This window comes from Halomonas sp. MMH1-48, assembly GCF_022348105.1.
GTDB classification, from domain to species: Bacteria; Pseudomonadota; Gammaproteobacteria; order Pseudomonadales; family Halomonadaceae; genus Vreelandella; species Vreelandella piezotolerans.
Genome location: NZ_JAKRFL010000015.1, coordinates 1 through 57,671, shown reverse-complemented (window position 1 = coordinate 57,671; position 57,671 = coordinate 1). Strand labels below are relative to the sequence as shown.

Here is a 57,671-nt window from a genome sequence, read left to right as displayed (position 1 = left end):
CACGTTGACCGAGTGGAACGACACCACGCCGGGGGCCGACAGCATCCGAGATGAGGATTTCGAGCGCATTGCCGAATACGCCGTAGGGATTGGCACCAATGCCGCCTACCGGGGCCAAGAGGTCATCGATGCTGATTTTGTTCGTCAGGCGCAGGCACATGGCCTGTCGGTTCACGTGTATACCATCAATGAGCAGGACGAGATGAAGCGGTTGATGGCGCTAGGCGTCGATGGCCTGTTTACCGATTATCCTGATCGCCTGCTGGAGCTCGTCAGCGAGTAAGCCAGGCTACCTACACCACCGTTGATACAGGCCAACGCACGCACGCGAAAGGTGATGTAAATTACCATGACACCCTGGTCAGTTTTTGCCATTGCGTGTCGCTTGCGTCGTTGAATACAGTCGATAAGCGTTTGGCTCTGGCTGCTCTTTTTTGGTCGTACGTCGCAAGGGAGACGCGTCATTTATTCATTCACAGCTAATGGGTGGGCACTCCCCACAGGAGGCATCACGCTGACGTTTGGCCAGCACGGACACCCCTTAGGTCATGCCGTCTAAGAGGCCGCGACGTACGCTGCTGAGCGCTTCACTGACAGCGCTCATAGCCATTGGCCTGCTTTTTACCCCCGCGTCAGCCCAGCCCAACGAATTACCGAACACGATCGTTTTGATTGCCCACCCGTCAGTGGGCACTGCCAACGTTAGCCGGGATACCGCGCGCGCCATGTTTGCCATGCGCCAGCGCACTTGGCCCAACGGACAGGCTGCGCAAGTGTACGTGCTACCCAATCGGGACCCGGTTCACGGCCGATTTAGCAAAGAGCAGTTGGGGGTCTACCCCCATCAACTACAGTTAGCATGGGACAGAATGGTATTTTCCGGCATGGGGCAAGCCCCTAACCGAGCACGCGACCAAGCCGACATGCGTCAGCAAGTCGCTAGCACACCCGGCGCGCTGGGTTACCTTGAAAGGGAGTACCTGGATGAGAGCGTCCGTGTCATTTCAATGGAGTGAACGTTCCCTACTCACGTCATGGCTGGCTGCAGGGCTGCTGACGCTGCTGCCCTTGGGCGCTCATGGTGACGACCACCCAAGCGATACGCTGCAGGTACATGGCTTTCTTAGCCAAGCGCTGGTGGTCACCGATGATAACGATTTTTTTGGTGCCAGTAGCGATCACGCAGGCAGCCTGGAGTTCACCGAGCTTGGGTTGAACGCGTCGTTTCGTCCTCACCGTAAGGTGCTGGTGGCCGCCCAACTGTTGAGCCGCCGCGCTGGCGGCGACACCGAGGATGCCGAGCCCACGCTGGATTACGGCGTCATCGACTATCAAATGAGCTCCAATACCTCACGCACGGTGGGCGTTCAGCTCGGACGTTTCAAGAACCCTTTCGGACTCTACAACCAAACCCGCGACGTGGCGTTCACACGGCCCAGCATCTTACTGCCGCAATCTATCTATTTCGATCGCACCCGCGCCCTGGGCCTGGCCGCCGATGGCGTGAGCGTCTATTGGGAAGCCTACACTGACGCAGGCACGCTGCGTTTTCGTAGTGGGCTTGGCCGCCCGCAAACCGGCTCGACGCTCAGGCGCCAGCTCTTCAATGGTGCGGCGCAGGATGTCTCGGCGGCAGAGCCTTCCGCGATTGCCCAACTGCTTTTCGAAGACCCTACCGGCCAGTGGGTCGCGGCGCTAAGTACCGCCAAGGTGAACCTCGATACATCGCTTGGCGGACAGGCTGCCGATTTCGAGTTCCAGCCCTGGATCGCTTCGCTTCAGTACAACGATGAGTACTGGAGCCTAACCGCCGAGTACGCGCGTCGCCAACAGTCCCTCGACGGCGACTCCTTGCCGCGCACCTTCGATATCACCGGCGAGAGCTGGTACGTGCAATATCAGTACCGCTTTACGCCTACCTGGAGCGGGCTGGTCCGTTTCGATCGCTTGATCAACGACACTGACGACCGCTCGGGCCAGCGCTATCAGCAGGCAGGCCTTGGCCCAGCCCATTCACAGTTTGCCGACGACCTGACACTGGGCGTGCAGTGGACGCCCACGCCCAGGCTGATGTTGGCAGGCGAGTACCACGCGGTGGATGGCACTGGCTGGCTACCCAATCAAGACAATCCAGACGCCAACGCCACACGCCAACGCTGGAATATGCTGCTTTTTCAACTATCGCTGCGCTTCTAACCCATGGACCTGATCGAGAACTGCTGTGATGAGTCGGTTTTCTTCTTTACCAGCACGTCATCGGTTTAGCCTCGCTTGGCGGGTCACCGCGCTTAGCAGCCTTCTGTTGCTGACGTTGGTGGCACTGCTCATTTGGCTTGGGCATCACCACCTGACCCAACAGTTTGCCAATAGCCGCGTGGCCCATCACGAGCGCCAGCAGCGCGAGATACGCCTTGCTCTTCAGCGCTCTGCCGATAACTTACGCCAGTTGGCGGGACTTACCGCTTCGGCAGCCCCCCTCGGCGAGGCACTGGCCATCGGCGATATTAACGCCATCGATGACGCGCTACGCGATCAGTGGCCACCGCTGCAATTGGAGGCGGGTGTGGACGAGGTCTTTGTGTTCGACCCATTGGGACGGTTGCTCGGCCACTCCGGTGGTAACCACCCCCCGTTAGATATACCCGTCGAGGGCTGGGTCGACGAGGTGCTGTCAAGCGAGGCCCCGATGACCACGCTGCGCTGCGGGCTGACCTGTCAGCAGTTCGCCGCCGTGCCTATTTTATTGGCAGGCAGCAGCATTGGCATGGTGGTGCTGTCTCGTTCGCTGGCTGACGTGACCCGCGAAGCCAGAGAAGTTTCTGGTAGTGAGGTTGCCCTATTAGTGGCAGGCTACACCGGCACGAACCGCTTAGAGGCAAGCCGCCAGTTGCCGGAGTGGAACGGCCACTTGGTTGCCCTTACCAGCCGCGAGACGACGCTGCCTCTGCTGGAACGCGCGTCGCGCTCGGCGCCCATTGCGGAACTGGCCAAACGGCCGCTCAACCTGTCTTACGCGCAGCGCGACTTAGAACTCAGCGCCGTTTACATGGAGAACGATGCCGACTGGCGCAGCACAGGCTATTTTCTGCTGATTTCCGATGTGACGGCGCAGGTCGTCGCGATTCAGAAAGCCACCAATACGCTGCTGCTGCTCGGCGGAGCAGGCTGGCTGGCTGCTCAACTGTTACTCCTCGCCATTCTACTGGGTCCCATGGCGCGCCTACGTCGAGTAGCCGCGCTGTTACCGGCGCTGGCCAGAAGGGACTTTACGGAGGTACGCGGCAAACTGCCTGAGCGCACGCCACGGCTCTCCAACGAAATCGATGTGGTTGAGCGCGCGACTCGCACGCTGGCGAACCAGTTAGCGAACTTGGAAGCCAGCGTGACCGAAAACAGCCGCCAGTTGGCCGAGCGTATCGACGAGCTGGCTCATGAGAGAGATTTCGTCAACAGTCTGCTAGATACTGCTCAGGTATTTATCGTGGTACACAGCCAGGAAGGGCGTATTCGGCGGGTCAACGACTACACCCGCGCCCGCTTGGCGCTGAAAGATAGCGAACTCATTGGCCGCTACTTTAGCGATATTTTCGATCAAGCCCGCCACACGGCGCTGCCGGGACGCTTCATGGCAAAAGATGCGTCGTTCGATTCCGCATCGTCCACGCCACGCCAGGAAGAGAAAACCCTACAAACCGCCGATAAACGCTGCTGCATCGTTGCGTGGTACCACTCCGTCCTGCCCGCTAGCCCCCGGGAAGAGGCGCTGTGCATTTCGGTAGGGTTGGACATTACCGAACGCAAAGCAGCCGAAGAGCGGCTGATTTGGTTAGCAGAACGCGACCCGCTCACGGAGCTGTTCAATCGCCGCTATTTTCAGGATGCCCTGCAAAATGCGCTGTTGCACAACGGCGAAGGCGCCATCTTGCTGCTGGATTTGGATCAGTTCAAAGAGATCAACGAGCTCAGCGGCCACCACGTTGGCGATCATCTTCTGCGCGAGGTCGCCGAGACGCTGTTCTTGAACCTTGGCCAGCGCAGCATCATTGCACGCCTGGGTGGGGATGAGTTCGCGCTGCTGCTGGAAGGGGTCAGCAGCGAGCAGGCCATTAGCATGGCGGGGTATATTCATCAGCTGCTAAGCGGGATCGGTTTCCAATCGGCGGGCAGAAAGCACCATATCTCCGCCAGCATGGGCATTGCGCTCTTCCCACTTCACGGGCGCAACCCCGCCGATCTGCTGGCGAGCGCCGACATGGCGATGTACAAAGCCAAGGAGAGCACTCACCAGCGTTGGTATCTCCTATCCCAGGCCGAAAACGCAAAAGACGAGTTACAGGATCGCGTGTATTGGGTAGAGCAGTTGCATCACGCGCTGGAAAACGACAGCTTCGAACTGATGGTACAACCCATCGTACGTTTGGCCGATCAAGATATCAAACATTATGAAGTACTGCTGCGTCTTCGCCATCCCGACGGCAACCTGATCGCTCCACAGCACTTCATTGCCATTGCCGAACAGAGTGGCTTGGTGGTGCCGCTGGACCGATGGGTCATCCAGCATAGCGTGCAAGCGCTTGGTACGCTGCAAGATCGCGGTATTTCCTTGGCGGTGAATCTGTCAGGGCAGTCGCTGCATGACCTGGAGCTAAAGCAGTATCTAACCGACGAGCTGCAGCGTAGTGGCGCTGACCCTCATCATTTGATTCTCGAAGTCACCGAAACCGCTGCGATCACCGACTTTTCGACCGCACGCAACGTGTTACAAACGGTGCGCGATTTAGGCTGCCGCACGGCATTGGACGATTTCGGTATTGGCTTTAGCAGCTTTCACTATTTGGGCCAGCTACCGGTGGATTACATCAAAATAGACGGCTCGTTCATTCGTAGCTTATTGATCAATCCCGATAGCCATACCATCGTGAAAGCCATAGCCGACATCGCCAAAGGGTTTGGCAAGCAAACCATTGCAGAGTTCGTCGACCAAGCGCCGCTACTGCCTATCCTACAAGGGTACGGTATTACATACGGGCAAGGCTTTCATGTAGGCAAGCCACTGCCCCTAGCGCAGCTACTGAGAGGATGAACGATGGGGATAACGACAATAAAACCCACCATGACGTCACCTGATACGCTTCAAGAGAGCACGTTTAGCCCAACGTTTTTCAATGACCACTTTACGTTGATCATTGCCCAGACCCCAGACGAACAATATCGAGCGTTTGCGCTGCGCCACGCGGTCTTCATCGAAGAACTCAACTATGCCATTGGTAATGAAAACACGCTGAACATCGAGTGCGACGCACACGATCAACACTCGCTGCTCTGCTTGCTTCACCATAACGCGACGGGTATCGACGTGGGCTGCGTCAGGGTCGTGTTGATCGAACCCGTCCGTGGTCGACCTTTATGTTCCCTACCGTTGGAAGCGTACTATCCTGCTCCTCTCTTCATGCCTGATACCCATCCACATGCCTTTTCTTCTGACAAAACGTGCGAAGTGTCGCGATTGGCCGTCCACCCCACCGTGCGGAAAAAACCGCTCTCGCGTCCTGAGCTTGCCTCTCAGGACTTCCCTTCGACTTCACCAACGGCTCAAACGCCTTACGAAAGCATCAAAGAGAGCCCGGCCTTGTTGAGTCTTAGCCTCTTTCTTGCTGCCACGGCCATGGTGGGATTGAGCGGGCGCCACCATGTCTTTGCCATGTTGGAGCCTCGCTTTAGCCGTTTATTGAAAGCGTCCGGACTGCATTTTCAACAAGTAGGTGGGGTGATCAATTATTGCGGCAGCCGAGCGCCCTACTACATCGACCAGCGGGTAGCGGAGGCGCATCTGCCCAAGCGCATCGTCCCGCTGTACCACACCATCAAAACGCAGCTGGCTGTGCAGCTTTTGGCATCGTTCTGCCCCGCTTGCCGATAGACGTTTCCCTTAAACGGCAGGCGCCATGGAGGACGACGTCGAAACGCTAGTGGGCGAGATGCTGGCAAACTTATCGACAAAATACACGAGCGTTTCAGGATGCCGAAAACGGCGCTCGAAGGTTTCCTGCCGATGCTCATCGTCCGTTTGGTAGCGACGCGTCACGTTGGCTAGGTAGTCGTTGCCAGCTTTGACGACGTTGACGCTATTTTCATGCCCCGGCTCCCGGTACACCAGCGTGACTTTCGACTGCTGCTCCAACAGCGTCGCCAGCCGCTTGGCCGCATCACGCTCTTCGTCGGTGGCCCATAACGGCTGGTCGCGGTTACCGTAGTGGTAGAGGAGGACCGCCAGCAGAACAGCGAAAATGCTGCTGGTCAGCATCCAAGTCAACAGTACGCCCGATACCGGCATGGTCAGCATGATGACGAGCTGAATCACGCTACCGACCAACAAGACCGCTGCCAGCGGCCGCCACATGCGTTGGCTCATCATGGCGCGATTCAAGATGTATCCCCAGAGCCCCACCACGCCTAGCGCTCCGAAGAACAAGTGCGCCATGGCCAGCGGCGTTCCCCCGCCGGCAAAGATCGCCACGACGCCCATGACGGGTAACAGGCTATAAAGCCCGGCCAGTAGCACATAGGCACGCTGTAGAGACATAGAGGACTCCTTATTTCATGGTAAAGCCGCGTTTCACCAAGAAGTCACGCATATGGGGGCGCAGCTTGCTATCGAATAGAGGGGTTAGGTTGTGCGACCAATCACTGTTTTTATTACCGCTACTACGCGATTGATAGTACGCCTGCATGGTGTCGTCAAAGGCGGCTACATGATCGCTATCCTCAGTGTAGTAGTCCTCTTTCAGAATCGCTTCAACGGGCAGACGCGGCTTCACTTCCGGCTGATGCGCTGGGTAGCCCAGGCACATGCCGAACACGGGATACACATGGGCTGGCAGGCGCAATAGTTCACTAACGGCTTCCGGGTTATTGCGAATGCCACCGATATAGCAAATGCCCAAGCCCTCGGACTCCGCCGCGACTGCCACGTTTTGTGCCATCAGCGCCGTATCCACGGTGGCCACTAAGAGCTGTTCTGTCATACCGCGTTCGACGTTGGCACCGGTGCGCGCAGACGCTTCCGTAGGTCGCTTCATATCGGCACAGAAAACCAAAAACGCCGCGCTGCTGGCTACGTAGCCTTGGCCTCCGGCCAGCTCCGCTATGGCTTCTCGATTGGCGGCATCTTTCACATGGATCACCGTATATGCCTGTACATGGCTCGACGTTGCCGCCGCTTGGCCCGCTTGAATCAGTTCACGAAGCAGGCCTTGGGGGATCGCTTGATCGGTGAATTTACGAATCGAACGGTGGGCGTTCAGTAGCTTGATGACATCATTCATACCAGTTGCCTCCTGAGTAATCGTCTATTGAGAAAGTTAGCGCTGGCGACGGTTGAATAGGCCCTGCTTACACTCTCGCTGCGCCTCGACGTCGCCGCGAATCTGCGCATGGCTGATCAGCGCAAAAATGAAGGTACCGCCAATGACGTTACCAGCCAGCGTCGGTAGCGCGAACCCGACGACCGCGTCGGACCATGTAATATGGCCATCGAACACCAAATATAGCGCTTCGCTGGTGCCGACGATGATGTGGGTGAATTCACCAATCGCCATGACATAGGTCACGATGATGATCATCCACACTTTGGCTTGATCGGCAGCGGGAATCAGCCATACCAGGGTCGCAATCATCCAACCAGCGAGAATCCCTTTAGAGAACATTTCCATGGGCGTGTTGGCCATCATGTGCTCTCCTAGCGCGATGAACGCCTGGTGCGTCGCTTCGTCGAACATCGGCATGTGCAAAAAAGTAAACGAGGAGAGCGCCGCCCCCATCAGGTTGCCTACCAATACCACGCCCCAAAGCCTGCCCAATGCTCCCAGATTGGGTAACGTGGGTCGGCTCATCACAGGCAGAACGGCGGTGACCGTGTTTTCGGTAAATAACTGTTGGCGGGCCAAAATGACGACGATGAAGCCCACGGTATAGCCTAAACACTCGACTAAGAAGCCAATATCGGTTTGCGGCAGATGGGCATGCAGTACGCCACGTGCCACCATGGAGAAACTCATCGAAATCCCCGCCGCAATGGCTGACCATAGCAACGCCATGGAGTCTCTTGAGAGCTCTTTTTGCCCTTCTAAGCGTAAATGCTGATGCACCACGGCCGCTCTGGAAGGCAAATTCGCTTCTCGTGTTTCCTGCTGAGTACCGGACGCCTGGGAGGTGGGTTCGCGCTGGCCGGTCGCCTCACGACCCTGATCCCCCCCTTCAAAATTATCATCCGCTTGATGTTGTTGGTTCATACCGGCTCTCTCCCTGGTAAGGTTTCAGCGTAACGCTATTGTCTAAGATTGGGTAGCTACTCGAGCGGGTTAACGTACGGTGGATAAAAGAATTTTTACGCACTGTTGCACGCGGGATAGCCAAGGCTCGCTATACTATTTGTAATACTCAGGCCTATTAACGTTGCTAGGAAGCCGATATGTCACACGCCTCTCACACACCGCCCGGTCAGGCATGGAACGCCGGTCGGTATGCGGAACACGCCAGCTTTGTTCCTGACCTAGGTATGGAGGTCGTGCGCCTGCTATCGCCGCAGCCTGGACAGCGTATTTTGGACTTGGGCTGTGGTGACGGTGCGCTTACCGAGCGCATCATGCAACTTGGCGCCGACGTGCTGGGTATCGATGCGTCAGAAGAGATGGTCGCCGCCGCCCAACAGCGAGGGGTGACGGCGCGTGTGATCGACGGCCATCAATTGCCTTTCGACCACGAATTCGATGCGGTCTTCAGCAATGCGGCGCTGCACTGGATGCTCGACCCTCAAGCCGTGCTGGCGGGAATAAAGCGGGCTTTGAAACCCGGCGGACGATTCGTGGCGGAGTTTGGTGGCCATGGCAATGTGGCAGCGATCTGCACCGCACTGATTGCCTCGCTACAGTTTCGCGGCATTAGCTCGAAGGGACGCCACCCCTGGTATTTTCCGACCACACAGGAGTACACCAACCTTCTGCAAACGGTTGGTTTTCGTGTGGAAAGCGTCGAACTCATTCCGCGCCCTACGCCGCTACCCAAAGGCATGGCAAGCTGGCTAGACACCTTTGCGAGTCCCTTCTTTCACGGGTTAGACCCGGACCTGAAAGACGCTATCTTCGACAACACCCTCAACCTGCTGGCCCATAGCCTAAGCGACGGCCAAGGTAACTGGACGGCGGACTACGTACGTATTCGCGTTGTCGCCCACACCTAAAACGCGCTCCTTCCTATCGATGTCGGCATCCATCATCAGGGCGGCCCTCTAGCCGCCCTGTTTCGTGACGTTCGAGATGGCTGCTTGGCTAGAACTCATCCCAATCGTCGTTGTTGGGCGCCGCCGCAGACGTAGCGGGCTTGGCAGGCGCATGCTGCGGCGGTTGCGCTAATGTGGGTGCGCTGGCCGCTGGCGCTTGGCTACCTTCGGCCAGCCTGAAGGTGGCCATCAGCGTTGCCAACTGGCTCGCCTGAGCTTCCAGCGCGCTGGCTGCCGAGCTGGTTTGCTGCACCAGCGCGGCGTTTTGCTGCGTCACCGAGTCCATTTCCGTCAGCGCGGCATTGATCTGCTCGATGCCGCTATTTTGCTCGCGCGTTGCCGTGGAAATCTCGCCCATCAACGTGGTGACTTGGCGGATGGCATCGACGGTTTGGCTTAGGGTCTCCCCGCTGCGCTCGGCTTGAGTGGCGCCCGTGGTGATTTGCGACGTGGTCTGTTCGATCAGGCCCCGTATCTCTTTGGCCGACTCGGCACTGCGTGTCGCTAGGGAACGTACTTCGCTCGCCACCACCGCAAAGCCACGCCCCTGCTCGCCAGCCCGGGCCGCCTCGACCGAAGCATTCAGCGCCAGTATGTTGGTTTGAAAGGCAATCGAGTCGATCACCCCGATAATATCGTTGACCCGGTCGGCACTGGCGGCGATCTCACGCATGAGCTGAACGGTACGCTCGACCTCTTCACCGCTCGCTTCGGCAGACTGAGACGCCGTGACCGACAGTTGATCGGCCTCTTGCGCTATCTCGGCATTTTTACCCACCGTGGTGGCCATTTGCTCCATGCTCGAGGCCGTCTGCTGCAGCGCCGAGGCCTGCTGCTCGGTGCGCGACGAGAGATCTTGGCTACCCGATGAAATATCGCTGGCACCGTTGTAGACGTGCTCGCTGCTGCTGCGAAGGGACATGACCAGCGTCTTCAGTTTCTCTTGCATGGTCGCCAGGCCGATGAAGAGCTGGCCAATTTCATTATGCCCACGGTCCTCGATACGCCCGGTCAAATCACCGTTGGCGATACGATCGAAATGGCCGAGCGCCTGCTGGAGCGGGTTCACCACGCCACGCATCATCGCGATACGAATGGCGATCGCCGCCAGCAGTGAAAACAGCAGCAAACCTATCGCCACCGCGCCGCCGATCGTCGCTAAGCGCTCTACCTGACTCATGACCTGCTGGCCGCGTGCTTCGGTGTAGGCCACGAACTCGCCCATCGCGACATCCAGGTCGGCTCCCAGCTCCCCCAACGCCTCCTGTTGGCGCTGAATTTGAAACGGCGCGGCGTCCAAGAGCGGCACGATGCCGTCGGTCACAAAGGCATGGTAGGCCTCGACCACGCTATCACGCCGTTGGGCCAATTCGCTGCCCGGCGTGACCGGGATCGCCGAGAACTCAGCGAAGCGGGTTTGCGCTGCCGCCACGGCCTCTGCCGCCATGGCTAAGCTCTGCTGCCCTTTGTCAGGGTTGCCTTGGGTACTGAAGCTGGCCGAACGGTCGAGGAAGGTTTGCGCTCTGAGCGCGTTCACTTGAGTACGGTTCGCCAAGTTGGCAAGCCGCACGTTGATATTATTGATCTCGTTGAGTGCTCGATCACTCGTTGTATTGGTGTAAAACCCCAGTGCACTGATCAAGCCAATCATGACGACGAGCAGCGCCAGGGCCGCCGTCAGGCTCCATTTTATGGAGAGTCGTTTCATCATTCTGTTCCCTTCTGCTTTTTTAGTCGTCACCCCACTCATCACGAGGGTAAAGCATCACAGGAAGTAATATGAAGACACTAAGACCTTTGTCTACCAACGAAGATGACATAACGAACAAAAAAGCCCACCGCCATTTTGCGGTGGGCTTGCTGGAGCACGATGGCTTAGGCAGCGGTATCTTTCAACGTCGCCATGTCGATCACGAAGCGGTAGCGCACGTCCCCTTTCTCCATACGCTCGAAGCCTTCGTTGATCTTGTGGATATCGAGCATTTCGATATCGCAAGAGATGTTCTGCTCGGCACAAAGCTTGAGCAGCTCCTCGGTTTCCGCAATACCGCCGATGAGAGAGCCTGCGACGACGCGGCGCTTGAACACCAGATTGAATGCTTCGATGGCCGGTTCGATGGGCTCTAGAAGGCCGACCAGAATATGCGTACCGTCGTACTTCAGCGATGCGAGGTAAGGGTTCAAGTCGTGTTGAACCGGCACGGTATCGAGCATGAAGTCGAACGTCTCGGCCACGGCGTCCATTTGCGCCTGGTCGCTGGAGACCACCACATGGTCGGCACCGTTACGCTTGGCTTCTTCCACCTTGGCATCGGAGCGCGTGAAGACTGTCACTTCGGCGCCCAATGCCTTGGCCAGTTTGACCCCCATATGGCCCAGGCCACCCATACCAATCACGCCTACTTTATGACCTTTGCCTACACCGTGATGCTTCAGCGGAGAGTAGGTGGTGATACCGGCGCACAGGATGGGGGCTGCTGAGGCTAGATCGATACCGTCCGGCATTTTCAGCACGAAGTGCTCACTGACGACGATGGCGTCGGAATAACCACCCTGCGTCATGGTGCCGTCTTGGCGGTCCGGGCTGCCGTAGGTCATGGTGAAGCCTTCCAAGCAGTACTGTTCGACGCCATCTTGACAGGCGGAGCAGGTGCGGCAGGAATCGACCATACAACCCACACCGACCAAATCACCGGCTTTGAAACGGGTCACGTCGCTGCCCACGGACGTCACACGGCCCACGATTTCGTGACCAGGCACCACGGGATACTGGGTCATGCCCCAGTCGTTGCGCGCAAAGTGCAGGTCGCTGTGACATACGCCGCAGTAAAGGATTTCAATGGCAACATCGTCAGGGCGAGGCTCACGACGATCAAAGGTAAACGGCGCGAGCGGCTTGTCAGCGGAAAACGCGGCGTAAGATTTTGCTTGGCTCATGAAAACTCCTTTTTTGATACATCCCGCAGAGGCGGAAGGTGTTTTCATTATTGGCTGCCTGGGCGGAGATAGCGATGAACGAAGCTACGTTTTTTTTGCTTATTTCTCTATAAATGGGTAATAAAATAACAAAAATGCACAACAAAACGTCATAATTCTCGCGAACGATTCGATTTCATTTGCGTAAGGAGGGCCTTGTGGCCAGTACCGCACATGTTGGTAATGCGCTTTCCGACCTCATCATACCGCTCGTAAAAGGCGACGGCCCCAGCCCTTCCCGCTTGGATCGCGTCAGCCTGCTCTGCCTGGGCAGGCAGCAAGTCCGTACACCTCTGATGTATGACCCTTGTCTCATCATCATCGCTCAGGGGCGCAAAGTGGGCTATCTGGGCGACCGAGAGATTCACTACAACCCCGGGCACTATTTGGTCCAGACGCTGCCCATGCCGTTCGAGTGCGAAACGTACGGTTCTCCCGAGGCCCCGCTACTGGGTATGTCGGTCAAACTCGACCCAGCACTGCTCAGTGAAATGGTCACCGCGATGGGCGAGGGATACCCGCCAAGCAGCACCGCGCCTTTGCCCATGGCATCGGTCGCAATGAACGAAGGGATGCAGGATGCCGTCATGCGCTTGGCCCATACGCTGCACGATGCGGTTGCGTGCAGCGCCATGGGCGATGCCCGAATACGTGACGTGGTGTTCGAAGCGCTCAAAGGAGAACAAGGCCCGGCTTTGAGGGCGCTGGTGCAGGGGCACGGCAACTATTCACGCATCGTGCAGGTGCTCTCGCAGCTACATACCCACTTTGCAGAGGACTTTTCGGTAGAGCGGCTCGCGCAGCAGGCGAACATGAGCGTGTCGACGTTTCACCAGCATTTCAAGCAGATTACCCGCGCCTCGCCCGCTCAGTATCTCAAGCGGCTGCGCTTGATCAAAGCGCAGCAGCTCTTATTGCAAGATAGCCATAACGTGAATCAGGCGGCGCTGGCGGTGGGCTACCGCAGTGTGCCGCAGTTTAGCCGCGACTATAAGCGCTACTTTGGCGAGTCACCGCTTCAGCATCGTCGCCAGGAGCAGGCGCTGCGCGCTTAGTGGCCTTTAGACACGCCCTGCCTATTTAGCGAAGATCTGGCTCTTGTCTTTGAATGCCTTGAATTCGAGTGCATTGCCGCAGGGGTCGAGCAGAAACATGGTGGCCTGCTCGCCCACTTCGCCCTTAAAGCGAATGTAAGGCTCGATGACAAAGTCGGTGTTACGCGCTTTCAAGCGCTCGGCCAGCGCTTCCCACTCGTCCCACTCCAAAATGACCCCAAAGTGAGGCACCGGTACGTTATGACCATCTACCGGGTTGGTGTGGGCGCTCTCTTGTCCGGGCGTTTTGGGATGCTCATGGATCACCAACTGATGCCCGAAAAAGTCGAAATCGACCCAATGATCGCTGGAACGGCCCTCTTCTAGGCCAAACACATCATTGTAGAAAGTGCGCGCCAAAGCGACGTCATAAACGGGAATGGCTAAGTGAAAGGGGGAAAGGCTCATGGGTGTCTCCTGATAGGTGCTTTTGTTGGTACACGGCTAGCGCGCTGCGCTTGACCCGTGTCACTATCCTAAAAGGCGCAATGTAAAAATTAAATCAATTGTTTTTTGATCTATTCACAAATTTTATTGATGAAAATCTCACCATGATCCGCGAACTCAAAACGCTCATCGCCGTTGCCCAGCACGGCACCTTTGCGGCAGCGGGCCAGCATATCGGCCTGACCCAAGCCGCCGTCAGCGCGCAGATGAAACGTTTAGAGGCAGCGCTTGGCGTAGCGCTGTTCGAGCGCAGCGGGCGGGCAGCGGTACTGACTAAGCGCGGACAAGAGACGTTGCAACAAGCGCAGGCACTGATAGCCCTATACGGCACCTTAGGCGCCGCTTCTGCTGGACAGGAAGCCGCCACTCGCGTCAACTTGGGTGCGATAGCCTCCATTCAACGCTCGCTTCTGCCGAACGTATTGGCGCATTTTCACCGTCAGTTTCCCGAATGCCGCTCCCGCGTGGTGCCGGGGCTGTCTCTCTCGTTGATGAACCAAGTGGATGCAGGGGAACTGGACATGGCGGTGATCATTCGACCGCCGTTTTCGCTGCATAGCGACCTGCGCTGGCAGCCGTTGGCCCATGAGCCGTTTCGTCTGCTGGTGCCCCGCAGGCTAACCACGGATGACTGGCGGGCGCTACTCACTCAACAGCCGTTCGTCCGCTACGATCGTGCCTCGTTCGGCGGCCGTCAGGTCGATCGTTTCTTGCGTGACAACCACTGTCACGTCAGGGACGTGTGCGAGGTAGACGAGCTAGACGCCATCATACAGCTGGTGGCCAACGGCGTGGGCGTGGCGCTAGTGCCGCAGCCAAGCGCCCTTCGGCGCTGGCCCGCGGGCGTGCGTGCCATCGACTTGAAAGAGCACACCTTCCATCGCGATATCGGTATCGTTCATCGCGCTAGCGGCCAGCTCAGCAAACCGGCCAAGGCACTGGCCGCCCTGCTGACGCAAGTCGCCGCAGCCGAACACTAAAACGCCAGCCCGAGGGCTGGCGCTAGTGAGCACGGAACGCATGTGGCTTAAGCCTCGGTAGTGCTTTTGGCTTCCGTACTGCTCTCTTCTGTCATGCTCTCTTCTGTCATGCTCTCTTCGTCTGCACTCGGCTCGTCTTGCGACGCCTCGTCAGCGCTGGGTAGGTTCATGGGCTCGTCTAAATTGAGCGTCTGTGCCGTGTAAGCGCGCACCTCGCGCAACAACTCAGGGTTCTCCGCCAGCTTTTGGCCGTACGAAGGAATGATCTCGGTCAGCGTAGATTGCCACTCGTCGCTGGCCACCTGAGTCGGGAAGACGCGATCCAGCAAGCCAAGCATGATCGACGGCGCAGTAGAGGCGCCCGGCGACGCGCCCAACAGCGCGGACATGGTGCCGTCCTGCGAGGTCACGACTTCCGTACCGAACTGTAGCACGCCGCCACGCTCGGGGTCGTTCTTGATGATCTGTACGCGCTGGCCCGCCGTCCACAGCGTCCAATCGTCACGCTGGGCGTTGGGATAGTACGCCTGCAGCGCTTCGAAGCGGTCGTCGTCGGACATCAAGACCTGGCCGACGAGATAGCTGACCAGATTGAAGTTATCCAGACCGACTTCCATCATCGGCCAGGTGTTATCCAGCGTCATGGAGCCAAATAGATCCGTCCAAGAGCCCTCTTTCAAGAACTTGCTGGAGAACGTGGCAAAGGGCCCGAAGAACAGCGCAGGCTCGCCATCCAGGTAGCGCAGATCCAGGTGCGGGACGGACATGGGCGGCGAGCCTTCGCCCGCTTTCCCATACGCTTTCACGTCGTGCTGTGACACGACATCCGGATTGGTGGTGTAGAGAAACTGGCCACCCACAGGGAAACCGGCGTAAGCCTCGGCTTCGGGAATGCCCGATGCCTGCAGCAGCGGAAGCGCTGCACCACCGGCGCCGATGAACACGTAGCGAGCATCGACCGTGCTCTCTTCACCGCTGTCCAGGTGGGCAATGGTGACTTGCCAGGTATCGTCGTCGTTACGGCTCAGGTCACGTACTTCGCTGTGCAAACCGAGCGTAAAGTGCTCGCTGCGCGTCAGCGCTTCGACCATTTCACGGGCCTGAGCACCGTAGTTCACTTCGGTGCCCATTTGCATGCGCGTGGCGGCCACTGGGCGGTCGTCGTTGTCACGACCTTCCATGATCAGCGGCATCCACTCGGCCAGCTCTGCGCGATCTTCCGAGTACTCCATGCCCGCATACAGCGGGTTCTGCGTCATGGCGTCGTAACGCTCGCGCAGGAAGCTGACGTCTTCATCGCCCCACACCACGGCAATGTGCGGCACGCTATTGATAAATGAGGAGGGTTCACCAAGAATGCCGTTCTCGACTTGATGCGCCCAGAATTGACGAGAAATTTCGAACTGCTCGGTGACGTTGATGGCGCGCTGGATCTCGACACGGCCACTGGCATCCGGCGTGTAGTTCATTTCCATGAACGCAGAGTGGCCACTACCGGCGTTGTTCCACGCGTTGGAGCTCTCTTGCGCCACTTCACCAAGACGCTCGTAAAGGTGAATGTCCCACTCCGGCTCTAACTCTTGCAGGTAAGTGCCTAACGTAGCGCTCATGATACCACCGCCGATGAGCACCACATCGATCGGTTCATCGGCGGAAACAGGCGATGTCGCCAAGGCTAAAAGTGGTGAACAAAGTAACAGACTTAAACGTTTTTGCATGTCATGTCCCTGACGATACAGAAATGACGTACCGGAACAGCAGGTGCCCAGCGTCGAGGAGGGTAAAAGAATTGCGACGAAAGTCTAACAAATAACCGCGGGCGCGGGAATATAAAAGAGAGCTTAAATGAGAATGAAAGGAATTAACGAATGAAACCCGAGGATTTAGAAAAACTGGTCACGCGCAAGATGCCTTTCGGTAAATACGAGGGCTGGCTCATTGCGGATTTGCCGGGCCCTTATTTGAACTGGTTTGCTCGGGAAGGATTTCCCCAAGGGGAGATCGGTCAGCTACTGCACCTGATGCATGAAATCGACCATAACGGCCTGAGCGACCTGCTCACGCCGCTGCGCGCCCGCTAACGAGCGCGCAGCGCCTGCTCCCGCTCTTCGACGTAACGGCGGCGATGCTGGGCGGGGTCGTTCGGAAACCGGCCTAACGCGACGGCTTTTTGGAAAAAACCGGTGGCCGGTATATCGTCTCCCCGACGGCTGATCACCAGGGCGGCGATCATCGGCCGCCCGGCGGCGACGTCCTGCTCCATTAACTGCTCCAGCGCTTGTGTCACCCGTGCAATGGTGCGCGGTGGCGTCAGCCCCAAGGCGTTAGCAACCTGCTGATAGTTCATGGGCAGTGCACTGGTGGGTGCCTGAATGAGGAGCGTGCGCACTTGGTGGGCAAGCATAGCGATGGCATCGGATGAGCGCATTGGGTCGTGACTCGCTGATTCAATCATGTGGTAGAAATAGCCACGCTACCACATCGCTGGCTATGCTGTGGCCAGACGATACGTTCCTATCACTGCGAGGAGAGACAGATGGTCGGTAGACGCAATCAGCGACATTACAGCCGCTGGCCTAAAGCCTTTGCCTGGCTAAGCGTGCTGGCGCTCGTGGCGGCAGCGCTATTAATGGCAGGGGCTGGCCCCGCCTATCGCTGGCAGTGGGTCGGCTTAGGAGAGGCCTTCAACCTGCTACGTAATGGTGTCTATGCAGCCACGGCGGCAGTGGCGCTGAGCGTGTTGGTGCTACTCATCAGCGCATTCACTCGGCGGGGCGGCACGGCGATCGTGGCCATTGGCGTGCTCATGCTCACCGCAGCCCTACTCTACATGCCCTGGCAACAGTGGCAGCGCGCTCAGCAGGCGCCGGTCATCCATGACATCACCACCGATACCCAAAACCCGCCAGCGTTCGCTGCCCTGCGGGAGGCCCGCGAAGCCGCCCCCAACGAAGTAGACTACCCAGGCGAGGCGACCGCCGAGCAGCAGCAAGCGGCCTACCCGAACGTTCGCCCCTTGGTCGTCGATGCCCCTGCCGCCACCGTACTGGCTGCAGTGCAGGCCGAAGTAGAGGCCGCCGGTTGGAACATTGCCGAGATTACCCCTACCGGTTTGGAAGCCACCGCCGTGACGCGCTGGTTTGGGTTCGAAGATGACGTGGTCATTCGGCTGACCGAGCAGGGCAACCGCACTAGGGTGGACATGCGCTCGGCTTCGCGGCTGGGGGCCAGCGATGTAGGCACCAATGCGCAGCGTATCGAGACGTTTATGAGCGCGCTGCGCGAGCGGCTGGAGTAACTCAGCCGGACGTGACTAGTGAACGTGCTTTTTGTTGAGGACGTCTTTATGCAGCGTGCTTTCACGGGAAAGAATCTGCTGGGCGTCCAGCTCACCGATGGGCACGGCTACGTTGGCGGGAATATCGCCGCTAAGCTGTAGCGCCTGGTAACGCAGCGCGCAGACCCTCAAGAACGAGGTGAAATTCCCCAGGTCATGGTCCGCATCGATCGACTCGTGATATAGCCGAGTGATCATCTGTGCGGTGTTCATTCCGTCGCGCTGCGCGATCTCTTCCAGCAGTCGCCAGAAATAATTTTCCATCCGCACGCTGGTCACCATACCATCGATGCGCAGCGAGTGGGTGGCGCTGCGCCATAGGTCAGGGTCCGCATCGATAAACAGTTTGCACATGGCCATCTCCCCTCTTCGTCTCATTCAGCATAGCCGCCGAGCAAGCGCGCGCCCAGCGCAGGCGCGCACCTGTTGCCGATCGCCGCTACTGATCGAGTAACGCCATGAACTGCGCCAGCCAAGCAGGATGGGCAGGCCATGCGGGTGCGGTGACCAGGTTGCCACCGGTCACCGCGTCGGTGACCTCTATGTCCGCGAACTGCCCGCCTGCCAACTCGACCTCAGGTTGACAAGCAGGGTACGCCGAGCACCGTTTTCCCTCCAGCACCTTGGCCGCGGCCAGCAGTTGGGCGCCATGACAAATCGCCGCCACCGGTTTCTGGGCATCGAAGAAGTGCGTCACCATCGCTAACACTTCTTGGTTCAGCCGCAGGTACTCTGGCGCTCGGCCACCGGGCACCACCAGGGCGTCGTAATCGGCAGGGTCGACGCTGGCGAAATCCGCATTCAGCGCAAAGCGGTGGCCCGGCTTCTCGGTGTACGTCTGGTCGCCTTCGAAATCGTGAATGGCGGTGGCCACGGTATCTCCCGAGGCTTTGCCGGGGCAAACCGCATCGACACGGTGACCTACCGCCATCAGCGCTTGGAAGGGCACCATGGTTTCGTAATCTTCGGTAAAATCACCGGTGATCATTAGAATACGCTTGCTGCTCATCTCCGTTCTCCTTGTGATTGTCGTCGGTGGAGCACGCCGTAGGCGTGTGGTGGCAGAGTAGCAAGCCGCCAGAGAACGGGGGTAGTACGCCATTACTACAGCGCGTCAGCGATACGTACGGCTCGCCCCAACGCAAAAAAGAGCGCAAAAAAAGCCCGCTACGAGTGAGCGGGCTTGGCACGACAGGTCGGGGTTACAGAAGCGCGTCGACGGGGCGCTTGCCGTCCAACAACGTGATGTCTCGATTGACGAGACCAGGGGTTTGCACCACGCGCAGCAGTGCATAGGCCACGTTGGCCCGGGAAATTTGGTTATCGCCCGCTTCGTCCACGCTGCTAGCGAACTTGAGGGTCGGCGCTTCGTCGGTAAGACGGCCAGGCTTGACGATGACATGGGAAACGTCACTGTGGCGCAGGTGGGCATCGGCGGCGAACTTGGCCGCCATATAGGGGCGCATTTTTTCAGGCGCCTCCAGCGGCTTTTCTGCCCGCATGGCGCTGACCATGATATAGCGCGAGAGCCCCTTCTGGCTGGCAATATCGGCCGCACGAATCGCGCCAAATAGATCGATCAATAGCGTTTTGTCAGGGCCTGTGTGTGGGCCAGAACCGGCGGTAAAAACGACTTGATCGCATCCTTCGAAGGCGTGCTCCATCTCGCCTTCTAAATCGCCCACGACGGTACGAATTCCCCGTTCTTGGAACCAAGTGGCCTGCTCTTCGTTACGAATCATGGCTTTAATGGGCGTGCCTGCCTCTTTGGCTAATGCACAGAACTGTTTACCGATCTGACCATTGGCACCAATCACTAAGGTCGTCATTTTGCCTCCTTGTCTATCGTGTCCCCTGTATCAGTGTAGGCGGTGCGTCCAAAGTTCAACCGTCAATACAAACACGGCGGGCACCTTCCGGTGCCCGCGACAAGACCGAACGCCCCACCCCGGGGCTAAGTCAGGCTATGGTGCTCGGGCTGGCTTGGCAGCGCGGCCGGTTGGCCAACGCCATGACTAACGTGAAACCGGCTTACCAAGGTATGCATATCGCCTGCGCGTTCATCCAACGTATGGCTAGCGCTGGAGGCCTCTTGCACCAAGCGTGCGTTTTGATGCGTTACTTGATCCAACTGTGAAATGGCCTGGTTGATCTGATCGATACCGGCCGACTGCTCTTTCGTCGCGTCTGCAATCTCCGTGACGTAACGAGTTACCTCGGAGAGGCTATCGACAATATCCTGCAAATGATGGCTCGATGCGTTTACTAACTGCTCGCCTTCGCTTACTTTTTGTACGCTGTCGTCTACCAAGTGGCGAATTTGCGCGGCCTCTTCTGCACTGCGCCCTGCCAGCTTACGCACTTCTTGAGCGACCACGGCAAAGCCTCGTCCTTGTTCACCCGCTCGGGCTGCTTCCACCGAGGCGTTCAGTGCCAGCAAGTTAGTCTGGAAGGCAATATCGTCGATGGCTTTGATGATGGAGGTGATTTTTTCACTCGCTTGACGAATGTCACTCATGGCCGCCGTCGTGCGTTTGGCGACATCACCCGCCGAGCGCGCGCGGTCATCCACGCTGTTGCTCGCGCCCTTGGCCTGATCGGCATAGTCGGCGGTCTGCTTGACGGTGGCGGTAATCTGCTCGAGGCTGGAAGCCGTCTCTGCCAGCGATGCCGCCTGTTGGTCAGTACGCTGAGAGAGGTTTTCATTACCGGAGGCGATCTGGCGGCTGCTTGCGGCAATCGCCTCGGCGCTTTCACGGATCTGAGACACCATGCCTTCGAAGGTGTCCATCATACGGTTGAACGCTTGGGCAGCTTGACCGACTTCGTCATCACGCTGCAGCGCCAGCCGCATGGAAAGGTCGGCATTTTCACCGGCGGCACCGCTGATGCTCTCCATCTGACGACGCATGGCCACCAGCGGCCCCAGTACGCGTACCAATGTGCGCCAGCCAAAGATGGCCAGTACGACGATCACGCCCAAGGTGACCAACACCAGCAGCGTACGGCCCGCATTCGCCAACGTCTCGGCCTCTTCACTGGCGCTTGCCGCCTGGGCGACGGTGTAGGCTTCGATATCGCTTAGCGCTGAGCGCATCTCACGTGTTGCCGCCGCCACGTTCGCCAACGCCGCTTGCACTTGAGCACCCAGATCCAGTTGCTGCTGGCGTAGCGCGTAGACCGAATCGGCATCTTCCACCATCAACCCGTTCAGCTCGACGATGACCTCATCGAGTTCGCCAATGAGCACGCGCTGCTCTACGGTCGTGCTGGGGGCCTCGGCAATGGCCGCCAAAGACTGTCGTGCCAGCGCCACCTGTTGGGAAATTTCGTTGCTACGCAGATTGACCAACGCATCGATGCTCTCCACCTGCATCATTTGTCGCCCCAGATCGGACAGCGTGGCAACGGCCATACGGGCGTTGCCGCTCAGACGACCGATATCGACACGAGCAGAGAACATGCTATCCAACAGTTGAGTCGGCAGCGTGGTGGTGCCCTCTTCCCGCCATGCTTCCATGAGTTCGCGCTGCCGACGCTCTTCGCGCACCTGAGCCAGAGCGGTACGTCCGGCGATGTCTTCGGCACTGCGCATGACGTTAGTGATGGCCGCCTGCATTTGAGCAATCTGCTCGGCCATTTGGGCCTGCAGGCTCAGCGCATCGCGCCGCACGTTTTCCAACGCCTCGTCGCCAGCCATTAGCTCTTGGTACTGGCTATCCAGTGCAGCGAGCTGCGTTGCGGCATTGGTCTGCTCGATACGCGCAAGCCCCGTGCGGGCTTGGCCATAGCGTGCTGTCAACTCGCTGCGCGGCGTGACTTCTTCCAACGCTTGGAGATTACCAGCGGCGAGTAGATCGGCATGTCGCTGGCCAAAGGCACCCATGGTCAATACCATGCTGCGGCTCGCATCTTGCAGCGGCAGCACCTCATCGGCCACGAAGTGCTGAACGTTGATCAGCCGCTGGTTGGTCATCCACCCAGTGCCGGCCAACACGATGCTGCCCAGCACGGCGGCGACAAAGAGGCTAATGAGCATCGCGCGGATACTTATGGTTTTTTTCATCAGGGGTATTCGCTGTGTCAGAGATTGCAAACGGAATAGAGAGCCACGGCTAGCGGGCTAGGCTGTTCCAATCCACCGGCTCGAACTGGCCATTTCGGATAATGGTAGGCCAGACGGCATCGCTGGCTTGATGGTCGTTCGGGCCCAATGTGAGCGGTTCGCCAACGCCGATATCGATACTGCCCAGGCTCAAAAGGCCATTGACCACCGCTTCTCGATCAGGGTTATTACCCGCCGCCTTGAGGCCTTCGGCAAACAGCTTGGCGGCTAGGTAGCCTTCAAGGGAAATAAAGTCGGGGGTGGCGTCGGGGGCGTACTCAGCCAACGCCTGACGATACTCTTCGACGGCCGGCAGATCGGCATCCAACGGCGGTACCACTTGCGTCACGATGACCCCCTCCGCCTGCGGGCCAAGCGCCTCTAGCAGCGCCTGGCTACCGACGAATGAGACATTTAGAAACAGCGCATCGGGCAGGTCTTGTCGCGCTTCACGAATGAAGTCAGCGGCCGGGCCAAAGGTGCCGACGATGATCACTGCCTTGGGTGTGACCGGTGCCTGAAGAATACTGGCAAGCCCTTGATGAACGTTACGCGTTCCGCGGGTGAAACGACCATGAACCAGTTGGGAGGTATTCAAGACGCCTTGGGCATTGAGCGCGCGAATTGCGCCGTTATAGCCCGCGTCGCCAAAACTGTCGTTTTGGGTAAAAAATGCGATCTCTTCGGGCTCTATACCAGCCGCAAGAAGGCCATCGATCATTGCTGCCGTTTCTTGAACGTAGCTGGCACGGTAGTTGATGACATAACGATCGGGCGGTGAGCGGCGCAGAATTCCCGCCCCGGTGAATGCCCCAAATAGCAGCGTCTTTTGCTGATTATAGATCGGGATAGTGACCGCTGCCGTAGGCGTTCCTACATTGCCAATCGCGGCAAGCAGGCGATCGTTACCCACTAGCTCGCGGGTGTACTTGGCTGCCTGCAGCGGCGAGTATTGATCATCGAACGTCGTGAGGCTGATCGTTTGACCGTTGATACCGCCTTCACTATTGAGCTTGGCAAAGTAGGTGTCGATGCCCTGCTGCATACCAATGCCCAGAGGAGCAGCACCGCCGCTTGCGGGCGCCACCATGCCGACTTCGAGTGCGGCATGAGCCAGCGGAGCAGCCACAAGCCCCGCCGCCATTAGCCATGTTGTGATTCGACGCATTGGTTCTCTCCCACATCGCGATGCTTTTTTCTAATATCGGCGGAAGAGTATACGACTTAAGCTTGGCGAGCTTTTAAACAGAGTGTAAAAAAACGTGTCTTGATTTAAGCAGGCCGCTCGATGGCGAAGCGGTCAGTGATGCGCACGTAGTCACTCCCCGCCAAGCGGCCGATCGGTTGCAGCGCGGCCATATCCACGTGACGACCGTCCCACAGCGTATCGTCGATATGAATCGACACGATTTGCGCCAACACTAGGCTACCCGCTAGCGGCCGATCGCCAAAACGCTTCACTTCCAACAGTGTACAGCCAAATGCCACCGGGGCCGCTGCGATGCGTGGCACGCTCACCCCCGGCATGGTGGACTTTTCCAGCCCCGCCAGCGTGAACTCGTCTTCGTGTCTTGGCAGGCTGGCGCTCGTGGTATTGAGCGCATCGACCAACCCTTCGGTGCCGACATGTACCACGCACTCTTGGACTTCTGCCAAATTTCGCAGCGTGTCTTTGGGTTGGGCGCTACCATCCAACAGCGGCGAAAATGCTAAAATGGGCGGGTCGATGCTGGCCACGTTGAAAAACGAGAATGGCGCTAGGTTGGCGTTCCGCTGCTTGTCCTGAGTAGCCACCCAGGCAATCGGTCGTGGGCAAACGCAGCCCGATAGCAGCCGGTAGAGACTACCTGCACTGAGCGACGACTCGGTCAATAGAGTATTCATGGACTCTCCTGATGGCGTGGCAAGAACGGTGCCCTTAATAGGCCGCTGGCGCCTACCCTCTGTCAAGTATGTTAGCCTACAGACTCATACAACGATCCGGGAACGGAATGCTCACTATTACCAATAGCGTTAGCTTGGCCGACTGGGAAATCGACATTAGCCAAATTCGCGCACAGGGGGCAGGCGGTCAGAATGTCAATAAAGTCGCGTCTGCGGTGCATTTACGTTTCGACATTCAGCGTTCGACGCTGCCGCCGGTCTACAAAGAGCGACTAATGGCCCTGTCGGACCAGCGTATCAGTAAAGAGGGGGTAGTGATCATCAAAGCTCAGAGCTACCGCACGCTCGAGCTGAATAAAGAGGACGCCTTGAACCGCCTCGAGGCGCTGATCAAGAGCGTGGCCAAACAGCCCAAAACGCGCCGTCCTACGAAACCTACGAAAGCCTCTCAGCGCCGCCGAGTGGACCACAAAACCCGGAAAGGCAAGCTCAAGTCGCTACGTGGTAAAGTGCCAGCCAGTGAGCGCTGATCGCTTTCCCCTTTCTACTACTTGACACAGTGAACTCGATGCCATCGACACCTCGCCCGCTATCGCCCTGTATTCACGTATGCCAGATCGAGCCGAACACCCAAACGTGCCAGGGATGCGGGCGCACGTTGGATGAAATTGCCTGCTGGGGAAGCATGACCGAGGCCGAGAAGGCCCCGGTGTGGGAACGAATCGAACAGGAGGGCTACGTCTCTTCGTGATGGCGATCACTCAGGATATGATGCAACTCGCCACAGGCGACCATCGGGTCGTCGCAGTTGATCACGATACTCGACTCCGCCAGCACGTAGCTGCGTCCCGTAATGGTGTTTTCCACCACTTGATAAGCCCCTTCTTGATGCGTGCCGGTAAACGTGCCAATGAAGCCGGTTTACCTAAGCGATACGGTTTCCAGCTTATCGCCGAGGCTCAACCGCCCCTCGTAATTCATTAGCGCTAGCCTTGCCGACGTGCCGGTGCCCGTGGTACTCCGGCAAATGACGCCGGGGTGCACGTAGGTGGTCGACCGCGAGCGGATATAACCTTCGGCGATCGGCTCTTCGGGCCCCATGAAGTGCAGAAAAGGCAGCGGACCCACGTCGCCTAGGGTGTAGTGGGAGAAACCGCGTTGCGCCTTGATGGCCTCCACGATTTTGTACGCACAAGCCGCCAGCGCCTGCTCTTCATCACGCACCAGCTTGAAGCCCAACGCCTCGGCATCGACCAAGGCGTAAAAACCGCCACTATAGGCGACGGAGTAGGTGACTTCCCCAATCCCTGGCACTTGAATGGTGTCGCGATAGGTATCGATATAGCTCGGCAGGCCTTCGCAGGTCACGGACTCCACCACGCCGTTGTGCACTCGGGCCTCGATTTGAACCAGCCCTGCCGGGGCCTCTAACTTGAAGCGTTGAATTCCCTCCTGCTTGGGCACGATGCCGGTTTCCAGAACGGCCGTGGCCGTGCACAGCGTGTTCGAGCCGGAATAGATCGGGTAGCCCATCACTTCCATGATGATGTATCCGGCCACGGCTTCCGGGTCGGTGGCAGGCACCAAGAGATCCACCGACATTTCGGGAATGCCGTAGGGCTCTTCTAACAACAAACGGCGCAACCCGTCGGCGTCGTCGCGCAGGTACTCCATCTGTTGACGCACCGTCGCACCGGGCAATGCATCGATGCCGCCCGTGACGATGCGGCTGACATCTCCCCCGGCATGGGTGTCCAACAATCGAATCGTATGCAGGTTTTTCACTCACCCGGCTCCTAGGCAGAGGTTATGGCAAATGGGGCACCGTGGGTGTCCCACTGGGCATCGGGAACGATGACGATTTTCCCCAGGTAGTTGCTGCCTCGGTTCACGAAGTAGCGCTCGGCCTGATGCAAGTCAGAGAGTTTGAACGCGCCATGCAGCACCGGTTTTAACTCACCGCTGCGTATCCACGCTATCAACTGCTCTGCTTCTTCCCGAGTACCGTGGGACACGCCGACTATCTGCACCTGATAGAGATAGATGCGGGTCCACATGATCTCGCTGAGGTTACCGCCGCTGGCACCGGCAATGGAGAGCCGGGGGTAGGTGGTGCGACGCTGCATATCGCCGATCATGGTATCGATGAACAGATCGGTCATCTCGCCACCAACGAGATCCATGACGGCATCGATGGCCTGACCATCGGTGGCGGCCAGCACACGCTCGACGAAAGTGGGCAGGTCGCCTCGATCGATGACGGCTTCTGCGCCCAACGCACGTAGCGCGTCGGCTTTATCGAGCTGGCTAACGGCGTAGGGAATCGCGCCGACGATACGGCATAGCTGGATCAACGCCGTGCCCACCCCGCCGCTGGCGCCGCTGACGAGGATACGCTCGCCCGCCTGAACGTTGGCCGCCGTCATCATGTGGTAGGCCGTTTGATACGAGCACATGCCCATGGCCGCAAGCTCGGCATCGTGTAGCTCAGGGTTGGGGACATGGTGAAACTGGTCGGCAGGCACTGCCACGTACTCGGCGTAGCCGCCGTCTGCGCCGTGTCCGTAGTAGTCCGGCGTCAGGTTAATGTCACGACGCTCGTCGGCATACAAATTGAAATCCAGCAGCCCGCGCTCCCCGATACGCCGGGGATCGACCCCCTCGCCGACAGAAACGACCCGACCTGCCACGTCAGCGCCTTGAATACGCGGAAACGTCAGGGTCGGCGACCCACCCATGGCAAACGAGGTCACGTCCTCTTTGCCTTTGGTGGGGTATAAGCCTTCGCGCGCTTTGCGGTCGGTGTTGTTTTTCGCCGTCGCCGTGACTTGCACCAGCACCTGCCCAGGGCCGGGCGTTGGCGTGGGAACGTCCTGACGGTATTGCAGAGCGTCGACATCACCGTGACCGGTCAAGAGCATCGCCGACATCGTGGCCGGAATCGTTGCGCTGTTATCCGTGTGGGCCATGGGTGGTTCCTTGTTGAGTGCATATGTCGCGACGATAACAAACGCCGGGCGAGGTTCAAGGGGGCGAACGAAGGACAGCATGCCCTCGATCACGATGGATGAGTAGAGCACATAGTGCCCTTAAGCCACACTCCCCCAGTCAGCCGCCTGGCGGGTCGTCAACTTTTCGCCAATAGTGAGAGTAAGCAAAACCCGTCAAGCTACGGGTCGACCGTGCTTCTGCCCCTGCCAAGGATCGGTATGCTTCACTTCACCTCGACGTACCATCGCCGTCTCACCTGGACCTACTTTGGCCTGTTCATTGCCATTGGGATGACCGGCGGACTGCTTGGCCCAGCACTGCCCCATTTGGCCGAGGCCAGCGGTGCCTCCATGAGCCAAATCGCCGTGCTGTTCACTGCACGTGCCGTTGGCAACATGAGCGGCGCCATGGTCACCGGGCTGCTCATGGATCGCTTCAACGGCCACCGCGTGTTGGTGATGATGGGCGTGCTGGCGGTAGCCGGACTGGCGCTGGCCCCGCTTAGCCCGCTTCTGCTGCTGTTGACGCTGCTGTTCATGCTGCTGGGATTTGCGGAGGTATCGCTCAACGCGGGCGGGAACACGCTGCTTTTGTGGCTGCACCGAGACGCAGCGGGCCCCAATGTAAGCGCGCTGCACTTCTGTTTCAGTTTCGGCAACATGCTCACGCCGCTGATCATGATTGCTGCGCTATCCCTCACCGGACAGTTTCACCTCACGTTTTGGATCGTCGCGGCCAGCGTGGCTGCCATGCTGTGGCCGCTGTCACGCTTCGTCAGCCCGTCCATGCCCACCGTTGACCCTAATCCCGCGTCCTTGGCTACGCTCAAACACCGCGACCCGCTCTTGCTGGGACTATTCATGCTACTGTTTTCTCTTTATGTGGGCATCGAAATTACGTTCGCCGGCTGGGTCACCGCATACGGTACGCTCTCTGGATTAACCACCGAGCAGGCGGCGTTGCTGGCAACGCTGTTCTGGCTGGCGCTCTCGGCGGGACGCCTGCTCGCCATCCCGCTACTACGCGTTTGCTCACCTTGGCAGGTGCTCGCTGGCTGCCTAGCGCTGGGGCTGAGCGCAGCGGCAGGTCTGCACCTCAACGCGCTGCCGCCAAGCGCTGGCGCGCTGCTGTTTGGCCTCTCCGCCTCGGCGTTTTTCCCTACGCTGTTTGCACTGTGCAACCAGTCGATCGTCATGCGCGGGCGCACCACCGGCGCCATCTTTACCGCCGCGGGCAGCGGGGCGCTGGTCATTCCGTCACTGACCGGCCCGCTGCTGGATTTGGCGGGTGCGGGGGCGTTTCCTATATTGTTGGCCACGCTTTGGCTACTGATTGCGCTGGGGCTCTTACTGTTGGCCAGTCGTCTGCGGCAATTGGCGGTTCGACAAGGGGGTTAAAACCAGCGTTTCCGTTTGAACAGCCAAATGAGCACCCCACCAATCCCTAGCATGGCCCCCCAAACGAAAAAGTAGCCGTACTGATAGCTCAGTTCTGGCATGTACTCGAAGTTCATGCCGTAAATACCGGCGATAAAGGTTAGCGGGACGAAAATAGCGGTAATCACCGTCAACACCCGCATGGTGATGTTCAACTGGTGTGATGAAATGGAGATATAGCCGTCGACGAGATCGCCACAAATGTCGTAGTACATTTGCGTTAGGGTGTAGAGTCGCTCGAAACGTTCTTCGACATCGGTTATGGCATGCAGCGTTTCGCTTTCGCCTCGCGGCAAGTGCGCGTAGTCGTACGCCGTCAGCTCTTGGGTGATGCCTTTGTGATAGCTGAAGATCCGGCGCATTTTGACCAGACGCGAGCGATACGTGGTGATTTTACGCATCAACACGTCGTTACCATTGTCTAGCAGCTCGTCCTCGAGATCACTGAGCTCCGTTTCGAATTCCAGCAAGCTATCGATATAAAAGCCCGCCGAGGTGTACATCACTCTCAGTGCCACCTGCTCGGGTGACTGGGCCAATAGCGTTTTGCCGTGCTCATTGAGTAAGCGTTCGATACTCATCGCCTCGCCGGGGTGCAAGGTCACCAAAAAGCGTTCGCCGACGAAGAAACAGATCTGCTGAGGTACGAAGTTTAGCTGGGCATCGAACGAGGAAATGCCGCGATAGATGATCAGCGTGTGATTGTCGAACTCTTCGATTTTCGGCGGATGGCGCTCTTTGTGGGCGTCTTGTATGGCCATCGGGTGACACTCGAAGCGCTCCAGTATCTCACGCTCCTGCGCTTCGCTCTCTCCTTTCATGTCGACCCACAAGTGTGCTGTGGGCATGCGCATCCACTCGTCCATCAGGCGAATGTCGCCCTCGCGCACGTCGCCCTCTGGGGTGGTCAATAGACAACGAATCATACTCGTCCTTGGGTTCGTTAATGGGGGGCAGACGTATCCGCCGGACGTGCCAGCGCGATACGCGCTTTGCCTGCGCGTTTGGCGTTGTACATGGCCTCATCGGCGCGCTTCAATAACTCCTGAGGTGTCTCCGCCGCGTCGTGGACGAACAGCGCCACACCAATGCTGGTACTTACTTGCAGGGTCACGCCACCTGCGCTGAGCGGCTCCTCGATCACCTCGATCAGCTTATGGGCCAGCGGCTCCGGTGCGTCGCTGGTCACCCCCTCAAGCAGCACGACGAACTCATCTCCCGCCCATCGGGCAACGAAATCCGTCTCGCGGACGGTTCGCTGGAGACGGCTCGCGATGTCGCGCAGCAGCTCGTCCCCCATGGCATGGCCGTGCTGATCGTTAATGCGTTTGAACCCATCGAGGTCTAGAAACAGCACGGCCAGCGGTGCGAGCGTACGGCGTACCCGTGCCATTGCCTCCGGCAAACGCTCATCTAGGGCGCGGCGGTTGGGCAAACGGGTGAGCACGTCTTCTCGGGCCTGCTGGTCGCGTAGGCGCTCTAGCTGCTGGCGTTCGGTAATGTCGTGAATGAACAAGCTGCGGCGTGGGCGGCCATTCACCTCGAAACGCTTCAGTCGCACCTCGACCGGCAAGCGAACGCCATCGCGCCGTAGGGCTTCTCCGGTCACTGGCATGGCGACATCGTCACTGGTGATTCCGTCGGGAAACATGAGCGATGTAATCGGTCGAGTGAGGGCTTCTTTGCGACGCCAGCCGAACATGGTCTCGGCTGCATGGTTCCAATCCAGCACGCGCCCCTGCTCATCGACGCTCAAATAGGCATCATATGCCGACTCGATCACCAGATTGAGTTCGCGGGTTCGCTGCTCGATACGCTGCTCGAGGCTTTGATGCAGCGCCGTGAGCGCCTGCTGAGTGGCGGCACGAATCTTCTGCTCGTTGATGAGCCGTTCGCGCAGGTGGATTTCGCCAATCACGATATCGGCCAAATCTTGCATCGCAGCCTTTTCTTGGTCACTTAAGCTGCGTGGCTGGCTGTCCATGGCGCATAGCGATCCGAGGACCAGCCCTTGTGAACTACGCAGCGGTATCCCGGCATAAAAACGGATGCCGCCAGGTGTCATCACGTAGGGATTGGTCACGAAGCGTGCGTCTTGCTGAGCGTCTTCGACCACTAGCGGCTCATCTTCGAGTACCGTGTAAGCACAAAACGCGACGTCCCTAGGTGTTTCCGATACCGCCATGCCCACTTGAGACTTGAACCACTGACGATCGGTGTCGATCAGACTGATGGTAGATTTAGGAACGCCGAGCAGCACGGTGACCAATCGCGTGATCCGATCGAAAACGGGCTCGTTTGGCGTATCCAGGAGGGCCAGTTCGTTAAGCGCAGCCAAACGGGCAGTTTCGTTGGGGGGTAACAGGTGGCTCATGGCGATCACACCTAAATGGTCATCAAACCCTTAACAGCATAACGCGAAACGAAATGTCCTGCTTAACGCCTTGATTAACGGACTTCGACACGTTGACGGCTCACCAGAGCCAACGCCACGCTGACCGTTGTTGAGAGTAGCAGCGCCCCTACGAACGGGCCTAACGTCGGTACGCTGCCGGGGAACGTGGCGGCCATTACCCCTGCGCTGACGCTGCCCTGACCGATCCAGCCAGGCAGCACGGCCCCTACAAGCCCCGCAAACCCGCCGCTTATTGCTGCCATCGGTGTCATACGCTGCCACAAACCCAGCAGCACCGGCACCACTATCGCTGCACACAGCAGATCGGCAATCAAAAATAGCCGCAGCACGGAGAGCCCTTGCAAGGCAATCACGATCACAGGCAGCATGATCGCCACGGTGAGCCAGCGCGCCTTGTTGAGGGCCTCGGCCCGGTGACCATTGGCCCACAGCGACGCAATGCCGTTTTGTAAGGTGTCGACGCTCGAGGTGACCAGCGTGACGGCCAGTACCAATGAAGGCAGCGTGATCCATACCGGGGCATCACTAAGCAGCGCAAAAAACGGCATGGGCGGCTCGCCGAGACTGACCCCGCTCATCGCTGCCATGATACCTACGCCACCAATCACCATGACGACCAGTACGGTCAAGCCGCCACCCAACCAGGCACCGCGCCCCAGGCTCGCGTCGTCTTGGGCCGCCCATACCCGCTGCCAATAGCCTTGGTGAAACAAGTTAGCCGCCGTCACGGCGATCACCAGCGTCAACGCCACGCTGAGCGAGCTGCCGATGGGGAGCGACGGGAGTTGTGCGTCATTCGGCATACTGGGCAGTCGCCAGAGCGTCACGCTGGCGACGGCGAGCAGCAGCGCCAAAAGCAGCCACGCTTGCCAGCGGTCGGTGGCCAAGCTTGCCCGCAGCCCGCCCATGACGGTGTACACCAGCGTGGTGAGCGCCACCCCGATGATCACCACAGCGGGAGGCACGTCGGAGAGTAGCGCGGTAATCGCCCCGATGGCGGTGAGTTCAGCAGCCAGGAAGCAGCCCATGTAAGCCACGGAAACGAGCGCCACGAAATGGCGTACCCCCTTGCCATAGCAGGCGTCGGCAAACTCGGCAATGCTGCGTCCCTCGGGCAGTGCTTGGCGTATCTTAGGCCCGTAGAGACCCAAAACGATGAACGGCAGCGCCGAGCCAAGGGCATAGCCCAGTAGCGCCACGGGCCCTACGAATGCGCCGATTTCAGGGGGTGCAAAGAGTATCCAAGCCCCCATACCGGACGCCAAAAAGGAGAGCCCCAGGGTGGCCGACGTTTGCGAATTACGAGCGGTGACATAGTCATCCAACGAGCCGCCACTGAAGCGTGCCCGAAGACCCAGAAAAGCAAAGCAGCATAACGCTGCGCCTAACACGAAAGACGTTAGGTAAGGCATGTCGCGCTTCCTCCGCCGGTACGAACCGGATCAGGTTCCAGGGTCTGCGTTGCGCGCATTCTCAGCCCCATTGGGGCTCCCCTGGCGACAGTGAGTGGAGGCAGTATCCTCAAGCAAAGTGGTGCGTTAGTAAAGCCTTGCCCATGGGGCCGGGCTGCTTATTCCACTTTCTTGGGGACACGCCCCATCAGGTAAAACTCGGCGTTGGGCGGTGTTCCAGCTAGTGTCACCAAGCGGTTGGACATGCCAAAAAACGCGGCAATGGCACCGATGTCCCAGCAATCATCCAGTGTGAACCCCACTGCCTCTAAACGCGCCTGCCATTCGTCTGAAAACTCGCCCAGATCGATGGCACTGTGCAGTGCAAAGTCGAGCATCAACCGATGACGCTCGCTCAATCCCGCCACACGATGGTTGATGGCGATATTATCGGCCAGTAACGGATCTTTACTGTAGATACGCACCAGCGCGCCATGGGCGACGACACAGTACAAGCAGCGATTGCGGGCACTGGTCGCAACGACAATCATCTCTTTCTCTGCTTTGGTCAGCGTCTCCGATGGTCGCTCCATCAACGCATCGTGATACGCAAAAAAAGCGCGAAACTCGTCGGGTCGGTGAGCCAACATCAAAAATACGTTGGGCACGAAGCCCGCTTTCTCCTGCACGGCCAACATGGCTTCCCGAATATCATTGGGAACATTATCCAGAGTGTCAGGAAGTTTGAACCGACTGATCGATGCAGCCATAGAGGCTCCTTTTTTATTTTGAAGTAGAGTCCCACTACCAACTCACTTTTATCCGTAACAAATTGCTAACTAAAGACTCTTTTCATATGGCTTTACGCTCGCCATACTTTTAGTGATCTAATGTCATAAAAGCCGTACGCTATTCGGCTAGCCAAGCGGCGTACTTACAGGGAAACCACCATGTCATACTCCGAAGCAAAAGAGCACACGCCAGGGCGTTTGCATGAACTGTTCGCAGACCCGTACCGTGCGTTCGAGAACGATACGGATGAGCGTCAGTTGCATATCCGTGTCATGCTTCACACCCTGCTGGCCCGGCCTATGCAGCGCGGCCTGGTCACGCTTCGTGTGATTCACGGCTGGGAGAACGGTGGTTTCGAACCTGCCGACCTACAGCATGCCGATTTTACGCTGCACAACCTGCAAGATTTCGAGGCGGCGGCCACCTCCTTTCACGCAGCGGCGGAACGAAATGCCCCCCTACCCGCAGATCAAACCGCTATTCTCGCGGCTCCCCTGGCCGATGCCATTGCCGATGCCGAAGCAGAAGGCAACGCGCTCACCGACGATATTCGTGCCACACCGGCTCGCTGGCCCGCGTTCGAGGGTGGGCTTGCCCTCTACACTCTGTTCAAAATGTACCATCGCCTCGTATATGGCGAGGACGATACCTACCGTTGCTCACAATGTGAGACCCCCCACGGCCTTCGTGAAATTCATGAATTTCACCTCGAAGAGGGAGAATTCGCGCTGCTGGCGCCCGTTCGCGATGAGCAGGAGGCGCCATACCTGCTCGTACTACACGAGAGCCAGCTTGGTCCCATAGGGCAACTACTCTCGGAGAGCTTACCGCTGTTTCAGGACGTGTGAAGGTCGCCTCCTCTACCGAGGAGGCGCAGCGTGTTGCCGCTCGCTATAGCGAGATCGTGCTATTGATACCGCTAGAGACGTTTTCGGGCTCGAACCAGCGGGCAGTGACCGTTTTAGTCTGCGTCCAGAACGCAATCGCCTGTTTACCGTTAGGCCCTAGGTCGCCCAGCTTCGACGCCCGAGAACCGGTAAAGCTAAAGTAGGCGACCGGCACCGGAATGGGCACGTTGATGCCGATTTGGCCGACGTCGATGTCGGTCTCGAAGCGTCGCGCGACCCAGCCCGAGTTCGTAAAGATCGAGGTGCCGTTGCCATTCGGATTGGCGTTAATGAAAGCGATGGCGTCGTCCAGCGTTTCGACGTTGACGACACACAGCACCGGCCCAAAAATTTCCTCACGATAGATCGTCATCTCTGCCGTCACATCGGAAAACAGAGTCGGCCCGACGAAATTACCGTCTGGGTAGCCGTCGACCGTGTAGCCGCGCCCATCGACCAGCAGCGTAGCCCCCTCCTTGTCACCTGCCGTAATCAAACGCTCGACCCGCTCCTTGGCTTGCGGAGAGACCAGTGGCCCCAGATCGGCCTCGCGCTGGGTGCCGGGTCCCACGGTCATACCGCGCGCGCCGGCTTCGATGTCTTTGATCCACTCGCGCGCTTCCCCCACCAGCACGACCACCGAGTTCGCCATGCAGCGCTGACCGGCGGCACCAAAGGCAGAGCCCAGCAGGCTATCGATGGCTTGACTACGGTTGGCATCCGGCATGACAACACAGTGGTTTTTTGCACCCATCATGGCCTGCATACGTTTGCCAGCAGCGGCCGCACGGTTATAAAGCAGCGACCCCACATGGGTCGAACCGATGAACGACAGCGCCTTGATATCTTGATGGTCGGCAATTTGATTGGCGACGTCAGGCCCACCGTGCACGACGTTCAATACCCCAGCCGGAATACCCGCTTCATGTGCCAGTTCCACGAGCCGCATGGTAGAACTCGGGTCTTGCTCGGAAGGCTTCAAGACGAAGGTGTTTCCGGTGGCAATCGCCAACGGGAACATGAAACAGGGCAGCATGATCGGAAAATTGAAGGCGGTAATGCCCGCCCCCACACCCAGCGGCTGATGCATGGTATAGACGTCCACCTCGTTGGCCGCATTCTCCGCCAGCTCGCCAAGCTGTAGGGAGGTAATCGAACAGGCGTGCTCTACCACTTCTAGCCCGCGCCCCACTTCACCCTCGGCATCCGGCAGGGTTTTACCGTGCTCTTCGGTGATCAAGGCGGCAAGTTCCGCTGTATTCTCGCGAATCAACGCCTGCAGTTTGAGCATGATGCGCATGCGCTTGCCGAGCGGCACTTTGCGCCACTCTTTGAACGCTGTTTTGGCGCTGGCGATGGCGCGCTCGACTTCTTCGGACGTACAGAACGGTACTCGCGCCACCACTTCCTGGGTGGCAGGATTCACCACATCGCGCCACTCTTGGCTTTGCGACATGACCGGCTGGCCATCGATGTACATCGGAATTTCACGAACGGACATGATGCGTTTCCTCAGCTTGTGTTTGTTATGGGATCGAATAGGGAACCGTTAGGGTATATCAGCAAGTTGACGTAAACGTCAATTAGCCACTGGACAAAGACAATATGCCCTCCGCCCGACGATTTGGCTTTCCCTCTCGGTAAGGGCATCGCTATGCTGAGACAATGACGTATCATTACTCACCCTCGTGAGATGCGCTGTGGTGATCACAAGGAGGTATCCATGCAGACGTTTAGCTGCCGCTGTGGCAATCCGCTGTTTTTCGAAAATACCCACTGCTTGGCCTGTGAGTCGGAGGTTGGCTGGTGCCCCGCGTGTTGTAACATCGTGGCGCTGGAACCGTTGGATAGCGGCGGCTACCGCTGTACCCATGAAGACTGCGGCACGGCACTAATGAAGTGCCACAACTATTCCGTCGAAAACGTCTGCAACCGGATGGTGGTGATGACCGACGGGCACGCCGATACGCTATGCGACTGCTGCCGCTACAACGAGGTGATTCCCGACCTAGAGGTCGAGGGCAACCGGGAACGCTGGGCAGCGCTGGAGAGCGCCAAACGGCGGCTTTTCTATACGCTGGATTTGCTCAAGCTTCCCCACGGCGTCGAGGGCGAGGACATCCGCGTCCCACTGAGTTTTTCGTTCATGGCCGATGCGCTGCCCGACCAAGGGCTGTGGCGCTCCACGGCAAACCAAGAAAAAGTTTACACCGGCCACGCCAATGGCCATATCACCATCAACGTCAAAGAGGCCGATGACGTCGAGCGTGAGCGGCTGCGTGTCGACATGAATGAATCCCACCGTACGTTGATCGGCCATTTTCGTCACGAAATCGGCCACTACTACTGGGACCTACTGGTCAAAGACCAAGATGAAGCCGCCAGCATTCGCGTGTTCGGCAACCACAACCATCCCACCTATGGCGACGCCCTAGAGCAGTACTATCAGCAAGGCGCGCCGGCAGACTGGCCCACACGGTTCATCTCCGCCTACGCCGCCATGCATCCGTGGGAGGATTTCGCAGAGACGTTTGCCTTTTATCTGGACATGGTGGCTGTGCTGGATACGGCACTGCACATGGGCCTCTCTCGGGCCGAGTACGATGGCTCATTGGAGAGCATGCTACAAGCGTTTCATCAGGTAGGCTTGACGGTGAATGAACTCAATCGTGACATGGGCCTACTGGATCTGGCCCCGGGGGTTCTTGCCCCCGCGGTGCATGAAAAGCTGGCGTATCTACACGATCTCATTCAACGCGAGAACGCCAGCCCTAAAACGGCCTAATCAGTCGTTGTCATGGTCGCCCACGTGGCTCTGGGTTTGGCGCTGAGTGACTCGAGGAACGCCATCGCCGTTTACGAAATACGTAGCGCTGAGCGTATCGTGAATGGCGGCAAAACCAATTTGTAGCTCGTCCACGAAAGCGTGTAGTTTGCTCGGTGAGTGGGCCAATGCCTGAATGTCCGCATCGACCACATCGGCGCGTACCAGTGACACCGTGGCTGCCACACGATCTTGACGAGGCAGTAACTGCAGCTCGTGCCCCAATGTTTCCAGGCTACAGGCAATGGAGCGCGGCAGGTGCGGATCTTGAAGCAGAAAACGCAATACGTCCGGCCCACGCACGCGCAGCCTGACCTGCTGACGATACATCTGATACGCCGTCAGGGATTTCAGCACGCTCATCCACTGTAGATTTTCGAACGGCAGCAATTCTTCAGGATTTTGCGGCAGCAAGCTCGCCGAACGCACGTCGACGATCCGTGTGGTCATGTCCGCCCGTTCCAACTGACGGCCCAGCTTGATGAACGTACGCGCCGGGCCGTGGCTCAAGGTGCCTTCGATGAGCCCTGTTAGCGTTTGGCAGCCTCGAATGACGTTTTTCAAAAATGCATCCCGACGCCGAGGGCTCACGCCGTTCTCCGCGTGATCCGCCACGCTGAGATAGAGCTGGTTGACCTCTTCCCAAATCTCTCGGGGCACCACGTCCCGCGTGGTGCGCAGGTTTTCTCTGGCGCTGGCGAGCGCCGAGAGAATCGAGCTGCCGTTTTCGGCATCGGCGCACAAAAAGTGCATCACACTTCGCTCATCGAAACTGGTATGCCGAGCGTTGAAGGCATCCAGCGTCCCGGTCATTTCGATCAGCGGCGCCCAGCCCAGCGGTAAATGGCGTGGCAAATCCAGCATCAGGTGCGTATTGACGCTCAATAACCGTGCGGTGTCTTCGGCACGCTCGATGTAGCGAGCCATCCAATAGAGGTTTTCAGCAACGCGTGACAGCATGGCGCTAGGCTCCTTTCTGCTCAGCGGCACCCGCCGCGTTCTCGTCGGTTTCGACGATCCAGGTGTCTTTACTCCCGCCCCCTTGGGACGAATTGACCACCAGCGACCCTTCGACCAGTGCCACGCGGGTCAACCCACCAGTGGTTACATGGGTTTCCGGTCCCGAGAGGATGAACGGGCGAAGGTCGACATGGCGGGGCTGAGGCAAACCGTTGGCCAGCGTTGGCGTAGTGGAAAGTGCCAGTGTCGGTTGGGCCATATAGTTACGCGGATTTTCATTGATCAAGCGCGCAAACTCGTCCCGCGTTTCTTTGGTGGAGCGCGGTCCGATCAGCATGCCGTAACCACCGGATTCATTGGCGGGTTTTACCACCAGCTCGTCCAAATGATCGAGCACGTACTGGCGGTCCTCGTCGAACATACAGAGATAACTCGGCACGTTCGGCAGCAGTGGCTCTTGATCCAGGTAGTAACGAATCAACTCAGGGACGAAGGCGTAAACGACTTTGTCGTCGGCGACGCCCGCCCCGGGCGCGTTGGCCAGCGCGACGTTGCCCGCCCGCCAAGCGCGCATCAATCCCGGCACGCCCAGCATGGAGTGCGGATTGAACGCCTCGGGGTCGAGAAACTCATCGTCTACGCGGCGGTAGATCACATCGACACGGCGCAAGCCCTCTACCGTGCGCATGTAGACCACATCGTCGTCATCGACCAGCATATCGCTGCCCTGCACCAGCTCGACCCCCATTTGCTGCGCTAGGTAGGCGTGTTCGAAATAGGCAGAGTTATAGATGCCAGGCGTCAGCACCACTACCTGCGGGTCGTCGCCCGGACGGGGCGACATGGCCGCCAGCATGTCGTACAGCTGCGCGACATAGTCGTCCACTGGCAAGATCTTGCCCGAGGCGAAAAGCTCCGGTAACACGCGCTTGGTGACGTTGCGGTTTTCCAGCATGTACGAAACGCCCGACGGGATACGCAAGTTGTCTTCCAACACGTAAAGCATGCCATCGCCGCCGCGCACCAAGTCAGATCCGCAAATATGGGCCCACACGCCGTGGGGCGGATTGATGCCCACACACTGAGGTCGAAAATTGGCCGACTGAGCCAATACTTCGGCGGGCAACACTTTATCTTTGACGACTTTTTGCTCGTGATAGAGATCATCGATGAACAAGTTCAGCGCTTGTACGCGCTGCTTTAAACCCGCCTCGGTTTTTCGCCACTCATTGGCCGGAATGATGCGGGGAACGATATCGAAAGGCCAGGCGCGATCGATCATCGCCCCTTCTGAATAAACGGTAAACGTGATGCCCATCGTTCGAATGGCAATTTCTGCCGCAGTTTTACGTTCAGCTAGCTCTTCCGCACTAAATCGCGCCAACATGTGACATAACTCGTCCGCAGAAGCACGAGGCTTGCCTGGCGCCGCCAACAGCTCGTCGTAAAAGTCACGGCACGCATAGTTATTCCAATCTACTTGGCTCATGGGCGCTCTCCTGGCGCTAGGGTGGAAGCGGCAACTTCCTTAATTCAGTAGTGTAGGCCTGCCGCGTGCAATGTACGTAGCAACTGGACCATATAAACACGCAAAACTCGCGCCATATTCCCCGCTATTTCAACGCTCAATTGGCGCTTAGCGTTTACTCTTCTCTTTGTATGGCTTGGTTGGCACAACTTTTATACATGAAAGAAATTAACATTCATTTTTTAGCACTTAATCGTTATTAGAGCACCAAAATAGTGCATACCAGTTATCGATTATGGTGCGATGACAATTTTCCACACTCTTTAAACGCCATTACTCATATTGCAGCTGCAAAATAGTTCAACTCCAACGATACTTCTGGGTACTTATTTTCTTCACCGACGCGCTATGCGGAATACGCACGGTGACTTTTAGCTTTCTTTGAGGGTGGCTCATGACCATTCGCGTTGCCTTGCATCACCGCACGACCTATCGCTTCGACCGCCCCGTCAAGCTCTCGCCCCATGTGATTCGCCTGCGTCCGGCCCCCCACTGCCGTACCCATATCGACGCCTATTCACTGAATATTTCAGGCGACGACCATTTCTTGAATTGGCAGCAGGATCCGTTCGGTAACTTCAATGCCCGCGTGGTGTTCCCCGAGCCACGTAAAGAGCTCACCATTGCCGTCGAACTCGTGGCCCCCATGACGGTGATCAACCCGTTCGATTTCTTTTTGGATGACGTCGCCCAAAAGATTCCGTTCACCTATCCCGACGAACTCAGCAAAGAGCTTGGCCCCTACCTAGAGGTAACCGAAGCGGGACCGCGACTCCTGGACTGGTTGAAAGACGTCTCTCTCGAACCGACCACCAGCGTCGATTTCCTCGTCGCCCTCAATCAGCGCCTGCAAAAGGACATCAGTTATTTGGTGCGTATGGAGCCTGGGGTACAAAGCTGTGAAGAGACGCTGACTCTGGCGAGCGGCTCCTGCCGCGACAGCGCTTGGCTATTGGTACAAATACTGCGTCATCTAGGCTTGGCGGCACGCTTCGTGTCGGGTTATTTGATTCAACTGACACCGGATGTGAAAGCGCTGGATGGTCCTAGCGGCACCGACGTGGACTTTACCGACCTCCACGCCTGGACCGAAGTCTTCCTGCCCGGCGCTGGCTGGGTAGGACTGGACCCCACCTCTGGCCTGTTTGCAGGCGAAGGTCATATTCCACTCGCCGCTACGCCTACGACCGGCAGCGCCGCCGCCATCACTGGCTTTTCCGATAAGTGCGAGGTGGAGTTCGACGTCGAGATGCGCGTCGAGCGCATTCATGAAGACCCGCGCGTCACCAAACCCTATAGCGAGCAGCAGTGGCAACGCATTCTGACGCTGGGCGACGAGGTTGACCAAGCGCTCAACCAGCAAGACGTTCGACTGACCATGGGCGGCGAACCGACGTTCGTTTCCATCGACGACATGGAGAGCCCTCAGTGGAACACCGAAGCCTTGGGGGAGCACAAACGTGAACGCGCCGAAGCGCTATTGTCGCGCCTGCAGGCCGCCTACGCCCCTGGCAGCGTGATTCAGCAGCAGCAGGGCAAGTGGTATCCTGGCGAGCCGCTGCCCCGCTGGGCGCTGGCCTGCTACTGGCGTAAAGATGGGGTGCCGCTATGGCGCGACCCAAGCTGGCTGGCCTGCATGGAAGGTGCCCCCGACGTGGTGGCCGACGACACCATGGCTCAGCGCTTTACTCAAGCGCTGAGCGAACGTCTGGGTGTGGCTCAGCGCTGCTGGATTCCTGCCTATGAGGATGCTTACTACTATTTGTGGAAAGAGCAAACGCTGCCGGTCAACGTAGACCCACGCAAAGCCGATTTGAAAGATGACGCCGAGCGCCGACGCCTTGCCCGCCTGCTGGAGCAGGATCTGAGCTCGGTCGTTGGCTATGCGCTGCCACTGCGCCACTCGATTGCCCAGTCACACCGTTGGGAGAGCGGACGCTGGCCGCTGAAACGCGACCACCTTTTCCTGGTACCCGGGGACTCGCCCATGGGGTTACGCCTTCCGCTCTCTGCCCTGCCCTGGGCCGACCCGGAAGACCAGCCCCAACCGCAGTCGCTGTTTGCTCCTCGCCCGGCGCTGGGCGACATTCACGGAGAGGTGGCGCGTCGTAACGCCGAACAGCACCGCTTCACCAGTGCTGAGCGCCTGGGCCAAAGCACCCATCCAAGCCATAGCCACCCGGAAGGCGAATCGGTACAGCAGCAACCTAGCGCCGAGGAGGATCGGGAGCACAAGATCATCCACACGAGTCTGTGCGTCGAACCCCGTGAAGGCAGGCTGCATATTTTTTTGCCGCCGCTGACTCAACTCGAGCACTACCTCGACCTGCTCAGCAGTATCGAAGCGTGCGCCCGCGAACTTGCCTGCCCGGTCATGATCGAAGGCTACGCGCCGCCGCGCGATCCGCGGCTGGAAAGTTTCCAGATCACTCCCGACCCAGGCGTCATCGAAGTCAACATCATGCCTGCCGCCAGTTGGCAAACTCTGGTGGCACAAACCGAGCGTCTCTACGATGAAGCACGCCAAGCGCGGTTAGGCACCGAAAAGTTCATGCTGGACGGTCGCCATACCGGTACCGGCGGCGGCAACCACGTCACTTTGGGCGGGATCACGCCGGACGATTCGCCGTTCTTGCGTCGCCCCGACCTGTTGGCCAGTCTGGTCACCTACTGGCAGCATCATCCCAGCCTGTCGTATCTTTTCTCGGGGCTGTTCATTGGCCCTACCAGCCAAGCACCGCGCGTCGATGAAGCGCGCCACGAAGCGCTCTACGAGCTGGAAATCGCTCTGCAGCAAATGCCCGAAGGCGAAGTAGTGCAACCCTGGCTGGTCGACCGCCTGCTGCGTCACTTGCTGACCGACTTGACCGGCAATACACACCGTGCCGAGTTCTGTATCGATAAACTCTACTCGCCGGACAGCGACAGCGGACGCCTGGGCCTATTGGAGCTGCGCGGCTTCGAAATGCCTCCCCACGCGCGAATGGGCTTAATGCAGATGCTGCTGATTCGCGCGCTGGTCGCCCGCTGTTGGAAAACGCCCTACCGTGGCAAGCCGGTGCGCTGGGGAAGCGCGCTACAAGACCGCTGGATGCTGCCCCACTACTTGTGGGAAGACCTGAACGACGTGCTCAGCGACCTGCGTCATCACGGATTCGACTTCGAGCTAGACTGGTTTGCGCCGTTCTTGGAGTTCCGATTCCCGGTGCACGGCCGTTTGCATACGCCGATGCTCTCGATCGAGCTTCGCCAAGCCATCGAGCCCTGGCACGTCCTCGGCGAAGAAGCGACTGCAGGCGGCACCGCGCGCTACGTCGACTCCTCGGTAGAGCGCTTGGAAGTCAAAGTCAGCGGCATGAGCGGTGATCGTTACGTCGTCACCTGTAACGGCCGCCCCGTGCCACTTACCGCCACCGGGCGTAATGGCGAAGCCGTGGCCGGCGTTCGTTATCGCGCCTGGCAGCCACCCTCGGCGCTGCACCCGCAAATCCCCATTCACGCACCACTAGTGTTCGATGTCATCGACACCTGGAACCAACGTTCAGTAGCCGGCTGCACTTACTATGTGGTACACCCCACAGGACGTAGCTTCGAGACCTTCCCTGTCAATGCGTTCGAAGCCGAAGCCCGCCGTTTGGGACGCTTCAGCGACAGTGGCCACCGCCATGGCTTTCAGGCCCCCGTACCGGAAAGGGCGAGCCAGGAGCTGCCTTGCACGCTCGATTTGCGCTGGAGCCCACGCTGATGGATGAAGAGTGCTTCCTTATCTGCGCTAGCTACAGGATAATCCGCCCCCTACTCGCTTAGGACAATCAGGATCATGACCGCCCCTGTCTCTCCCTCACTGCTCGGGCTCGGCGCTGCCGGGCTGGTTGAGGACTACACGAATCAGCTAGGCAAGGGACAGCCCGGCACGTTTGATGCGATGCTCGACCGACAGGGGCAGTTGCGCCCCGGCTGGCAGAGCCTGCTCTGTGCCTTGGAAGCACTCGGCGCGGATGGCCGTTATCAGCAGCATGAAGAGATTCAGCGCCTGCTGGCAGAGAACGGCGTGATCTTTAACATGCACGAAGACACTCAGGGCCGCTCTTGGCGGCTCGATCCGCTTCCCTGGGTGATCGATCAGGTGCAGTGGCAAGCACTAGAGGTCGGCTTGACCCAGCGCACGCGCCTGTTCAATGCGCTCTACGACGATATTTATGGCCCGCGCACACTGTTCGATGCAGGGCTTCTTCCTACGCAGGCCATTCTCGCTTCGCCCCACTTTTTACTGCCTTGCCATGGCTCGCAACCCAGCGACCGTCCATCGATCAGCTTTCACGGTATCGATGTCATTCAAGATATCGATGGGCGTTGGCGGGTGATGGGCGATCGCCTACAGGCGCCGTCTGGCACTGGCTTCGCGCTGGAGAACCGCATACTCATGGCCCGCGCGCTGCCGGAAATGTATCGAAACGCCCCACTCAAGCGGCTGGCGGGCTTTTTGGACAAATATCACCGTACGTTGACCGCGCTGGCCTACCAGCACCGTGACAATCCCACGATCGTGCTGCTCACCCCCGGCCCAGGCAGCCCACGCTACTTCGAGCACGCCTATTTGGCGAACTATCTCAATATCGATCTCGCCGAAGGCCAGGACATGGTGGTACGCGATAGCCAGTTATGGCTACGTACCTTAGGAGGCCTGCAACCCGTGGATGTGGTGCTGCGCCACTGCGACGACGCTTACTGCGATCCGCTCGAACTACGCGGCGACTCTCAACTCGGCGTGCCTGGATTGCTACAAGCCACTCGCGCCAGCGGCGTGGCCATGTCGAATGCACTCGGCGTTGGCGTGTTGGAAATGGCCGAGCTGGCCGACTATCTCCCTGCCTTATGCCAGCATCTACTCGGTGAGGAATTGCTGCTGCCTAGTGCCGATGCCAGTACCCAACCAGCATCGGCCCCAGTGTTCGATGCCAACATGCAGCGGTTATCCCCCGCAACGCTGAACTTACGCTGCTTCGTTACACGAATGCCTGGCAGCATCGCGACCCAACGTCCGCAGCCTAGTGACTATCATGTCATGCCCGGCGGCCTGGCGTGGGTTGGCTCCCCAGGCTCACCATCGTTAAGCAGCCCGATCGTCAAAGATGTCTGGGTCACCGCGAATACGCCCCAACCCCATGTCAGCCAGCTACGCCAAGCGCGTGGCCCGGTGGTCGCCACCCGCGATGGCACCGACTTGCCCAGTCGGGTGGCCGAAAGTCTATTTTGGCTGGGACGCTACGGCGAACGGTTGGATGCCCGCGCCCGCTTGCTGCGCGAAGCGCTGCTGCGTTTAATGGAGTACGACCAGGACGAGATCGCGGATCAACTGCTAGATGAGCTGCTGCTAGCCCTCGATATCACCACGCTCGACCATGAAGGGAAGAGCACCAAGCCGCCCCTAGTGGGCTTTGCGCAAAAGCGCACGGCGCTGCTGACCCAGTTCGATGAGCGCGACGCTCAAGCCCTGCAGCCACTGTTCGCCCAAATGCTGCGTAACGCTCGCAGCGTGCGCGAACATCTGGGAGATGACTCCTGGCGAGTGGTACACCAACTGCGACAGCGGGTAGACACGTTCAACCCGAGCCTGGGTGCCAGCGCGGCGCGGCGTGCCTGCGAAGGGCTGTCGGCGCAAATTGCCGCCTTTTTTGGCTTGTGCAACGAAACCATGCCCCACCATTACGGCTGGCGTTTCATGGACATTGGCCGCTTCCTGGATCGCGTGTTAGGCCTGCTGTCGCTGCTCAAACTCACTCTCAACGCTCCCCACTCACCGGGGCTGGCGCTATGGGAGGTGGTGCTCGCCACCACCGATAACTTTACGGCCTACCGGCGACGCTACCGAAGCGAGCTGCACCCCGAAGCGATTCTTGACCTGCTGCTCTTCGACGAAACCAACCCGCGCTCGGTGGGCTACATGCTCAAACGTCTGGAACGGCAGATGGATCGGCTGCCCGGCAGCTCGTCGCCCTACCGAAATGCCGAGCGACGTTTGCTCATTCAAGCCAACGCCGCTCTGCATCTCGCCGACATCGACCGAATTAGCCACTTGGCCGATACTCCAGATGCGCAGGCCGCGCTGGAGCAACTGTTGGACGAGCTGATTGCGCCGCTCAATGCGCTCTCTGATGCCATTAGCCACAGCCACTTCAGCCACGTGGAACGGCCGCGCCAACTTGTCAGCATGGAGCCCGACGAATGAACTACACCTTGCGGCACACCACACGCTACCACTACAGCGCACCGGTGACGCTCTGTCATAGCGAGGCCCGGGTACTGCCACGTAAAACCCAGCACCAGCAGTGTGGTGCCTCGGAACTGACGATCAGCCCAATGCCTCAGGTGCAGGCCGAGCGCCGCGATGTGTTTGGCAATCGAGTGCTCTACTTCGCACTGGAAGACGTGCACCAAACGCTGGATGTGACCGTCGTGACGCCGCTCAACACTCAACCGCTCGGGCCATTGCCGAGCAGCTCTCCGGCGTGGGAGCGTGTAGCCGAGCAGTTGCGCAACGACAGCCGCTTCGATATGCAGCTCTACCGGCTCGACTCGCCGTTCATTCGTCGTAACGATGAGCTGGCGGCCTTTGCGCGCAGCTGTTTCACTCCCGGCCGACCGCTGGTCGATGCCGCGCTAGCGCTCAATCAGTCGATTTACGACACCTTCGAGTACGACCCCAGCTTTACCACGTTGGCCACACCATTGAGTGAGGTGCTGGCTAACCGACGGGGGGTCTGCCAAGATTTTGCCCACCTCGCCATTGGCGCACTGCGCTCGGTGGGCTTGGCGGCACGCTATGTAAGCGGCTACTTGGAGACTCAGCCGCCACCTGGCCAACCACGACTCATTGGCGCCGATGCCTCCCACGCGTGGCTAGCCGCGTGGATTCCGGACTGGGGGTGGCTAGCGCTGGATCCAACCAACGGTACGGTAGCCGGTGAACAGCACCCAGTGCTGGCTTGGGGGCGAGATTATGCGGACGTGGCACCACTCAAAGGCGTGATGAATGGCGGCGGCGACCACCAGCTCGAGGTGGAGGTAGACGTAATGCCCCTCACGGACAACAGCGCGGCCTAAACCGCGCGTGCGAGACGATCACCGTTGAATCAATCCGTTAGTCAACCATGGCAACCACGCCAGCAGGACCAGCGTGACCAGGGTGGCCAGTAAAAAGGGCAGCAACGCTCGGAAGATTTTTAGCGGCGGTGCGCCGGTCATGGAAGAGGCAATGAACAGCCCAGCTCCCACCGGGGGCGTCAGCAAGCCCATTACCAAGGTTAAGCAGACCACCACGCCAAACTGATAAGGGCTAATCGCAAACTGGCTCTGGGCGATAGGCATCAAAATGGGCACTACCAAAATCAGCGCGGCAATCCCATCGATCACCATTCCCACTAGCAGCAGCGCCCCAATCACCAACAGCAAAAAAAGAAACGGACTACTGGTCAACGCAGCAATCCATTCAGCGGCCATTTGCGGCAGTTGCTCGTAGATCACTACCCAGCCAAACACACCCGCTGCGGCAATCAGCATGATGACAAGACCGGCATTGATCGCCGTGCGTGTGAGTACCATGGGAAGCTGCGTCAAACGCAGATCACCATACACGAAGCGCCCCATCAGCAGCGCCGCCAGCGAGGCCAGTGCCGCCGATTCCGTGGGCGTGGCGATACCCAACAAAATGCCGCCGATGATAATCACGGGAATCAGCAGTGCGGGCAACCCCCATAACGCATCATGCAGCGCTTGTTGACGGCTCGGCCACTGCCCTTTCGGGTACTGCTGCACCAGCCCCACCAAAGCGATGACCACAAAAAAACTTGCGCCCAACAAAAGCCCTGGTAACAGCCCTGCAATAAACATCTCTGCAATGGGCACCTGAGCCATGACCCCAAATAGCACGAACAGCATGGAGGGCGGGATGATCGGCGATAGCAGGCCCCCTGCGGCGGTGATCGCCGCGCTGTAGGGGGTATCGTAACCTTCCTGCTCCATTGCAGGCACCATGGCGCGAGACATGATGGCGATTTGTGACGCCGCCGAACCAATGATCGCCGCCATCATCATGTTGGCCACCAAGTTGATATAGGCCAAGCCGCCGCGAAAGCCTCCCACCAAAATGCGCGCCAGAGCAATCAATCGCTTGGTCAACCCGCCCTCGTTCATCAACTCCCCGGCCAGCATGAACAACGGAATCGCCAACAGCCCATAGCTTTCGATGGCGCTAAACAGCTGCTGCGGGTAGGAGTCGAATAGCACCGTATTGCCGGAGGCTTGGATATACCACATCGCCGTGAGCGCCAGTACCAACGCAATGGGCACGGCGCCCAGAAGCAGCAGCAGAAACACCACGACCGTCATACACGTCCCCTCATGGCCGTTAGCGATTGCACTAGATTCGACACGCCGTGCAGGCTCAGCGAGATTGCAAACCAAGGCACGATCAGCCATGCCCAAAATTTTTTAATGCCCAGGGTGGAGGTATTTTCCGCATAGATGAAATTGAACGTCTGGCCCTGGAACGCCCGTATATCGAAGCCGGTTTGAGCCAGCGTCAGCGGCTGATACCACCGCCAGCAGAGCCACACCAGCATCAGGGCAAACAGCAGCACCATCGTATCTACCGCGACGATGACCCACTTTCTTCCTGCAGACGGCAGCAGGTCGCTCACGAGTGTCACCGCGATGCCGTGGCGACGTTTCAGCACCGCCCCAGCAATCAAGAAGGTCATCCAGATCATGGCGTAGATCGCCAGTTCACTGACCCAGTAAAGTGGGCTGCCCAGCGCGCGAAAGGCGATATTCGTGAGGATCAAACACGTCACCGCCGCTGCCAAGGCAGCGGCGGTGATCTCTTCACAACGGGCAAGCCCGTTGGACAGGCGTTGCAGCATGATGATTATTAGCCTTTATTGACACTACTCGTCGCGCAAGCGATCCGCTTCCGCACGCAGGGTTTCCAGCATGGGCGCTTTGGGTGCCCAGATACGCTCCCACTCGGCAATCGCCTCAGAGAAAAACTCAGCGTCGGCTTCGACGATATTGATGTCCAACCCGCGAATCTCCTCTTCCTGAGCGGCGTCCATCTCTTCGAACCCCGTCAGCACGTTCTCCAGATGTTCGGCCATGGCGGTATCGATCAGCTCGCGATCCTCTTCAGAGAGCTCGCGCCAAACGCGCCCAGACACCACCCCCACCATGGGGAACATCATATGATTGGAGATCAGCAGGTTGTTCGCCTGCTCGTAGAATTTCAGAATCAAAATCGAGTCGAAGTCCATATCGATGGCGTCGACTTGGCCATTGGCCAGCGCATCGTAAACTTCCAGTAGCGGCATGGGGGCCGGTGCTGCACCGGTAGCCGTATAGAAATCGCGAATGGGCTCGAAGGGCGTGATACGTAGCCGCTGGCCTTGCAGATCGTCAGCGCTTTCGATAGGACTGCGGCTCAATACTTGGCGCATGCCCACCATGCCGTAACCCACACCGACCAAGCCAACACCTTCCGGCATCAGATCCAGCAACTCTCCGGCGGCATCGGAACGCAGCAGACGCGCGGCATGGTTCACGTCATCCACCAAATAAGGGGCGTAGAGCGCGCCAAAATCAGGAATGCGGTTGGAGATTTCAGCAATGGTCAGAAACGCCATGTCCAGCGCGCCGGTTTGCAGTTGCTGCACCATCTGCGCTTCGTTGCCTAGCTGCTGAGCTGGAAACACGCTAACGCTATGCTCACCGCCTGAGCGCTCGCTCAGCGTTTGGGCAAACGCTTCGGCTTCGGTAGACCACAAGTGCTGGGCGGGCGTAATCAGCCCTAGACGAAAATCACGTGCCTGGGCGCTGATAGAGGTAACGGCCAGGGTCACTGCGGCACAGGCAAGCGTCAGCGTTTTCATTCGGTTCATGCAAAGCCTCATTGTCCAGCCAAAGTGCCGGTCGGCGCTTTGGGTATTTTTTTAATTAGTCGGCTTTGAGAATACCTGAGCGGTAGCGTTAATGGCACCCGCCATTGCGCTAACGCAGCGTCGCAATGACGGGTAGGCATCCACTGCCCTAGGCGGCTTCGTAGGCCGCTTTCAAGCGGTAAAACTCGTCGACGATGGCCGCCATTTCGGTAGCATCGTAGTCGCACAGACCGCTCACCACGAGCTTCTTTGAGCCCACACCGACCGCTTCACCAGCCGATTCGATGGAAAACTCCAGCAGCGCGTCGGCACGCTTTCCCTGTACGTCCAACGAGGATTGTGTAAGCGCCAAATGAGGCGAAAAGCCATCCAAGCGATCCAGGCAGAACCCCATGCTGTCGTAGATCACTAACGGACGCTTGGGATTGAACATCACCCCATGCTGCTCCATGAGCGGCTTGAGATAGTGGGGAAAATTCTTACCCGAGAAGGCGACGTAGCAGCGGGCAAAGCCTTCGACCACCGCCTCATCACGCGTCATATCGCCGCTGCGGACGACCTGTAAATAGCATTTACCGCTGTCGTCACAAACGTGAATATCCCCGTCAACGGTTTCACTAAACTTGATCGGTGTGTCGGCACCCACCATATTGGTGAAGCGAAATTCCATTTGTCGCGACAGCCCAAACTTCACCAGCACCAGCGTAAACAGCAGGTCGCCGGGCACGCAGAAACGCCGCGCATCCGGGTTGTGAATCGGGTTGTAGTCGCCAGCCACGCTTTTAGCGAAGCGGCTGGCCTGCTCCGCGGAGATCACCACATACTCTCCGCGCTGCGCGTAAAAATCCTTGAACATGGCTTTGCTGCCTGCCTAGCGTTGAAATCGAAAACCCATAACTGCCCCACGTCGCGCATAATGCCATAAAACACGCGCCAACAGGAGTCATCTGCTAGGAAGCCCGTATGTCCCGTGACACGCCCGCTGCACCACGTCGTTTTCGCCCACTGATCGTCCTGCTGTTTGGCGCGCTAGCCCTCGTGCTGATCTGGCTAGTAGGCAGCCACTGGCTGCTTAACAGCCAATGGCTACCGCAACGACTCTCCACCATCGAAGGGGTCGAGGTACGCTGGACGAACGCCCAGAGCCTTCACCCTGGCCGTTGGGAAGTCGACAACCTCTACCTAGCCCGAGAAGACGAGGCGCTACCGATTACCGTCGAGGCCAGCCAAGCCACCCTGTCGCTATCGCTGCTTGCCCTGCTGCGCGGAGAGCTACATATTCAAGCACTGGAAGCGAACGGCATTCGCCGCTTTACCATCGGGGACATTGCCCTGGAAGCAGAGGGCCAGCTGAAGGTCGAGGATACCCAGTTCAGCCAAGAGACCCTCAGCGTGCCTTATGTAGGCTTGGATATTACCCAGGGCCGCCTCGTCCGCTTGAGCGATCAAACCACGCTGGTGCAGGACATTCAGCTACGCAGTACGGCGTCACTGGACTCACTGTCCACCCAGCAAAGTAACGATGCGCTGACGGAGGCGCTGCTCGACGCCCTCACCGCCCAGCTTGCCATCACGGCTCAAGCCGACGCTTGGGATGTGTTCATGCCTTACTTAGAGGCACTGCCCTGGCTAAGCTTGGCAGGCAGCGGCGTGTTGGAAGGCGAGCTTGCGCTCGCCGAGGGCCAACTGCAGCCGGACAGCGAACTGACGTTAGCAGCCCCCGAGCTGGCCCTCTCGATGGATGAGCAGCGCTTGAGAAGTACCGATAACACGCGCCGCTGGCTGGTAGCGGATGACACACCGCCGCCGCCGCATACCGCCACGGGCCAGGGGCGCGTCAGACTCGCCGTGGAAGAGGGTCAACTGCGCTTCACGACCCAGTTGGAAAACGTCACGCTAGCCGATACGCATCCCTACGCGACGAATACCCAGCTCGCCCTCGCTACCCACATTCCCAATCAGCGCCTGGATCAGCTCGACTTGCCCACCCGTGCGTCATTTGAGCTATCGGGCGAAGTGACACGACTCGACATGCTCGACCGCTATCTCGCAACGGCTTTCGATGGCCAAGGGGTTCGGCTTTCCGGCCAGGGGAGCATCACCGCCAGCGCGACGCTCCAGGATGCACGCCTTTACGAAGCATCGCTAACCGTTCAAGCCCCCACGCTAGGCGCAGAGCTGCTCGAACTCACCGCGCAAGGCAGCGGTACCCTCGACGCGGCGCTCTCTACTAAGGAACAGATAACGGCAAAACTGGCCTTCACGGACGCCACGCTGCGCCATCAGGAGCGCACCTTGCTGGCAAACGCAGCGCTAACACTAGCGGCACAAAGCCCCCTCGACCCCGAGCAGGCCCAACAAAGTGCCACGGCGCAACTGAGCTGGGAAGACGCCACGCTGCCCAATATCCAAACGCTACAACCCTACCTTGCGTCGGTGTTGCCCAGCCCTTCTCCGCTTACGTTAAACAGTGGCACGGCCACCAGCCATGGGCAGCTAATCCTCACGACCGAGCAACTAAGCGGAGAGCTTCATCTAGCCGGCAACGCGCTGACCACCGGCTGGCAACGTAGCGGGCAGCGCGGCACCTTGGTGAGCAATACGCAGCTCACACTGGCGATTCGCCAAGCGGCGCTGGATGGCACGGAGATGGACATCAGCGGCTCGCGGCTGAGCTGGCAAGTCGCCGACCCGCAACATCCCAGCGAAGCGCTGGAGAGCACGCTGGTGCTGCGCAACGGCCGTTTCCAGCGCCGAAACGCTACGCCTAGCGGGCAGTTCACGCTGGAGGGCAGCGTGCAGCGGCTGGGATTTCTCAACACGTTTTTACCGGATGCCCACGGCGTAACGCTATCCGGCAACGGCCAGCTCTTTTTGCAGGGCGCGTTCATCGATGACGCGCTGCAAGCTCCGACGCGGCTGCGGATCAATGCTAACCAGTTAGAAGTGACGTTCCTCGACTATTTAGCCACCGGGCGCGGCGAGCTGACCGCCCAGCTCGACAGCCCCGAGCAGGCGCAGCTTTCGCTGGGGATTCCGCAGTTTGTCCTACGGCAGCAAGAGGACGACCGCGCGCATTTGGAAGGCCGCCATTTTGCGCTCACCACCCAAACCGACCGCTTTAGCGACGTGCTGGACTCACCCGCTCCCGAACACTTCACCACCCGCGTTGCGCTACCCATCACCGAGGTGCCGGACATTACCCGCTACAACCGCTACCTGCCAGAAGATGCGGGAGTCGAGCTTCTCTCCGGCAACGCCAGCCTGACAAGCGGATGGCTGCTGGAGGGGCTGCGTGCCCAAGGTGATATCACGCTGCGCGCTTTCGACACCGAGATGGCGCTACTGGAGCAGCGCCTGAGGGGCGACGTGACGCTGCATTTACAGCTTACCGAAGGCGATATCGAGACACGTCGGTTCACCGCCAACGACTCTTACCTGCGCTTGGAAAACGTCTTTCGTCGCAGCGACGATGGCACTCAGGATGCGGGCTGGTGGGTACAGCTCACCATGGAGGAGGCGCAACTGGAGTGGAGTGATCCGATTCAACTCACTAGCCAGCTACGTTTAGGGATGCGCGATACGGGGCTCTTGGCACGGCTCTTTCTCGCCCGCGCCCGGGAGAGCGACTGGCTGGGTAGGCTACTGAACGTGCATGACATCCATGGCAGTGCGGCACTGGCGATGAGCGGAGAGCAAATACGCCTGCATGATCTCAGGCTCACAGGCGGGCCGCTGCGACTGCTCTCCGATGTGACCCTAGCCAACGGCCAAGCCAATGGCGCCCTCTATGCCCGGCTTGGTGCCGTGGGCCTTGGCGTGGAGCTGAACGACAGCGAACCGGCCCTGCGTGTACTCCAGCCCAAGCGCTGGTTTGACCGCTGGCGCGACGCCCAGCGTTTTCCCAGGCCTTAGCGGCGCGTGCGCTCCCGACGAATCATACGTACACGCTCTTTGGCCTTTTGCGGTGTCGACAGCGGCGCGTTGGCGTCTTGGTGTTTAGGCGGCAGCGTGACCCAGGCAAACACCGGCAAAGCCAAGTGCCAATGAATTGCCGCTAAGCGCAGCCCCAGTGTCACACTGAGCGAGGCGGCAATGGCGATAGTCAGTGGCGCATCGAGCGCCTGCAGCGCGACATAGACAATTCCACCCGCCATGGCGGCGGTGGCGTAAATCTCTTCGCGCAGCACCATCGGCACCCGCTGGGCCAGCACATCACGAATCATGCCGCCCGCCACGCCGGTCATCATGCCCATCAGTACCGCGACGACGCCAGAGGTGCCCAGCAGCAGCGCTTTGTGCGTGCCGATGACGGTAAACAAGGCCAGCCCAAAGGCATCCGCCACCGGTAAAAAGCCCCGAGAGAGCCGGTGAATATAGTGAAACCCCACCAGCGACACGCCCACCGTGGCCAAGATCACCCACAAGTAGGTAGGGTCGGTCACCCAGAACACCGGCCGCACACCCAGCACCAAATCTCGCAGCGTACCGCCCCCAATGCCCGTCACCGCCGCCAACACCAGCATACCGAACGGGTCCATCCGCGAGCGACAGGCCAAAATCACGCCCGACAGGGCAAACACGATCACCCCCGCCATATCCAACCCATAAATCACACCCGACACGCGGCTCTCCTTTTCATCGCCATCAGAGGCGAAGATTACCACTTCTTGCCAGCCCCACCCTGCCATATCTGCTCATTTTTTAATCAATCAACGCGCATTTTGTAAGAGATTGCCGACACGGCTTGTAAGACATTGCCGCTTTGTCGCCTTGGCGGGTTGCAGTATCGATTCTGATGATTAACCTGAGCGTTTCTCATTTGTACTCATGAGCATTGAAACTTCCCAGGAGGGGGCATGGCACTCAGCACCGGACTGCACTTTACCGTGACGCTACCCGGCGTTGACGACGTGGCCGTGATCGACTTCACCCACCGTGAAGCCCTCTCCCAACCCTTCGAGCTAACGCTGAACCTGGCCAGCCGCGACGGCAGCCTCGATGCCGCCGAGTTACTCGACCGCGAGGCCAGCCTCACGATTTGGCAGGATGGCGAGCCACTGCGCCGGGTACACGGCATCGTCAGCGAGTTTGGCCGGGGCGACCGCGGCCACCGCCGCACGTTTTACTCGCTGGTACTACGCCCCGCTCTATGGCGACTCTCGCTGCGCCACAACTCGCGCATCTTCCAAAAGGTCGACCCGCTGACCATCATCAATACCCTGTGCGACGAGCGGGGCATTACCGACGTAGCTTTTGCCGTGAACCGCGAACTGCCGGAGCGCGAGTACTGCGTGCAGTATCGCGAGACCGACCTGGCATTCATCGAGCGCCTAGCCGCCGAAGAGGGGCTCTTCTACTTCCACGAATTCGAGGAGAGCGCTCACCGTCTGGTGTTTGCCGATGATCCGCAGGTGCTCGCTAACCTGGGCGCACGCAGTTACCACAACCGCGCTGGGGGAACGGCCCCCAATCGCCATGTTCGCAAACTCAGCCACACGGCAAGAGTTGCCGCGGCCATCGCCACGCTAAAAGACTACAGTTTTAAAAAGCCTGCTTACGCACAACGACATGAACACCTGGGTCGCGATGTAGAAAACCATGGGCAGCAAGTCGATTACGAACACTACGACTACCCCGGCCGCTACAAGCAGGATGCCTCCGGTAAGCCCTTCAGCCGCATTCGCTTGGAACAGCTGCGCCGCGAGGCGATCGTCGCCAGTGCCGAAAGCGACCTCCCCGAACTCGCTCCCGGCCTGCGTTTCACACTGACAGATCACGATACCGACAGCCTCAACCGCGACTGGCAGGCCATTGACGTCCATCACGTCGGTGAGCAACCCCAAGCGCTGGAAGAGGATGGAGTGACCCAGGGCGATGCCAACGGCATGACCCGCTATTACAACCACGTCACGCTAATCCCTGGCGATACCCCCTGGCGCGCCACACCCAACCCCAAACCTCGTGTCGATGGCCCGCAAGTCGCCTTCGTGGTGGGCCCAGAAGGTGAAGAGATCCACTGCGACGAACACGGCCGTGTCAAGGTCCAGTTCCCCTGGGATCGCTACGCCGAACCCAACGACACCGCGAGCTGTTGGGTACGCGTGGCCCAGGGCTGGGCAGGCGGCGGTTACGGCAGTATCGCCATTCCCCGCATTGGCCACGAGGTGGTCGTATCGTTTTTAGAGGGCGACCCGGACCAACCGCTGGTCACCGGACGCATCTACCACGCCGTGAACACCGCCCCGTACCCGCTGCCGGAGCACAAGACCCGCACGGTACTGCGCACCCAGAGCCACAAGGCCGACGGCTTCAACGAACTGCGCTTCGAAGACGAAGCGGGCGAAGAGCAAATCTGGCTCCACGCCCAGAAAGACCTGGAGCTGCTCACCCTTAACGACCGCACCGAAGAAATCCGCCACGACAGCTTCTTGAAAGTTCAGAACGACCGCATCAGCGAGATCGACAACGACGACCATCACACGGTGCACGGCAATCGCTTTGAGCACACCGAGGGCCAGCAGCACCTCACGGTACAGGGCACGCTGCACGTCAAGGCAGGTCAAGCGTGGCTTAGCGAAAGTGGCCGAGAGCTGCACATCAAGGCAGGCCACAAGGTGGTGCTGGAAGCCGGTAACGAACTCACCCTGAACGCCGGGGGCAGTTTTCTCAAGCTGGACGGCGGCGGCGTGACGATGGTCGGCCCGAAGGTGCGGGTCAACGCAGGCGGCAGCCCTGGTAATGGTTCAGGGCAGGCGGTTGAAGGCCCGCTGCTGCCGGGGCGGGCAGTGACGGAAACACATGAACGGGTTAATGCGCTATCCCAAGAGGCACTGCTGACGACACAGCTCAAGGTGCCGGAAGTATGTGAAGAGTGTTGGCTGAAAGCGCTCTCTGAAGGCCAGAGTGCTATCCCTGGGGAGCCATCATGAAAGCGAATGCTCTTTTCCCCTGGCAACATGGTGAATCAGAACAGGCAGCGGAGGTATCAAGCTATGTTCTGGTTGAATTAGCGCCTCTACCGGTAATCTGCCGTTCGACACTCTTCAACGACATGGCTCAAGATAGCCGGTACTGGTCGCTCATCAAGGATGAAAGCCAACCTCACTTGCAACGCGAAGGCCCATGGTTACTGCAGTTAAAGCAAAACAAACTCGAGGCACTGTCCACGCTGGATGGTATCGATTGTGCGTTACAGAGTTGGATCGAAAGCCCTCTGTCTGGGGCGGAATTGGCTATTCACATGGCTCCGGCAATGGTGATGGAAAACTTGAACAAGCAGCGTTCTCTGCTGCGTTTTTACCTGCCTGATGTCATCACTCAACTGCATCGAGATGCTCAAGGTAATCCAGAGAACCTCCTGTTCGCAGGTGTAAATCGCTGGTGGTATCGCAACGAAACGTCAGGTTGGACGGCTCTGGAAGGTCGCGCCCCGCTCGCTAAGCATACACCTTGGCGCTTGTTAGTCGATGACGCACGTTGGCGTTCATTACACGGTGACCCAGAGGTAATGCAGCTGACCAGCGAGTTGGTCGATTTTTCGCCTGCCTTGTTCACTGGGATATGTGGTTGCGAACGTCCACGGCATGTTGCCAAGGCACTAGTTCAAGCGGACAGCCATGGATTGACTGCCACTGCCGACCGGCGAACATATGTGTACATACAGCTAAGCGAGGGAGAAGGTGCCTGGGCTGCCGAAGAGATGAAAGCTCTTTTACAGCGAGCAGCTAAAAGCGAAGCCCCCTTGGCTGATTTGTTGGTGGCTGCTCATCAGCAGGCTGAAGAATGTTAGTTCGTTGGGCAATAAGCCGCTATATGCGTCTGATACCTGTTTGGCTTCAGGTAGTGTTGGCCACTTTGGTTATTGTATGGCTTGCATGGAGTATGCTGTTGAGTCCATCAATAAGTGGCTCTTTAATAGGACATAATCATACGGACAGGCCCATTGGCAGCTTCTGGCTAGATGGCAATTGGGGCGGAAATCTATCCGCTTACTCTGGCGGTTTGTATACAGGGGGTGGTACTACCTGCTGCTGGTCTTTTAAAGGAGATTTTGTTGAGGCTGCATGGATTCTAAGTATGACGGGAGAGCAGAAGCGTCAGGGAATTGAGGAAGAGAGACATAGCGTAATCCTCCCCCTGCCAGCGTATAGCCGAGAAGATCAGCATTTGCATGTCCACTTTCTCTCTGACAATCAAGTCGAACTTGCTTGGAGTCCAAACTTACAATCTCCGCTTTCTGAGCGACTCCGAGACAAGTAATTTATCTAGAATCGACAGTCAGCACTCCCCCACTGTCAAGCTAGTTGGAGTGTCAGCGGCTGTTAGACTCTGAACGATGTGGGGCGTGACGAGGTTCCGATGAAGTACTCCGACGAGCGCCGGGAAGCCATCCTCAAGAAGCTGCTCCCGCC

Annotated in this window: 48 protein-coding genes, 1 pseudogene and 1 riboswitch (1 of these 50 running past the window's edge); of the genes and pseudogenes, 21 read left to right on the top strand and 28 right to left on the bottom strand. The window is 58.7% G+C overall.

Annotation, left to right across the window (positions count from 1 at the left end; translation table 11 throughout):
* From MHM37_RS13160 to MHM37_RS13140, 5 genes are all read left to right on the top strand, one after another.
* Positions 1 to 283, top strand: the end of a protein-coding gene (locus tag MHM37_RS13160) for a glycerophosphodiester phosphodiesterase (RefSeq protein ID WP_239296988.1). It extends 662 nt beyond the left edge of the window; the window shows 283 of its 945 coding nt (coding positions 663–945); its start codon lies beyond the left edge, outside the window; the stop codon is at positions 281 to 283.
* 265 nt (positions 284 to 548) lie between these two features.
* Positions 549 to 1,016, top strand: coding sequence for a hypothetical protein (locus MHM37_RS13155; RefSeq protein WP_218013974.1), 468 nt, complete (start codon positions 549 to 551; stop codon positions 1,014 to 1,016).
* A complete protein-coding gene (locus MHM37_RS13150; RefSeq protein WP_239296989.1) occupies positions 997 to 2,196 on the top strand; it encodes an OprO/OprP family phosphate-selective porin in 1,200 nt (399 codons plus the stop codon). Before MHM37_RS13155 ends, MHM37_RS13150 begins: the two co-directional genes overlap by 20 nt.
* A gap of 28 nt (positions 2,197 to 2,224) precedes the next feature.
* The gene (locus MHM37_RS13145; RefSeq protein WP_239296990.1) at positions 2,225 to 5,083 is read left to right on the top strand and encodes an EAL domain-containing protein; all 2,859 of its coding nucleotides are present in this window, start codon (positions 2,225 to 2,227) and stop codon (positions 5,081 to 5,083) included.
* A gap of 30 nt (positions 5,084 to 5,113) precedes the next feature.
* Positions 5,114 to 5,920 carry a PEP-CTERM/exosortase system-associated acyltransferase gene (locus MHM37_RS13140; RefSeq protein WP_239296991.1) on the top strand — a complete coding sequence of 269 codons (807 nt, stop codon included), beginning with the start codon at positions 5,114 to 5,116 and terminating at the stop codon, positions 5,918 to 5,920.
* A 9-nt stretch (positions 5,921 to 5,929) separates the two neighbouring features.
* Here the strand turns inward: MHM37_RS13140 and MHM37_RS13135 are convergent, their stop codons facing one another.
* Genes MHM37_RS13135 through MHM37_RS13125 form a run of 3 tightly spaced genes read right to left on the bottom strand, consistent with a single transcriptional unit; the run spans position 5,930 to position 8,291 of the window.
* Positions 5,930 to 6,583, bottom strand: coding sequence for a hypothetical protein (locus MHM37_RS13135; protein WP_139526689.1), 654 nt, complete (start codon positions 6,581 to 6,583; stop codon positions 5,930 to 5,932).
* 10 nt (positions 6,584 to 6,593) lie between these two features.
* On the bottom strand, positions 6,594 to 7,325 hold the full coding sequence (gene nfsA / locus MHM37_RS13130) for an oxygen-insensitive NADPH nitroreductase (RefSeq protein ID WP_139526687.1): 732 nt from the start codon (positions 7,323 to 7,325) through the stop codon (positions 6,594 to 6,596).
* A gap of 36 nt (positions 7,326 to 7,361) precedes the next feature.
* A complete protein-coding gene (locus tag MHM37_RS13125) occupies positions 7,362 to 8,291 on the bottom strand; it encodes a formate/nitrite transporter family protein (protein WP_044628422.1) in 930 nt (309 codons plus the stop codon).
* 179 nt (positions 8,292 to 8,470) lie between these two features.
* On the opposite strand from MHM37_RS13125, the gene MHM37_RS13120 reads away from it, so the two are divergent.
* On the top strand, positions 8,471 to 9,238 hold the full coding sequence (locus MHM37_RS13120) for a class I SAM-dependent methyltransferase (protein ID WP_139526684.1): 768 nt from the start codon (positions 8,471 to 8,473) through the stop codon (positions 9,236 to 9,238).
* Between the two features lie 88 nt (positions 9,239 to 9,326).
* Here the strand turns inward: MHM37_RS13120 and MHM37_RS13115 are convergent, their stop codons facing one another.
* Together MHM37_RS13115 and MHM37_RS13110 are read right to left on the bottom strand one after the other, a co-directional pair.
* Positions 9,327 to 10,985: a methyl-accepting chemotaxis protein gene (locus MHM37_RS13115; RefSeq protein ID WP_153842690.1), complete on the bottom strand. Its 1,659-nt coding sequence runs from the start codon at positions 10,983 to 10,985 to the stop codon at positions 9,327 to 9,329.
* 167 nt (positions 10,986 to 11,152) lie between these two features.
* Complete coding sequence (locus tag MHM37_RS13110; RefSeq protein ID WP_044628419.1) at positions 11,153 to 12,214, bottom strand: NAD(P)-dependent alcohol dehydrogenase; 1,062 nt, start codon at positions 12,212 to 12,214, stop codon at positions 11,153 to 11,155.
* 197 nt (positions 12,215 to 12,411) lie between these two features.
* On the opposite strand from MHM37_RS13110, the gene MHM37_RS13105 reads away from it, so the two are divergent.
* A complete protein-coding gene (locus MHM37_RS13105) occupies positions 12,412 to 13,308 on the top strand; it encodes an AraC family transcriptional regulator (RefSeq protein WP_153842689.1) in 897 nt (298 codons plus the stop codon).
* A gap of 21 nt (positions 13,309 to 13,329) precedes the next feature.
* On the opposite strand, the gene MHM37_RS13100 is transcribed toward MHM37_RS13105, so the two are convergent.
* On the bottom strand, positions 13,330 to 13,755 hold the full coding sequence (locus tag MHM37_RS13100; RefSeq protein ID WP_044628417.1) for a VOC family protein: 426 nt from the start codon (positions 13,753 to 13,755) through the stop codon (positions 13,330 to 13,332).
* A 143-nt stretch (positions 13,756 to 13,898) separates the two neighbouring features.
* On the opposite strand from MHM37_RS13100, the gene MHM37_RS13095 reads away from it, so the two are divergent.
* Positions 13,899 to 14,774: a LysR substrate-binding domain-containing protein gene (locus MHM37_RS13095; protein ID WP_239296992.1), complete on the top strand. Its 876-nt coding sequence runs from the start codon at positions 13,899 to 13,901 to the stop codon at positions 14,772 to 14,774.
* A gap of 47 nt (positions 14,775 to 14,821) precedes the next feature.
* On the opposite strand, the gene mqo is transcribed toward MHM37_RS13095, so the two are convergent.
* A complete protein-coding gene (mqo, locus tag MHM37_RS13090) occupies positions 14,822 to 16,492 on the bottom strand; it encodes a malate dehydrogenase (quinone) (RefSeq protein ID WP_239296993.1) in 1,671 nt (556 codons plus the stop codon).
* A gap of 150 nt (positions 16,493 to 16,642) precedes the next feature.
* Here mqo and MHM37_RS13085 point away from each other — a divergent pair, with 150 nt between their 5' ends.
* Positions 16,643 to 16,855, top strand: a complete 213-nt coding sequence (locus MHM37_RS13085) for a DUF3820 family protein (RefSeq protein WP_139526677.1) — start codon at positions 16,643 to 16,645, stop codon at positions 16,853 to 16,855.
* On the opposite strand, the gene MHM37_RS13080 is transcribed toward MHM37_RS13085, so the two are convergent.
* Positions 16,852 to 17,202, bottom strand: a complete 351-nt coding sequence (locus tag MHM37_RS13080) for a hypothetical protein (protein ID WP_153842686.1) — start codon at positions 17,200 to 17,202, stop codon at positions 16,852 to 16,854. The two genes, MHM37_RS13085 and MHM37_RS13080, sit on opposite strands and share 4 nt — an antisense overlap.
* A gap of 108 nt (positions 17,203 to 17,310) precedes the next feature.
* On the opposite strand from MHM37_RS13080, the gene MHM37_RS13075 reads away from it, so the two are divergent.
* Positions 17,311 to 18,072, top strand: coding sequence for a DUF1499 domain-containing protein (locus MHM37_RS13075; protein WP_044628413.1), 762 nt, complete (start codon positions 17,311 to 17,313; stop codon positions 18,070 to 18,072).
* A 15-nt stretch (positions 18,073 to 18,087) separates the two neighbouring features.
* Here the strand turns inward: MHM37_RS13075 and MHM37_RS13070 are convergent, their stop codons facing one another.
* From MHM37_RS13070 to MHM37_RS13045, 6 genes are all read right to left on the bottom strand, one after another.
* A complete protein-coding gene (locus MHM37_RS13070) occupies positions 18,088 to 18,465 on the bottom strand; it encodes a ribbon-helix-helix domain-containing protein (RefSeq protein ID WP_153842685.1) in 378 nt (125 codons plus the stop codon).
* 85 nt (positions 18,466 to 18,550) lie between these two features.
* On the bottom strand, positions 18,551 to 19,120 hold the full coding sequence (locus tag MHM37_RS13065) for a DJ-1/PfpI family protein (RefSeq protein WP_239296994.1): 570 nt from the start codon (positions 19,118 to 19,120) through the stop codon (positions 18,551 to 18,553).
* A 193-nt stretch (positions 19,121 to 19,313) separates the two neighbouring features.
* Entirely contained in the window at positions 19,314 to 19,940 is a 627-nt protein-coding gene (locus MHM37_RS13060) for an SDR family oxidoreductase (protein ID WP_139526671.1), read from the bottom strand.
* Between the two features lie 125 nt (positions 19,941 to 20,065).
* Entirely contained in the window at positions 20,066 to 22,177 is a 2,112-nt protein-coding gene (locus tag MHM37_RS13055) for a methyl-accepting chemotaxis protein (RefSeq protein ID WP_153842684.1), read from the bottom strand.
* Positions 22,178 to 22,226: 49 nt separating this feature from the next.
* The gene (locus tag MHM37_RS13050) at positions 22,227 to 23,384 is read right to left on the bottom strand and encodes an ABC transporter substrate-binding protein (protein WP_153842683.1); all 1,158 of its coding nucleotides are present in this window, start codon (positions 23,382 to 23,384) and stop codon (positions 22,227 to 22,229) included.
* 104 nt (positions 23,385 to 23,488) lie between these two features.
* Positions 23,489 to 24,100, bottom strand: a complete 612-nt coding sequence (locus MHM37_RS13045) for a flavin reductase family protein (protein WP_153842682.1) — start codon at positions 24,098 to 24,100, stop codon at positions 23,489 to 23,491.
* Positions 24,101 to 24,207: 107 nt separating this feature from the next.
* Here MHM37_RS13045 and arfB point away from each other — a divergent pair, with 107 nt between their 5' ends.
* Both arfB and MHM37_RS13035 read left to right on the top strand, forming a co-directional pair.
* A complete protein-coding gene (gene arfB / locus MHM37_RS13040) occupies positions 24,208 to 24,630 on the top strand; it encodes an alternative ribosome rescue aminoacyl-tRNA hydrolase ArfB (RefSeq protein WP_044628407.1) in 423 nt (140 codons plus the stop codon).
* A gap of 38 nt (positions 24,631 to 24,668) precedes the next feature.
* Positions 24,669 to 24,851: a DUF1289 domain-containing protein gene (locus tag MHM37_RS13035; protein ID WP_044628406.1), complete on the top strand. Its 183-nt coding sequence runs from the start codon at positions 24,669 to 24,671 to the stop codon at positions 24,849 to 24,851.
* Here the strand turns inward: MHM37_RS13035 and MHM37_RS13030 are convergent.
* Positions 24,836 to 25,885, bottom strand: a pseudogene (locus MHM37_RS13030) (proline racemase family protein). The gene MHM37_RS13035 and the pseudogene MHM37_RS13030 overlap by 16 nt on opposite strands.
* A gap of 11 nt (positions 25,886 to 25,896) precedes the next feature.
* Positions 25,897 to 27,069: a zinc-binding dehydrogenase gene (locus MHM37_RS13025; protein WP_153842681.1), complete on the bottom strand. Its 1,173-nt coding sequence runs from the start codon at positions 27,067 to 27,069 to the stop codon at positions 25,897 to 25,899.
* 240 nt (positions 27,070 to 27,309) lie between these two features.
* On the opposite strand from MHM37_RS13025, the gene MHM37_RS13020 reads away from it, so the two are divergent.
* Positions 27,310 to 28,488, top strand: coding sequence for an MFS transporter (locus MHM37_RS13020; protein ID WP_139526660.1), 1,179 nt, complete (start codon positions 27,310 to 27,312; stop codon positions 28,486 to 28,488).
* Here MHM37_RS13020 and MHM37_RS13015 read toward each other — a convergent pair.
* The 4 genes from MHM37_RS13015 to MHM37_RS13000 all read right to left on the bottom strand — a co-directional run bounded on the left by MHM37_RS13015 (position 28,485) and on the right by MHM37_RS13000 (position 33,104).
* Positions 28,485 to 29,453 carry a magnesium transporter CorA family protein gene (locus tag MHM37_RS13015; protein WP_044628402.1) on the bottom strand — a complete coding sequence of 323 codons (969 nt, stop codon included), beginning with the start codon at positions 29,451 to 29,453 and terminating at the stop codon, positions 28,485 to 28,487. The genes MHM37_RS13020 and MHM37_RS13015 overlap by 4 nt on opposite strands.
* A gap of 17 nt (positions 29,454 to 29,470) precedes the next feature.
* On the bottom strand, positions 29,471 to 30,901 hold the full coding sequence (locus MHM37_RS13010; protein WP_153842680.1) for a diguanylate cyclase: 1,431 nt from the start codon (positions 30,899 to 30,901) through the stop codon (positions 29,471 to 29,473).
* A 74-nt stretch (positions 30,902 to 30,975) separates the two neighbouring features.
* Positions 30,976 to 32,355, bottom strand: a complete 1,380-nt coding sequence (locus MHM37_RS13005) for a sodium:solute symporter (protein WP_239296995.1) — start codon at positions 32,353 to 32,355, stop codon at positions 30,976 to 30,978.
* Positions 32,345 to 32,448, bottom strand: a riboswitch (TPP riboswitch). Its footprint overlaps the gene before it by 11 nt.
* Before the next feature lie 65 nt (positions 32,449 to 32,513).
* On the bottom strand, positions 32,514 to 33,104 hold the full coding sequence (locus MHM37_RS13000; RefSeq protein WP_044629233.1) for a peroxidase-related enzyme: 591 nt from the start codon (positions 33,102 to 33,104) through the stop codon (positions 32,514 to 32,516).
* A gap of 180 nt (positions 33,105 to 33,284) precedes the next feature.
* Here MHM37_RS13000 and MHM37_RS12995 point away from each other — a divergent pair, with 180 nt between their 5' ends.
* Entirely contained in the window at positions 33,285 to 33,974 is a 690-nt protein-coding gene (locus MHM37_RS12995) for a hypothetical protein (protein WP_044629234.1), read from the top strand.
* Positions 33,975 to 34,017: 43 nt separating this feature from the next.
* Here the strand turns inward: MHM37_RS12995 and MHM37_RS12990 are convergent, their stop codons facing one another.
* On the bottom strand, positions 34,018 to 35,514 hold the full coding sequence (locus MHM37_RS12990) for a CoA-acylating methylmalonate-semialdehyde dehydrogenase (protein WP_153842678.1): 1,497 nt from the start codon (positions 35,512 to 35,514) through the stop codon (positions 34,018 to 34,020).
* 222 nt (positions 35,515 to 35,736) lie between these two features.
* Here MHM37_RS12990 and MHM37_RS12985 point away from each other — a divergent pair, with 222 nt between their 5' ends.
* Positions 35,737 to 36,798 carry a putative zinc-binding metallopeptidase gene (locus MHM37_RS12985; RefSeq protein ID WP_153842677.1) on the top strand — a complete coding sequence of 354 codons (1,062 nt, stop codon included), beginning with the start codon at positions 35,737 to 35,739 and terminating at the stop codon, positions 36,796 to 36,798.
* On the opposite strand, the gene MHM37_RS12980 is transcribed toward MHM37_RS12985, so the two are convergent.
* Entirely contained in the window at positions 36,799 to 37,797 is a 999-nt protein-coding gene (locus tag MHM37_RS12980) for an alpha-E domain-containing protein (protein ID WP_139526649.1), read from the bottom strand.
* A 4-nt stretch (positions 37,798 to 37,801) separates the two neighbouring features.
* Positions 37,802 to 39,286 carry a circularly permuted type 2 ATP-grasp protein gene (locus tag MHM37_RS12975; RefSeq protein ID WP_139526647.1) on the bottom strand — a complete coding sequence of 495 codons (1,485 nt, stop codon included), beginning with the start codon at positions 39,284 to 39,286 and terminating at the stop codon, positions 37,802 to 37,804.
* Positions 39,287 to 39,719: 433 nt separating this feature from the next.
* On the opposite strand from MHM37_RS12975, the gene MHM37_RS12970 reads away from it, so the two are divergent.
* The 3 genes from MHM37_RS12970 to MHM37_RS12960 all read left to right on the top strand — a co-directional run bounded on the left by MHM37_RS12970 (position 39,720) and on the right by MHM37_RS12960 (position 46,429).
* The gene (locus tag MHM37_RS12970) at positions 39,720 to 43,070 is read left to right on the top strand and encodes a transglutaminase family protein (protein ID WP_139526645.1); all 3,351 of its coding nucleotides are present in this window, start codon (positions 39,720 to 39,722) and stop codon (positions 43,068 to 43,070) included.
* A gap of 75 nt (positions 43,071 to 43,145) precedes the next feature.
* Entirely contained in the window at positions 43,146 to 45,554 is a 2,409-nt protein-coding gene (locus MHM37_RS12965) for a circularly permuted type 2 ATP-grasp protein (protein WP_139526643.1), read from the top strand.
* Positions 45,551 to 46,429, top strand: coding sequence for a transglutaminase family protein (locus MHM37_RS12960; RefSeq protein WP_044629241.1), 879 nt, complete (start codon positions 45,551 to 45,553; stop codon positions 46,427 to 46,429). The genes MHM37_RS12965 and MHM37_RS12960 overlap by 4 nt, the downstream gene beginning before the upstream one ends.
* Before the next feature lie 18 nt (positions 46,430 to 46,447).
* On the opposite strand, the gene MHM37_RS12955 is transcribed toward MHM37_RS12960, so the two are convergent.
* From MHM37_RS12955 to MHM37_RS12940, 4 genes are all read right to left on the bottom strand, one after another.
* The gene (locus MHM37_RS12955) at positions 46,448 to 47,713 is read right to left on the bottom strand and encodes a TRAP transporter large permease (protein ID WP_137093494.1); all 1,266 of its coding nucleotides are present in this window, start codon (positions 47,711 to 47,713) and stop codon (positions 46,448 to 46,450) included.
* Positions 47,710 to 48,246, bottom strand: a complete 537-nt coding sequence (locus tag MHM37_RS12950) for a TRAP transporter small permease subunit (RefSeq protein WP_137093496.1) — start codon at positions 48,244 to 48,246, stop codon at positions 47,710 to 47,712. Before MHM37_RS12950 ends, MHM37_RS12955 begins: the two co-directional genes overlap by 4 nt.
* Positions 48,247 to 48,270: 24 nt before the next feature.
* Complete coding sequence (locus MHM37_RS12945) at positions 48,271 to 49,257, bottom strand: TRAP transporter substrate-binding protein (RefSeq protein ID WP_044629244.1); 987 nt, start codon at positions 49,255 to 49,257, stop codon at positions 48,271 to 48,273.
* 148 nt (positions 49,258 to 49,405) lie between these two features.
* Positions 49,406 to 50,113: a DUF3581 family protein gene (locus tag MHM37_RS12940; RefSeq protein ID WP_044629245.1), complete on the bottom strand. Its 708-nt coding sequence runs from the start codon at positions 50,111 to 50,113 to the stop codon at positions 49,406 to 49,408.
* 107 nt (positions 50,114 to 50,220) lie between these two features.
* Between MHM37_RS12940 and MHM37_RS12935 the strand changes: the two genes are divergently transcribed.
* Positions 50,221 to 53,172, top strand: coding sequence for a hypothetical protein (locus tag MHM37_RS12935; protein WP_153842676.1), 2,952 nt, complete (start codon positions 50,221 to 50,223; stop codon positions 53,170 to 53,172).
* Here the strand turns inward: MHM37_RS12935 and MHM37_RS12930 are convergent.
* Positions 53,169 to 53,882, bottom strand: coding sequence for a trimeric intracellular cation channel family protein (locus MHM37_RS12930; protein WP_153842727.1), 714 nt, complete (start codon positions 53,880 to 53,882; stop codon positions 53,169 to 53,171). The genes MHM37_RS12935 and MHM37_RS12930 overlap by 4 nt on opposite strands.
* Positions 53,883 to 54,116: 234 nt before the next feature.
* On the opposite strand from MHM37_RS12930, the gene tssI reads away from it, so the two are divergent.
* Complete coding sequence (gene tssI, locus MHM37_RS12925; protein WP_153842675.1) at positions 54,117 to 56,189, top strand: type VI secretion system tip protein TssI/VgrG; 2,073 nt, start codon at positions 54,117 to 54,119, stop codon at positions 56,187 to 56,189.
* Positions 56,186 to 57,049: a DUF4123 domain-containing protein gene (locus MHM37_RS12920; RefSeq protein WP_153842674.1), complete on the top strand. Its 864-nt coding sequence runs from the start codon at positions 56,186 to 56,188 to the stop codon at positions 57,047 to 57,049. Before tssI ends, MHM37_RS12920 begins: the two co-directional genes overlap by 4 nt.
* Positions 57,050 to 57,671 lie beyond the last annotated feature (622 nt).

Excerpts from the sequence above, each read along its gene's own strand:
- MHM37_RS12980 (WP_139526649.1), bottom strand. The coding sequence starts at position 37,797 with ATGCTGTCACGCGTTGCTGAAAACCTCTATTGGATGGCTCGCTACATC.
- MHM37_RS13125 (WP_044628422.1), bottom strand. The coding sequence starts at position 8,291 with ATGAACCAACAACATCAAGCGGATGATAATTTTGAAGGGGGGGATCAG.
- MHM37_RS13025 (WP_153842681.1), bottom strand. The coding sequence starts at position 27,069 with ATGGCCCACACGGATAACAGCGCAACGATTCCGGCCACGATGTCGGCG.
- MHM37_RS13140 (WP_239296991.1), top strand. The coding sequence starts at position 5,114 with ATGACGTCACCTGATACGCTTCAAGAGAGCACGTTTAGCCCAACGTTT.
- MHM37_RS13120 (WP_139526684.1), top strand. The coding sequence starts at position 8,471 with ATGTCACACGCCTCTCACACACCGCCCGGTCAGGCATGGAACGCCGGT.
- MHM37_RS12975 (WP_139526647.1), bottom strand. The coding sequence starts at position 39,286 with ATGAGCCAAGTAGATTGGAATAACTATGCGTGCCGTGACTTTTACGAC.
- MHM37_RS13005 (WP_239296995.1), bottom strand. The coding sequence starts at position 32,355 with ATGCCTTACCTAACGTCTTTCGTGTTAGGCGCAGCGTTATGCTGCTTT.
- MHM37_RS12995 (WP_044629234.1), top strand. The coding sequence starts at position 33,285 with ATGTCATACTCCGAAGCAAAAGAGCACACGCCAGGGCGTTTGCATGAA.
- MHM37_RS12950 (WP_137093496.1), bottom strand. The coding sequence starts at position 48,246 with ATGCTGCAACGCCTGTCCAACGGGCTTGCCCGTTGTGAAGAGATCACC.
- MHM37_RS12935 (WP_153842676.1), top strand. The coding sequence starts at position 50,221 with ATGTCCCGTGACACGCCCGCTGCACCACGTCGTTTTCGCCCACTGATC.
- MHM37_RS13000 (WP_044629233.1), bottom strand. The coding sequence starts at position 33,104 with ATGGCTGCATCGATCAGTCGGTTCAAACTTCCTGACACTCTGGATAAT.
- MHM37_RS12940 (WP_044629245.1), bottom strand. The coding sequence starts at position 50,113 with ATGTTCAAGGATTTTTACGCGCAGCGCGGAGAGTATGTGGTGATCTCC.
- MHM37_RS13020 (WP_139526660.1), top strand. The coding sequence starts at position 27,310 with ATGCTTCACTTCACCTCGACGTACCATCGCCGTCTCACCTGGACCTAC.
- MHM37_RS12955 (WP_137093494.1), bottom strand. The coding sequence starts at position 47,713 with ATGACGGTCGTGGTGTTTCTGCTGCTGCTTCTGGGCGCCGTGCCCATT.
- MHM37_RS13100 (WP_044628417.1), bottom strand. The coding sequence starts at position 13,755 with ATGAGCCTTTCCCCCTTTCACTTAGCCATTCCCGTTTATGACGTCGCT.
- MHM37_RS13155 (WP_218013974.1), top strand. The coding sequence starts at position 549 with ATGCCGTCTAAGAGGCCGCGACGTACGCTGCTGAGCGCTTCACTGACA.
- MHM37_RS13015 (WP_044628402.1), bottom strand. The coding sequence starts at position 29,453 with ATGATTCGTTGTCTATTGACCACCCCAGAGGGCGACGTGCGCGAGGGC.
- MHM37_RS12970 (WP_139526645.1), top strand. The coding sequence starts at position 39,720 with ATGACCATTCGCGTTGCCTTGCATCACCGCACGACCTATCGCTTCGAC.
- MHM37_RS12920 (WP_153842674.1), top strand. The coding sequence starts at position 56,186 with ATGAAAGCGAATGCTCTTTTCCCCTGGCAACATGGTGAATCAGAACAG.
- mqo (WP_239296993.1), bottom strand. The coding sequence starts at position 16,492 with ATGCAAAAACGTTTAAGTCTGTTACTTTGTTCACCACTTTTAGCCTTG.
- MHM37_RS13085 (WP_139526677.1), top strand. The coding sequence starts at position 16,643 with ATGAAACCCGAGGATTTAGAAAAACTGGTCACGCGCAAGATGCCTTTC.
- MHM37_RS13045 (WP_153842682.1), bottom strand. The coding sequence starts at position 24,100 with ATGAATACTCTATTGACCGAGTCGTCGCTCAGTGCAGGTAGTCTCTAC.
- MHM37_RS13075 (WP_044628413.1), top strand. The coding sequence starts at position 17,311 with ATGGTCGGTAGACGCAATCAGCGACATTACAGCCGCTGGCCTAAAGCC.
- MHM37_RS12945 (WP_044629244.1), bottom strand. The coding sequence starts at position 49,257 with ATGAACCGAATGAAAACGCTGACGCTTGCCTGTGCCGCAGTGACCCTG.
- MHM37_RS13070 (WP_153842685.1), bottom strand. The coding sequence starts at position 18,465 with ATGTGCAAACTGTTTATCGATGCGGACCCTGACCTATGGCGCAGCGCC.
- MHM37_RS13065 (WP_239296994.1), bottom strand. The coding sequence starts at position 19,120 with ATGAGCAGCAAGCGTATTCTAATGATCACCGGTGATTTTACCGAAGAT.
- MHM37_RS12965 (WP_139526643.1), top strand. The coding sequence starts at position 43,146 with ATGACCGCCCCTGTCTCTCCCTCACTGCTCGGGCTCGGCGCTGCCGGG.
- MHM37_RS13010 (WP_153842680.1), bottom strand. The coding sequence starts at position 30,901 with ATGAGCCACCTGTTACCCCCCAACGAAACTGCCCGTTTGGCTGCGCTT.
- nfsA (WP_139526687.1), bottom strand. The coding sequence starts at position 7,325 with ATGAATGATGTCATCAAGCTACTGAACGCCCACCGTTCGATTCGTAAA.
- MHM37_RS13060 (WP_139526671.1), bottom strand. The coding sequence starts at position 19,940 with ATGACGACCTTAGTGATTGGTGCCAATGGTCAGATCGGTAAACAGTTC.
- MHM37_RS13055 (WP_153842684.1), bottom strand. The coding sequence starts at position 22,177 with ATGAAAAAAACCATAAGTATCCGCGCGATGCTCATTAGCCTCTTTGTC.
- MHM37_RS13145 (WP_239296990.1), top strand. The coding sequence starts at position 2,225 with ATGAGTCGGTTTTCTTCTTTACCAGCACGTCATCGGTTTAGCCTCGCT.
- MHM37_RS12960 (WP_044629241.1), top strand. The coding sequence starts at position 45,551 with ATGAACTACACCTTGCGGCACACCACACGCTACCACTACAGCGCACCG.
- MHM37_RS13115 (WP_153842690.1), bottom strand. The coding sequence starts at position 10,985 with ATGAAACGACTCTCCATAAAATGGAGCCTGACGGCGGCCCTGGCGCTG.
- MHM37_RS13050 (WP_153842683.1), bottom strand. The coding sequence starts at position 23,384 with ATGCGTCGAATCACAACATGGCTAATGGCGGCGGGGCTTGTGGCTGCT.
- MHM37_RS13095 (WP_239296992.1), top strand. The coding sequence starts at position 13,899 with ATGATCCGCGAACTCAAAACGCTCATCGCCGTTGCCCAGCACGGCACC.
- MHM37_RS13035 (WP_044628406.1), top strand. The coding sequence starts at position 24,669 with ATGCCATCGACACCTCGCCCGCTATCGCCCTGTATTCACGTATGCCAG.
- MHM37_RS13135 (WP_139526689.1), bottom strand. The coding sequence starts at position 6,583 with ATGTCTCTACAGCGTGCCTATGTGCTACTGGCCGGGCTTTATAGCCTG.
- tssI (WP_153842675.1), top strand. The coding sequence starts at position 54,117 with ATGGCACTCAGCACCGGACTGCACTTTACCGTGACGCTACCCGGCGTT.
- arfB (WP_044628407.1), top strand. The coding sequence starts at position 24,208 with ATGCTCACTATTACCAATAGCGTTAGCTTGGCCGACTGGGAAATCGAC.
- MHM37_RS13110 (WP_044628419.1), bottom strand. The coding sequence starts at position 12,214 with ATGAGCCAAGCAAAATCTTACGCCGCGTTTTCCGCTGACAAGCCGCTC.
- MHM37_RS13080 (WP_153842686.1), bottom strand. The coding sequence starts at position 17,202 with ATGCGCTCATCCGATGCCATCGCTATGCTTGCCCACCAAGTGCGCACG.
- MHM37_RS12985 (WP_153842677.1), top strand. The coding sequence starts at position 35,737 with ATGCAGACGTTTAGCTGCCGCTGTGGCAATCCGCTGTTTTTCGAAAAT.
- MHM37_RS12990 (WP_153842678.1), bottom strand. The coding sequence starts at position 35,514 with ATGTCCGTTCGTGAAATTCCGATGTACATCGATGGCCAGCCGGTCATG.